The organism is Bacillota bacterium, from assembly GCA_023511485.1.
Classification (GTDB): Bacteria; Actinomycetota; Aquicultoria; order Aquicultorales; family Aquicultoraceae; genus CADDYS01.
Genome location: JAIMBH010000021.1, coordinates 1 through 41531, shown reverse-complemented (window position 1 = coordinate 41531; position 41531 = coordinate 1). Strand labels below are relative to the sequence as shown.

General features: G+C 44.7%; 35 protein-coding genes and 1 tRNA gene. 22 read left to right on the top strand and 14 right to left on the bottom strand.

The genetic code is table 11. The annotated features are described in order from the left end of the window. From K6T91_08065 to K6T91_08055, 3 genes are all read left to right on the top strand, one after another. A partial coding sequence (locus K6T91_08065) for an IS1634 family transposase (protein ID MCL6472748.1) occupies nt 1-403 on the top strand: 403 nt, incomplete at its 5' end. A gap of 97 nt (nt 404-500) precedes the next feature. Beyond that, nucleotides 501-668 carry a hypothetical protein gene (locus K6T91_08060; GenBank protein ID MCL6472747.1) on the top strand — a complete coding sequence of 56 codons (168 nt, stop codon included), beginning with the start codon at nt 501-503 and terminating at the stop codon, nt 666-668. Further along, complete coding sequence (locus K6T91_08055) at nt 658-1194, top strand: hypothetical protein (GenBank protein ID MCL6472746.1); 537 nt, start codon at nt 658-660, stop codon at nt 1192-1194. Before K6T91_08060 ends, K6T91_08055 begins: the two co-directional genes overlap by 11 nt. A gap of 24 nt (nt 1195-1218) precedes the next feature. On the opposite strand, the gene K6T91_08050 is transcribed toward K6T91_08055, so the two are convergent. From K6T91_08050 to K6T91_08040, 3 genes are all read right to left on the bottom strand, one after another. Next, nucleotides 1219-1306: transfer RNA gene (locus tag K6T91_08050), tRNA-Cys, on the bottom strand. 169 nt (nt 1307-1475) lie between these two features. After that, nucleotides 1476-3500: a PAS domain S-box protein gene (locus tag K6T91_08045; GenBank protein ID MCL6472745.1), complete on the bottom strand. Its 2025-nt coding sequence runs from the start codon at nt 3498-3500 to the stop codon at nt 1476-1478. 25 nt (nt 3501-3525) lie between these two features. Continuing rightward, the gene (locus K6T91_08040) at nt 3526-4179 is read right to left on the bottom strand and encodes a response regulator transcription factor (protein MCL6472744.1); all 654 of its coding nucleotides are present in this window, start codon (nt 4177-4179) and stop codon (nt 3526-3528) included. Between the two features lie 244 nt (nt 4180-4423). Here K6T91_08040 and K6T91_08035 point away from each other — a divergent pair, with 244 nt between their 5' ends. The 4 genes from K6T91_08035 to K6T91_08020 are packed head-to-tail and all read left to right on the top strand — an operon-like array spanning nt 4424 to nt 10800. Then, complete coding sequence (locus tag K6T91_08035; protein MCL6472743.1) at nt 4424-4735, top strand: hypothetical protein; 312 nt, start codon at nt 4424-4426, stop codon at nt 4733-4735. 53 nt (nt 4736-4788) lie between these two features. Then, nucleotides 4789-5292, top strand: a complete 504-nt coding sequence (gene nuoE, locus K6T91_08030) for an NADH-quinone oxidoreductase subunit NuoE (protein MCL6472742.1) — start codon at nt 4789-4791, stop codon at nt 5290-5292. A gap of 1 nt (nt 5293) precedes the next feature. Further along, entirely contained in the window at nt 5294-7102 is a 1809-nt protein-coding gene (locus tag K6T91_08025; GenBank protein ID MCL6472741.1) for an NADH-quinone oxidoreductase subunit NuoF, read from the top strand. An 11-nt stretch (nt 7103-7113) separates the two neighbouring features. Beyond that, nucleotides 7114-10800: a molybdopterin-dependent oxidoreductase gene (locus tag K6T91_08020; GenBank protein MCL6472740.1), complete on the top strand. Its 3687-nt coding sequence runs from the start codon at nt 7114-7116 to the stop codon at nt 10798-10800. 250 nt (nt 10801-11050) lie between these two features. On the opposite strand, the gene K6T91_08015 is transcribed toward K6T91_08020, so the two are convergent. Beyond that, on the bottom strand, nt 11051-11692 hold the full coding sequence (locus K6T91_08015) for a transposase (GenBank protein MCL6472739.1): 642 nt from the start codon (nt 11690-11692) through the stop codon (nt 11051-11053). Between the two features lie 344 nt (nt 11693-12036). Here K6T91_08015 and nadE point away from each other — a divergent pair, with 344 nt between their 5' ends. Further along, a complete protein-coding gene (gene nadE, locus K6T91_08010) occupies nt 12037-12768 on the top strand; it encodes an NAD(+) synthase (GenBank protein MCL6472738.1) in 732 nt (243 codons plus the stop codon). Between the two features lie 172 nt (nt 12769-12940). Here the strand turns inward: nadE and K6T91_08005 are convergent, their stop codons facing one another. Both K6T91_08005 and nhaD read right to left on the bottom strand, forming a co-directional pair. Continuing rightward, complete coding sequence (locus K6T91_08005) at nt 12941-13354, bottom strand: hypothetical protein (protein ID MCL6472737.1); 414 nt, start codon at nt 13352-13354, stop codon at nt 12941-12943. 247 nt (nt 13355-13601) lie between these two features. Beyond that, nucleotides 13602-14864, bottom strand: coding sequence for a sodium:proton antiporter NhaD (gene nhaD / locus K6T91_08000; protein ID MCL6472736.1), 1263 nt, complete (start codon nt 14862-14864; stop codon nt 13602-13604). A gap of 461 nt (nt 14865-15325) precedes the next feature. On the opposite strand from nhaD, the gene polA reads away from it, so the two are divergent. The 9 genes from polA to uvrB all read left to right on the top strand — a co-directional run bounded on the left by polA (nt 15326) and on the right by uvrB (nt 27204). Further along, entirely contained in the window at nt 15326-18049 is a 2724-nt protein-coding gene (gene polA, locus K6T91_07995) for a DNA polymerase I (GenBank protein ID MCL6472735.1), read from the top strand. A gap of 418 nt (nt 18050-18467) precedes the next feature. Then, on the top strand, nt 18468-20063 hold the full coding sequence (rpsA, locus tag K6T91_07990) for a 30S ribosomal protein S1 (protein ID MCL6472734.1): 1596 nt from the start codon (nt 18468-18470) through the stop codon (nt 20061-20063). Nucleotides 20064-20364: 301 nt separating this feature from the next. Beyond that, nucleotides 20365-20724: a VanZ family protein gene (locus tag K6T91_07985; GenBank protein ID MCL6472733.1), complete on the top strand. Its 360-nt coding sequence runs from the start codon at nt 20365-20367 to the stop codon at nt 20722-20724. Nucleotides 20725-20788: 64 nt separating this feature from the next. Then, nucleotides 20789-21421, top strand: coding sequence for a dephospho-CoA kinase (gene coaE / locus K6T91_07980; GenBank protein ID MCL6472732.1), 633 nt, complete (start codon nt 20789-20791; stop codon nt 21419-21421). A gap of 116 nt (nt 21422-21537) precedes the next feature. Beyond that, the gene (locus tag K6T91_07975; protein ID MCL6472731.1) at nt 21538-22164 is read left to right on the top strand and encodes a lytic transglycosylase domain-containing protein; all 627 of its coding nucleotides are present in this window, start codon (nt 21538-21540) and stop codon (nt 22162-22164) included. Between the two features lie 88 nt (nt 22165-22252). Next, nucleotides 22253-23086, top strand: coding sequence for a PilZ domain-containing protein (locus K6T91_07970; protein MCL6472730.1), 834 nt, complete (start codon nt 22253-22255; stop codon nt 23084-23086). Between the two features lie 215 nt (nt 23087-23301). Further along, a complete protein-coding gene (locus tag K6T91_07965) occupies nt 23302-23994 on the top strand; it encodes a PilZ domain-containing protein (GenBank protein ID MCL6472729.1) in 693 nt (230 codons plus the stop codon). Between the two features lie 221 nt (nt 23995-24215). Then, nucleotides 24216-25091: a hypothetical protein gene (locus tag K6T91_07960; protein MCL6472728.1), complete on the top strand. Its 876-nt coding sequence runs from the start codon at nt 24216-24218 to the stop codon at nt 25089-25091. 88 nt (nt 25092-25179) lie between these two features. After that, nucleotides 25180-27204, top strand: a complete 2025-nt coding sequence (uvrB, locus tag K6T91_07955) for an excinuclease ABC subunit UvrB (protein MCL6472727.1) — start codon at nt 25180-25182, stop codon at nt 27202-27204. A gap of 2 nt (nt 27205-27206) precedes the next feature. Here the strand turns inward: uvrB and K6T91_07950 are convergent, their stop codons facing one another. From K6T91_07950 to K6T91_07915, 8 genes are all read right to left on the bottom strand, one after another. Further along, entirely contained in the window at nt 27207-28583 is a 1377-nt protein-coding gene (locus K6T91_07950) for a CapA family protein (protein ID MCL6472726.1), read from the bottom strand. 98 nt (nt 28584-28681) lie between these two features. Further along, nucleotides 28682-29578, bottom strand: a complete 897-nt coding sequence (locus tag K6T91_07945; GenBank protein MCL6472725.1) for a hypothetical protein — start codon at nt 29576-29578, stop codon at nt 28682-28684. A gap of 54 nt (nt 29579-29632) precedes the next feature. After that, nucleotides 29633-30304, bottom strand: coding sequence for a GNAT family N-acetyltransferase (locus tag K6T91_07940; protein MCL6472724.1), 672 nt, complete (start codon nt 30302-30304; stop codon nt 29633-29635). A 189-nt stretch (nt 30305-30493) separates the two neighbouring features. Continuing rightward, entirely contained in the window at nt 30494-30922 is a 429-nt protein-coding gene (locus K6T91_07935; GenBank protein MCL6472723.1) for an SRPBCC family protein, read from the bottom strand. Nucleotides 30923-31155: 233 nt separating this feature from the next. Beyond that, complete coding sequence (locus K6T91_07930; GenBank protein ID MCL6472722.1) at nt 31156-31833, bottom strand: serine/threonine-protein phosphatase; 678 nt, start codon at nt 31831-31833, stop codon at nt 31156-31158. 238 nt (nt 31834-32071) lie between these two features. After that, nucleotides 32072-33067 (bottom strand): PAS domain S-box protein, encoded by a 996-nt coding sequence (locus tag K6T91_07925; GenBank protein ID MCL6472721.1) that lies wholly within the window; start codon nt 33065-33067, stop codon nt 32072-32074. Between the two features lie 120 nt (nt 33068-33187). After that, entirely contained in the window at nt 33188-33724 is a 537-nt protein-coding gene (locus K6T91_07920; protein MCL6472720.1) for a hemerythrin domain-containing protein, read from the bottom strand. 155 nt (nt 33725-33879) lie between these two features. Then, nucleotides 33880-34086: a hypothetical protein gene (locus tag K6T91_07915; protein MCL6472719.1), complete on the bottom strand. Its 207-nt coding sequence runs from the start codon at nt 34084-34086 to the stop codon at nt 33880-33882. Nucleotides 34087-34401: 315 nt separating this feature from the next. Between K6T91_07915 and K6T91_07910 the strand changes: the two genes are divergently transcribed. From K6T91_07910 to K6T91_07890, 5 genes are all read left to right on the top strand, one after another. Next, nucleotides 34402-35139, top strand: coding sequence for a hypothetical protein (locus K6T91_07910; protein MCL6472718.1), 738 nt, complete (start codon nt 34402-34404; stop codon nt 35137-35139). 427 nt (nt 35140-35566) lie between these two features. Next, nucleotides 35567-37363, top strand: coding sequence for a DUF262 domain-containing protein (locus tag K6T91_07905; protein MCL6472717.1), 1797 nt, complete (start codon nt 35567-35569; stop codon nt 37361-37363). A gap of 346 nt (nt 37364-37709) precedes the next feature. Next, entirely contained in the window at nt 37710-40757 is a 3048-nt protein-coding gene (locus K6T91_07900) for a DEAD/DEAH box helicase family protein (GenBank protein MCL6472716.1), read from the top strand. A 19-nt stretch (nt 40758-40776) separates the two neighbouring features. Further along, nucleotides 40777-40989, top strand: a complete 213-nt coding sequence (locus K6T91_07895) for a DUF3800 domain-containing protein (protein MCL6472715.1) — start codon at nt 40777-40779, stop codon at nt 40987-40989. Nucleotides 40990-41018: 29 nt separating this feature from the next. Then, nucleotides 41019-41324, top strand: a complete 306-nt coding sequence (locus K6T91_07890) for a DUF3800 domain-containing protein (GenBank protein MCL6472714.1) — start codon at nt 41019-41021, stop codon at nt 41322-41324. Nucleotides 41325-41531: the final 207 nt, after the last annotated feature.

Below are 41531 nucleotides of genomic sequence, written 5' to 3'. Positions count from 1 at the left end.
CTACGGTATTGTAACCAGCGAAACAGATCTAAAGCCAGAAGATATCTTAGATGCCTACCACAGCCTGTGGAAAATTGAAGAGTCCTTTCGCATTATGAAAAGCACTCTAGAGGTTAAACCAATCTTTCACTGGACCGAAAAAAGAATAAAAGGTCACTTCGTTGTCTGCTTTTTAGCTTTCTTGCTTGAGAGAACCCTTGAGATCAAACTTAAAGACTTAGAAGATGCCAGCCCTGAGAGCATCCGTGAAGCTATTAACTCGCTTAATTTTGCACAGGTTGAGATAGATACAAAGAAATACTACATCAAGACCAAGGGAACTCAGCTTAGCAACAAGATACTTCGCAAGCTTAGAATTAATCCCCCTAAAAACATTATGGCGGTGGAAGAGTTTAATCCATAAGACAAGTAGTGGCAAAATGCACGCTTTTTTATCATCTATACTTCTGCTACCTTGGGTTTTGTAAATTCAACTGATAAAGTCAGGAGAGGGGGCCGCAATGCTGGATATTTTGGACGATGCCTTTTGGGCAGTAGCTTATCTTGCAGCGGTACCCGTCTTCATGTTTTTTGGCCTTATAATTGTGGGAGTGGTTTGTATTCGCAATAATAATCATTTATTAGGTATTAGGAGGAGGCAGAAAGGTGCTGAGATGGATGAAGGCTAGACCGCTGGTAATTGCAGGAATTGTTGCTAGCGCATTACTGCTGGGTGGGGCATATAGTGCTTACGCTTCTGCGCAAAATATCGGGTCGTATCCACCTATAGTTGAAAAGTTGGCGAAAGCGTTCAATCTTGACCCTGCCAAAGTGAACAAGGTTTTCCAGGATGATCGAGACGAGAGGAGAGCACAGGCAAGGGCGAGATTTGAGGCCAGGCTGGACCAGGCCGTAAAGGATAAAAAGATTACCCAGGCACAGAAAGATGCGATCTTGAAAAAGATCGATGAGGTAAACGCCAAGCTGCAATCGATCAAGGGCCTATCCCCAGCAGACAGACGGACAGAGATGGAAAAACTAAGAGAAGACCTCAAGGCCTGGGCAAAACAAAACGGACTTGATAAGACCCAATTTATACCCGGGTTGAAAGGATTTATAGGTCCCTGGAGGTTTAAGCATGGCAGAGGATTCATGCATGGCCCGGAATGGTTTAAGTACGAAACAGATACCGCAGGCGGAATCAATAGCATATAAGAAGGATTCAATTCAAACAATGGAGGGGGCAAGTGGGAATCGAACCCACCCCGGTTTTATTGGAACCGGCCAACGGGTTTGCAGCCCGTGGAGTGCCCAGCGCTATTGCCCCCATAATTAATGCAAATAATAATTATATCTTATTATTATAAGGGGCTCTCTTCAAGTCTTCGGCAGGTATGATTTATGAATCAGGTGCGTATTACTTATTTTTTAAAACGGTAAGTGCTGTCCGGGTGACACATAACCTTGCAGTTTGGGTGCTGCATTTGTATGTAACCTCAGACTGGAATAGATATATCTATAGTTGTACCTGCACCTAAGCTAGATTTTAGATCAAAACTACCGCCTGCAAGCCTAGCTCGAGTCAACATTCCATCTAATCCCAATTTCCCAAGGCGCGAGAGTTCGCCCAAACTTGCGGGGAGCTCAAATCCTTTGCCATTATCTGAGATTAATATTCTGGTCTCTGAATCTGCAAAATCGATTCTAACGCTAGCCTTTGTCGCCTCGGCATGCTTGATGATATTTCTTAGCGCTTCTTGAATTATGCGGAACAGGGTGGTTTCGACCTCTGTAGAGAAACGCTTTTCCGCTCCCGAGACTATTAGACTAGATTCTATTCTATGCTCGCTCTTTAGCTGCTCCACCAACCACTCCACGGCCGGCAGAAGTCCCAGGTCGTCCAGGATCGATGGTCTTAAGTCGCGGCTTAATTGACGCACGTCTTCTAGTAATCCTTTAATTTGGCCGTATAAGTTCCACAGGGATCTTAGCCTTGCCATAGGGAGGTGCTCATCTGTTTTACAAAAGCTCTCAAGTCTCTGCAGTATGGCGATTATGTCTTGAGCTGTGCTGTCGTGAAGCTCCCTTGATATTCGCAGCCTTTCGTCTTCGTGCGCTTGTGTTATTTGCTGCAAATAAAAACGCAGGTTCTCCTGCATCCTTACTTCTTTTGTTATGTCTCTGCCGATAAATTGAAAAGCGTAGGGGTGGTCGTTAACAGAAATGAGGTTGGTGGTTATTGTAAGGATAGCCTCGGTTCCGTCTTTCTTGATAATATTTTGCGTATATGGTTGTTTTACATCCCGGCCGTTTATCAGCCTTTCTTGTACTTCCTGAAAAAGTGCAAGACCTTCTTGGGAAACAAGGCTACTTCGATCCATGCCTATCAACTCGGGCAAGCTCCAGCCAAAAAGGGAGCTGGCGGCGTGGTTAGCCCCGATAATTGTACCGGACAAATCCTGAACCCAGATCGCATCGTGGGCATTTTCAAAGAGCTGCCTGTATTTTTTCTCAGACAGTCGGAGTTCTGCATTGGCTAACTCTCGCTCGTAATTTAGTTGGGTACTTTCGATTGCAATACCAATTAAGTTTCCAATGGCTGCGAGCAACTCAGCCTCAGAATCACTAAAATGTCTCGGCGAGCGCGTCATCACGTGAAGCGTTCCCATTACTTTATTCTGCGCCTGCAGAGGAACGCCGAGATGGGATTGAAGATTTTCCTCTTTTACTTCAGGTAAGCCATGCTTTGGGTCGGCAGACATGCTCTCGATTATTAATGTGCGACCGGTCTGTGCCACAATACCGCAAAATCCCTCGCCCAACGTTACTCTATCCATCAGTGAGGCGTATTTGCTATTGATTCCTTTGTATGCGGTTAGTTTCAGCTCACGCTTGTCTTTATCAAGCAGAAACAGCATTACTATTTCGGCCTGCATCACCTGCATAGTCATATCTGCGGCTGCCGCAAAGATTTGCGGCAATTCAAAGGTTTGGGCAAACATTGCCGAGAAATTAGCTATTGTTGTGAGCTGGTTTTCCTGGTGGATAGAAATGCGTACTTTGGATTGCAGCTTTTTGTGTGCAAGCTCAAGCCTTTCCGAGGCTGTTTTAAGATGCTCTTGCTGCTTTTTATGATAATTAACCCATATTAGGATGGTTGCTCCAGTCAGGGCTATAACAAGTGTCGCCAGTATGGAGCCGATGCGATTTGATGATATTGCTGTCTCGGGCAGCATGAAAAATAAGAGCAGTGCTAGGAAAGCAAAGCCATTCTTTAGGTTAAGCTTATATGCAGCGTAGATGATCGGAGCTAAATAGAGAATACGGCTGCTCGCAAGGCTGATATTAAGGCTGCCGACTCCAAAGACAAACTTAGGGATTTGAGGCTGGATGATACCGGCATGTTCAATATAAAACAAAACCGACACAAGGCAGGCAACAGCTACTAACTGCAAATGCAAGTTAACCGGAAGCTTATCAAGATAGCCGATTTTAGCAGGATATTGATTCTTAAGCCTCAACTAACTCTCCGGCGTTAGCCCCAGACTACTCTAACCCGACCCAACCCTTTTTAAGGGCAAGAATAACAGCTTCTGTTCGTGACCCAACACCGAGTTTATTGAAAATTCGTGCTATATGGGATTCTATGGTCCGTATGCTTAGACAAAGGTCGTCAGCTATCTCTTTATTGCTTTTGCCTCGTGCGGCCAATCCAAGCACATCCATTTCCCGGTCTGTCAGCATGTCAAAAGATTTATGCTCCTGGCCCCGATTGGTGCTTCTAAATCGCTGCATCACTTTGCGGGCTACTGTAGGGTGAAGGACAGAATCACCTCTATGAATCGCGTATATGGCGTTAACGAGTTCTTGCGAACAGATGTCTTTAAGTAAATAGCCTGCTGCGCCGGCGTCGAGGAGAGTAAAAATATATTGATCGAAGTCGTAAGCACTGAGTACAAGTATAGCTACCGAAGGATTATTCGTTTTAATTTGTCGGATGGCCTCGATACCGTTAATCTTAGGCATTGCAACATCGGCGACGATAACGTCTGGCTTTAGCTCCTTAGTTAACTCAATTAGCCGTGCCCCATCGCCTGCTTCGCCGACGACAGCCAGACCTGGATCCTCTTCTAAAAAACGCCGGATATTTTCCCTGACCAGCAAATGATCATCAGCCAGCAAAACGCGGATTTTTTCCACACGCCGTTCCCCCCGTGATCCCCCAAAACACGGTAAATACACTGACTATCGATGTTGATTACATAAAAATACTGAAATGGTTAACTTAATATACCCAAGAGGCGCAGGAAATAAAACTGCATGCTTAGGACTTAAATCTTCAAAGTTATTTGTGAATGGAAAACAGTACGCCCTCCGATGTGCACTTTCTTTTCCGGTGGTTTAATTGACTCGTAAATTCAAATCGCTGGAAGGAGGTTTAAAAATGGGATTGAGGGCTTATTTCTTAGTGGACGTAGTAGACGACATGGATCAGCGGCAATTTATCCAGGCGGTTAGGGACCTGGAGGAAGAGAACGGTGTTGACTTTGTTGATCCGGTCATCGGCAGCCGCGACATGGTCATTATGGTGGAAGCGCCGGTCAGCGTTGAGGCCATAGCCAACAAGATCAAGGCGAATCCATGGGTGAAGCAGTTGGAAATTCTCAGCATTGTTAGCCTATACGAGCGGCATCGGTCCTCGAAAAAGCAAATGCTTAAGTCGCTAGCCCACGATGGTTTTGGGGATGCCGCTTAACAGCTAAATTGTAACAGCAATGCAAACGCTAGGTGACCAACCAGGAGGTGGAAATGGCTACGAAAGTAAGGGCGCGGGAGGTTCCCTCTTTCGAAACTATTGATGAGGTTATACATAAGCACAATGCAGAAAGAGGAGCCGTTATCCCAATACTACAGGAGGTTCAAAGCATATATGGTTACATACCTCCAATTGCAATCGATCGGATAGCTAAAATTACCAGTATACCAAATGGTGAGATATACGGTACTGCGACATTCTATAACATGTTTCGTCTGGAGCCCCTTGGCGAAAACTTGGTAAAAGTTTGTCACGGGACAGCTTGCCACCTTGCGGGGGCGGAAAGAATTACCGAGGCCATATCTATAGAGGTAGGAGCCAAAGAGGGACAAACCAGTCCCGACGGCAAGTTTACGGTGGAGCAGGTAGCTTGCTTGGGCTGCTGTAGCTCTGCGCCGGCTCTTATGATCAACGATGAAGTCTATGGGCGTTTGACGCCGGAGTCGGTGCGTAAGGCTCTTAAAAAATTCAGGTATGGTAATAGGGATGGTGAGTAGGATGGCCGGCGCAAATGGAAACGGAGACGCAAACATAAGCAAAAGCAAAAGCACATTAGTTAAGGTCGGCCTTAGCTCTTGTGGAGTGGCTGCAGGCGGACGAGAAGTTTTTGATGCTCTATCCACAAAACTTAAAGGCTCCGGTGTGGTTGTACAGCAAACGGGTTGCATAGGTATGTGTTACAAAGAGCCGCTTGTTGAGATACGGCTCCATGAAAAAGAAAGGTACATATACGGCGATGTGACACCGGAGCGAGTCGATCGAATAGTTGAGGAGCATATAAAGGGCGGCAAACCTGTTGATGAATGGCTTCTGATGTCTTGTGGCGGTGAAGATGCAAAAAATCCTCTTAGTGGGCAAGAGAGAATAGTGCTTCGCAACTGCGGTATCATCGATCCGGAGAGCATTGATGATTACATTTCGGTTGGCGGATATAAGGCTCTCGAAAAGGCACTTAAAACAATGACTCCCGAACAGGTTATCGATGAGGTGCTTGAGTCAGGTCTGCGCGGGAGAGGTGGAGCAGGATTTGCTACTGGCTTGAAGTGGCGGTTTACAAGGCAGGCTAAGGGTTCGCCCAAGTATATTATATGTAACGCTGATGAAGGCGATCCTGGTGCGTTTATGGATAGAAGTGTTCTTGAGAGCGACCCGCATAGCGTCCTTGAGGGCATGCTAATAGCGGGCTACGCCATAGGCGCGTCCGAGGGATATATTTACGTCCGCGCCGAATACCCCATGGCGGTTCGCAGATTAAGGATTGCCATCTCCCATGCCAGGGAAAAAGGCTTCATTGGCGAGTCGATTCTCGGGAGCAAATATAACTTTGACATAAAGATACGCGAGGGGGCGGGGGCTTTTGTATGTGGCGAAGAGACCGCTCTGATAATGTCAATAGAAGGAAAACGTGGCATGCCAAGGTCGAGACCGCCTTTCCCGGCACAGGCAGGTCTTTGGGGTAAGCCGACAAGTATTAATAATGTTGAAACGTTTGCAAATGTCGCGTGGATTATAACCAATGGGGCTAAAGCCTACTATAGCTTAGGTACCGAGAAGAGTAAGGGCACCAAAGTATTCGCACTTGCCGGCAAAGTCGCGCACGGCGGCCTAGTAGAAGTCCCGATGGGGATGACCATTCGAGATATAGTTTTTAATGTCGGCGGCGGCACATCTTCCAACCTTGAGTTTAAAGCAGTCCAGATGGGTGGGCCTTCCGGTGGCTGCGTTCCGGCAAGCCTTGCAGACACCCCGGTTGATTATGAATCGCTAACGGGCATCGGGGCAATTATGGGTTCCGGCGGTATGCTGGTCATGGATGAGAGCACTTGCATGGTTGACCTTGCCAAATTCTTTTTAAATTTTACCCAGGATGAATCATGTGGGAAGTGCGTGCCATGCCGAATCGGCACAAAACGCATGCTCGAGATACTTAACAGGATTACCGGAGGCCAGGGCAAAGATGGTGACATAGAGCTGCTTGAGGGGCTGGCGGCAAGCATAAAGAGGGCGTCTTTATGCGGACTCGGTCAGACGGCACCCAACCCAACGCTTACCACAATTAAATACTTCCGCGACGAGTATGAGGCCCATATCAAAGAAAAAAAGTGCCCAGCCAAGAAATGTCAGGCTCTGATCACCTATGAGGTCATGGCCGACCCATGCACTGGCTGTAGGCTTTGCCAGAAGTTCTGTCCAACAGGCGCTATAACCGGAGCAAAGAAACAAGCCCACGTTATTGATAATGACAAATGCATACGCTGCGGGCTCTGTATGAACGTATGTAAATTCGATGCAATAACTGTTTACTAAGGAGGGTAGAGATGGATAAAGTCAAAATTACGCTGGATGGCAGAGAAGTCGAAGTAGCTGCGGGAACAACGATACTTGATGCTGCTCGCCAACATGGTGTTAAGATACCAACTTTGTGTCATGATCCAAGGCTGAAACCATATGCAGCCTGTCGAATCTGCCTTGTTGATGTAGAAGGATCTCGTGGCCCATTGCCTGCGTGTGCCAATTCGGTAAGCGACGGCATGAAAATAAGTACGATGAACGATAATCTTGCTGCTCTACGCCGTGTGTGTCTTGAGCTTCTTGTATCAGATCACTACGGAGATTGCGTGGCTCCCTGCAGTCTGGCCTGCCCGGCAGGGATAGATATACAGGGGCAGCTGGCGCTTATCGCAGATGGTCAATATAAAGAGGCTTTAAAACTTATCAAAGAGTCAAACCCGCTTCCTTCAGTTTGCGGAAGGGTATGTCCCCGTTTTTGTGAGAAGAACTGTCGCAGAAATCTGGTGGATGAGCCGGTTGCAATAAATTCTTTAAAACGATTTGTCGCTGATTTTGATATGGCAGAGGAGCCATATCGGCCGGAAGTCAAGCCGTCTACTGGCCACAAAGTGGCAATAGTTGGCGGCGGACCTGCAGGTCTGTCGGCAGCATATTTCCTGGCTCTTGAGGGCCACCAGGTATCTATCTTTGATTCCAACCCGAAGCTGGGCGGCATGCTCCGTTACGGGATACCGGAGTACCGTCTCCCCAAGGCGGAACTGGACAAAGAGATAGCTACTATTACAGACCTGTGCGAAGCGGTCTATCTTAACAAGGCCCTGGGCCGTGACTTCACCATAGAGAGCTTGAAAAAGGAAGGGTTTAAAGCAATATTTGTCGCATTAGGTGCGCAGGCAAGTCAAAAGATGCGCGTAGAGGGAGAAGATCTGCAGGGGGTACTGCCCGGAGTCAACTTCCTCCGGGACGTTGCCCTCGGCAATAAAATCGCCTTAGGCGAAAAAGTTGCCGTAATTGGAGGTGGCAACACCGCTATGGATGCGGCTAGAACTGCGCTTCGCCTTGGAGCTAGGAAAGTAATGGTTATCTACCGCCGTTCGAGGGACGAGATGCCAGCAGCAGCAGAAGAAGTTGAGGAGGCGGAGAAAGAGGGGGTAGATTTCCAATTTTTATCGGCACCTGTAAAGATAGTTGGTGAAGGTGGGCACGTCGTCGGTATTGAGTGCATCAAAATGGAGCTTGGTGAGCCTGATAGTTCCGGAAGGCGCAGGCCTGTTGCGGTTGAGGGTTCGCAGCACTGCATATCGGTAGACACCGTAATTGCTGCCATTGGTCAGGCTTTAGATATGCCTGAGCTAAGCGATGGCGAAACGCTGAAGCTCTCCTCAAGAGGCTATATAGAGATAAACAAGGAGACCATGGCAACCTCGATCGAAGGGGTCTTTGGCGGTGGCGATGGAGCTAGCGGTCCGGCCACAGTCGTTCAGGCTGTAGGAGCAGGTAAAAGAGCTGCCCACTCTATTAACCTATACGTCAATGGGCAAGCTGTGGTATCGCCTGCTAATCCGTTTAACTCGAGCAAAGGGGAGCTGTCGGAGATCGACCCGGCCGAGTTCGCAGATAGGGAGAAAGTCCCAAGAGCAAAACAGCCGATGCTTACAGTTGAGGAAAGAAAGCATAACTTCCGTGAAGTAGAGCAGGGCCTTTCTGAAGAAGAGGCAAAAAAAGAGGCGATGAGGTGCTTATCTTGCGGTTGCCAAGATGTCTTTACCTGTGAGCTAAGGAAGTTGGCCACCGAATACAGGGTAGATGCATCAACGCTTGATGGTGAGAAACATCGCCTGCCAATTGCGAATGATCACCCGTATATCGAGAGAGACAATAATAAGTGTATCCTCTGCGGCAGGTGTGCCAGGATATGTTCGGAGGTTATGGGTCTTGGGGCGATCACCTTTGTCAACCGGGGCTTTAATACTGTCGTTCAACCTTCGCTGGGCTTACGTCTGGAGGAGACCCAATGCGAGTCCTGTAGTCAATGTATATCTACCTGTCCAACAGGAGCGCTGACTGCCAAAGTCATGGCTCCTAAGCCCGGCCCGTGGCGGACCAAGGATATACCCTCAGTATGTCCGCAATGCGGCATCAACTGTTCTCTTGTGCTTAAAGTTAAAGGCAATAGAGTAATTAAGGTATCTTCACCGCTGGGTAGCGCGGTAAATGATGGCAATCTATGCAAAAGAGGCGCTTTTGAGACATTGTTTGTGCATGGCAAAAATCGTCTTGAAACACCTCTAATCAAGGAAGGCGGCCGTATGCGACCGGCAAGTTGGGAAGAAGCCTTGGCGAAGGCAAGTGAGGGATTAAAAGAGGCCATATCCAGGTATGGATCTGATAAAGTCGCAGTGTTGGCATCGCCGAAGCTGACAAATGAGGAGAACTATCTAGCACAGAAACTGGCCCGGTTGGCGATGAAGACCAATAATATCGGAAACTCTATCAGCGTACCGGAAAATAATGCCCTTGGCGAGTATTTCGGCAAGAATTCCTCCACATGCTCATTTGGTGATATATCACATAGCGATCTTATCTTTATCTATGGCAGCGATGTATTTACCGAATATCCGGTTGCTGCACTTAAGATAAAAGGTGTGGTAGAGGCGGGAAGCAGGTTAATAATGGTCAACCATGAGCCGACTAGGCTTGATGCTGCCGCCAACATGACCCTTAAGATAAGCCGGCGTATGGCGGAAGAGTTGCTGCAGACTATGTTGAACTACGTCTTTGCCAATGATTTGATCGACGACGAGTTTATTAACCGGAGAACCCTGGGTCTTCGGGAGTTAAAGAAGCATGTTAAACCTTACTCAATGGATAACTGGTCTCAGGCATTTTGGGTCAAGCCGGCGAAGATCATTGAGTTCATACACATGTACGTTCGAGCAAAGAACCCTATGATTATTGTTAATGCCGATACTATCAGCCATGGTGAGCTGTCACTTCTTTGCAATCTTGCCTTAGTTACTGGTAATGTTGCCAGAAAGGGCGCCGGCATAATAGCTCTGCGCAGCCATGGCAACAGCCAGGGTCAAATTGACATGGGTGTCTCGCCGGAGCATCTCCCAGGCCAGGAGCCCATCTTCGACTCTACACCGCGCCAGATATTGGAGACATTATGGGGAGCAAGTATACCTGAAATGAAGGGCTTGGCACCGGAAGATATGGCTGAGAGTATAGCTAAAAGCAAGATAAAGGGTCTTATAGTCATAGGTGCCGGTAGCGACGATATAGATTTAGATTTGCTACAGAGCGGAAGAACCTTCACAGTCGTAATAACTCCAGTGTTTAAGGAGGAGATGGCACAGGCAGATGTGGTCTTTCCTGGAACGACGTTTGCCGAGACAGATGGCACGTTTACAAGCAGCGAGCAGCGGGTTCAGCGCCTTTATGAGGCAGTTGCTGCAAAAGCTGGCAAGCATACCTGGCAGATAATATGCGACCTGGCGTCAAGGCTGGGCTATGAGATGCAGTATTCCAGCGCAGCCGATATCTTTGGCGAGATATCAAAAGTAATACCTGCGTACAGTGATATCAGTTTCAACCATATCCCAGGTGATGGGATTAAACTGTCTTCGTGCAACGAGCAGGCTACCTTTATATCACCTCACTGGTTGGATAAACTGATAAAGATAGGGTTACGAGAAAGCGATTCTAGCTAAGTTAGGCCATGAACAAGTCAAACAAACAGGGCAGATAAGGCAGACAAGGCAGACAAGGCAGACAAGGCGCTGGAAGGATTAAATAAGGGCGGAGCTTCCCTCCGCCCTTTCTTTGGGTGACAGGCACCGGGCAGCTGCCTGAGCTGGGCAAATAGTCGTATTCTTTGACAAAAGTGTGCATTTGTGAAACGTTTGGATAACTATTAAATGTTCGGATAACTATTAAATCCAGGCCAATTGATCTATGTGGCTATGACTCAATTAAGATGGCTTTGACTTGCGCTATAAAACCATCAGAGCCTAAAAATCTACCCTCTTTAATTTCAGATAAGATATCCTTATTGTTGCGCAAACCTTGTTCAAGAAAGGCCATGTATCTAGATACCTGCGTGGACGGTCGCTTCCCAAAAAGAGTCAAGTGCGACCTATCAATAAACGGATAGTAATCAAGGCCAATATAAGTTCGTAGACTACTCCATTTATAATCTTGCGGCTTTGATGTAATGCCGGCTCTAACTGCGTTTAAATGGATGTATCGAGTAAGCTCAAGCAGGTACGCCTCACTATCAACTACTACCGAGTAGAATCTTTCCTGAAAAAGATGCCCTCTTTGTTTTTGTCTGTAATTACATTTTTTAGCGTACCTGCTGTGAAGGGATTTTACAATCTCGGCCAGGGAAGATTTTTCTGTTGGCCTGAGTAATAAGTGCACATGATTAGACATTAAACAGAAAGCATAGACAGTAAATCCGAGCTTCTCTTTATAGAAAGCAAGTAATTCGAGATAAAGCTCTCTGTCTGCATCTGAGTAAAAAATATCCTGCTGGTAATTACCTCTTGCCACCACGTGGTAAAGAAGGTTAGGTATATCGATACGTGGCCTTCTACCCATAAGCGCTCCTGTCCAATGATGTATATGTGTAATTTGTAAATACCAGAACTATTATGCAAATTCCTGCTTAGTGAAAAAGATTTTTTCCCTTGCTTTAAATGACCATAAAAATCTTTTCACATGTGCACACTTTTTGATTGTCATTGCGGTAAATTAGCAGGTAGCGCAATTGCCCGGTACCTGTCACCAAGGTGAGTATATGTAACGCATTTGTAACAAACTTTTGCTATGATTATGGCAGGCGTGTTTTAATATCTTTGTTTAAATTTAAGTGCTGTGAAGAAATGTAGGAAAGGCTGATTTAATTAAACCAAGCTCTAAGAAATGGGTGGGATAGGAATTTGATTGATTTTGATCCTCGCAAAGAAGAAGAGCGGATAGTTGCCTGGCTTAAGGACTATCTGGAACAAAGTGGCTTAAATGGTCTGGTTGTAGGCTTAAGTGGCGGTATTGACTCTGCGGTTGTGGCTGCTCTGTGCAAGAAAGCTTCTCCGAATAATGTGCTTGGCATCATAATGCCGTGCCACAGCAATCCTGAGGACATGAAGCATGCAAAGCTAGTAGCGGAGAGATTCGCTATTCAGACAAAAACTGTGCCGCTTGATAATGTCTATGATGCATTTTTAAACCTGCTTGACCCGGAAGCGTTATTTAAAGACAGAAAAGACCTTGCTGTGGCAAATCTTAAACCGAGGCTTCGCATGGTAACACTATTCTTTAACGCAAACCGTTTGAATTATGTTGTGGCGGGCACCGGCAACAGGAGCGAAGCTACGGTTGGCTATTTTACCAAATATGGTGATGGCGCAGTCGATATATTGCCTATAGCGCATCTTGTAAAAACCCAAGTAAGAATGTTGGCAGAACATTTAGGGGTTCCGCGCGAGGTCATAGATAAACCGCCGTCCGCTGGCTTGTGGGGCGGTCAAACCGATGAGGCTGAGATGGGCGTAACATACGAGCAATTGGATAGCTATATACTAACTGGAAAAGCCGATGAAGAAGTTAAAAAGCGCATAGAGGCCATGATAAAGTCAAGTGAACACAAGAGGAGAATGCCTCCTAAGGTAGAGTAAATAAGAAAAATAAAGGCAACTGAAGGTTTGTAAAGCACATAAAGGAAAGTAAAGAAATACAAAGAAATACACAGAATTGCAAAGAATTGCAAAGCTTTATAATGCTTTATAAAGCATTAATTAGAAAGGGCCGAGAATAAACCCGGCCCTTTAAAATCGATAATGTTAGTTACTAGTTATCGTCTTTATGTCTGGAGCTGCGGATACCTGATACTGCTAATAATGCGATGCCTGCCAGCGCGGGAACCAGCGGGTTCAACGGTAAGCCCGTAAAAGGCAGTACCTGAACCTCTCTGCGAATCCTCGCCTTGGGTGCAGCCTTAGCCACCACCTTTTCTGCCACCGCTACCGATACCTGGGTTGTTGTAGTAGTCGGACACGCAGTCGTTGTAGTAGTTGGACATGTAGTGGTGGTTGTGGTCGGACAGGTAGTAGTGGTTGTTGGACAAGTGGTAGTTGTTGGGCGGCATTTCAGCTTGCACTTGTCAATTAGTTGTTGGCAGGTAGTGCCGGCGAAAGCGCCCGTTGCAATGAGGCTTAGACCGATGACAGTTAGAACTAGAACTACAGCAAGTTTTCTTCCCATGAAATCAACTCCTTAGCATTTAGATTGGGCTGCCTGAAATTTAATCAAGTAACTCTTGCCCTGAGCAAAGTTATCTAAACGCAAATAGAGTTATCTTTTTTTAAAGCAAACTATTTAGCGACGTAGTGGGTAGTATGAATTAAGCACAAAGTTACCTTACTATCGAGCGTGTGAAATGGTGCATTGGGTAGGGATAATCATCTTTGCTTGTAAGCTGTTATAAAAGCATCAGTTGAACCGATACAAACTAGAACACCAACTTCTGCAGGTACCAGACAGCGATACCGCAGGCGTAAGCCAGGATTGCAGGTAAGCCGGCAAGCTTTAAGTAGTTGGAAAAGTTAAGCTCTTTTATAGTTCCCATGGCGACAATTCCTGCGGCAGAACCAATAACCAGTATGGATCCGCCTGTGCCGACGGCAAGCGCAATAAGGATCCATATCGATGTGTCGGTAGTTTTAATGATATCCATCGCAGCTGCAGTCAATGGCACATTATCAACTATTGCTGAGAGTAATCCCAAAACCGAACTACCCCCGACCAGGCGGAGCAGCTCTGGGTTTTTACCAAATAGCTCATTGGAGATCGTCTCTAAAATTCCAACGTGATTAAGCGCGGCCACTGCAAGCAATATTCCGACGAAGAATTTAAGACTGGAAATATCAGTTTTCTGGAGCAATTGTTCTATCGATGCTGTAAAATGTGAGCGTTGATTTGGCAGTTGTTTCTTAAGTAAATCAATCAACAACCAGGTCAGACCAAGACCAGTCAGAAGTCCCATATAGGGTCTAAGCCCAAAACTATGAAAGATAAATGATAGTGAAAAAGAGAAGAACGCAAATCCGATAACCATTTTTTCAGTGAAGACAAGCTTAAATTCTTGCGCTTTAACAGTTTTACTGTCTTTGTCCTCAGCTTTTCTTATTATTAAAGAAACCGCAACTAAATAGATAACCAGTGCAGGAAGAAATCCATGAAGGATGATCTCACCGCTCCCGAATTTTCCTTTTAACCAGAGCATAGTTGTAGTGACATCGCCGATTGGGGAAAAAGCCCCGCCGGCATTAGCAGCTACAATTACAACTGCTGCAGCGATAAGCAGGTTCCTGCCCCTAAAAAAAGCGCGGGACAACTGGGTTAAAATAATTGTTGTCGTAAGGTTATCGATTACTGCAGAAAGAGCAAATGCGATACCCGAGATTAACCATAACTGTCTCCTGTCATCTAAGTTTTTCGCTAGGAGCCAGGAGCGCACGACTTCAAAAAATTTGTAATGGACAAGTATCTCAACAAGCGTCATTGCTGACAGTAAAAAGACCAGTATCTCGAATATCTCGGTGCCGGCTTCGGAAAGATGAGCGGCTACGCCGCCATGGTCGCTGACCGCAACCAAAGACCACAATATGCCTGCAGAAAGCAATGCCACCGCGCTTTTGCTGATTTGCAGCTTATGCTCGGCCGAGATGAGTATGTATCCAATTATAAATACCAGAGATATTAATAAAACCATTCCAATCCCCTATCGGAGATGTTATTACAGGCAGATGGACAGATGGCTGGGCAGGCAATACAAAGAACCACATGCGATTTTACACAGATTGGCTACCTTAATAATGTCTTACCTTAAACCCTTAACAAAGTACCAATTAGACTTATACGTTGTCAAGATTCAGCGGTGGCTGCTGCATTTAGACTAAGTTTTATATTAATTAAGCAGCTATCTGCTCAAGGATTCCATAGTAAATTTGCCAATCGATGTCTTTGTCTCTTTTTGTGTCCATAAGTTAAAGGCGAACTTAATTGATGTTTGTCTTCACCCTGTATAAACGGTAAAATTTAAACGATAAAATTAGTTGAACCGTAAAAACGCATCGAAATACGGTCTAATCGGGAATCGATTCCGCAATTGTATGTCTGTTGTTTAGTAAACGGCAAAAGTATTATAAGCAAGATAAGTAAGGGTAGAAAACTTTGAAGAAAAAAATCATCCTCATTGATGGCAACAGTTTATTATATAGGGCTTTTTTTGCGCTACCTACCTCCCTTGTGACTTCCGCAGGCCAGGTGACAAATGCTGTCTACGGGTTCACGAGTATGCTCATAAAGCTAATCAAAGATGAGCAGCCGGATGTTGTAATCGCTGCATTCGATAGGGCTGCACCGACATTTCGCCATGAACAGTTCGAGATGTATAAGGCGCACCGCGAGTCGGCCCCAAATGAACTGATCAGCCAAATTCCGATCGTAAAAGATGTACTCAAAGCGCTAAATATCCCCATCTTTGAGATGGACGGATATGAGGCAGATGATATTCTTGCCACCCTTGTCGCAAAAGCTGAGGCCGAGAAAGACGAAGTCCTTATTGTAACCGGAGATAGGGATGCCTTCCAGCTGGTTGACGAACATATAAAAATCATGACGACGCGGAAAGGGATATCTGATATCGTTATTTATGACCGCCAAAAAGTTGAGGATAGATACGGAGTTACGCCCGAGCAGGTGCCGGACTTCCTAGCTCTTAAAGGCGACCCATCGGATAACATCCCGGGCGTGCCCGGGATTGGCGAGAAAACAGCCGCAAAGCTGATCCAGCAGTTTGGAAGCCTTGAAAATCTTCTTGCTCACCTGGATGAGGTTCCTAACAAGCGATGGCAGGAGATGCTCCGAGAGCATCTCTCCGAGGCGGAGTTATCAAAGAAGCTTGCCACGCTTGAGCGAGATGTCCCGATAGATATTGATTTTGATGAATGCCGATTAGGCGGCTGGGATGAAGAGAAAATACGCGAGCTATTCTCAAAGCTTGAATTCTTTACGCTTTTAGAGAGGCTGTTTGGCCAGACAATGCATAAGGGCTCAAAAAGTTCCAAAGTCCTTGATTGCAGAACAATTTATCTAACCGACCAGATATCAATAGGAGAGCTCAAGAAAGATCTCTCCAGGAGCAAGCAGTTTGCGGTATCTATATCGACTACCGGCACGAATAGCGTAGATCAAAAGATACAGACAATCGCATTTGCCTTGGAGGGAGGTAAGGTCTATTCATACACCGGTGAGCGGTTTGAGCCACAAGACCCAGATGCAGTTATAGCCCAAAGTCCAAATGGTCAAAATGCTGACCAGGGCATATTGTTTACGCTTGAGCCTGCCGGCCTGTCGGTAGATAAGGTAATGAAAGCAGTCAGGCCGTACTTGGAGTCAAGGTCTGTTAGCAAAATATGTCACGACGCAAAGAGAATGACTCTTGCACTCTGGAACGCCGGTATTAATCCCGAGGCGCTCGATTTTGATAACATGATTGCTGCCTACCTGTTGAATCCTGAGCGATCGGATTATCCACTTGACGAGCTGGCGGCGATAAACCTGGGTGTTTCGCTTGCGGCCGGTGAGGAAAAAGAGCGTGTTTCTCTCGAGGCGGCGGTGAACTTAAAGCTAAAGCCAAAGCTTGAAGAAAAACTAAAAGAAAAGGGACTCTTCAAGCTCTTTGAGGAAGTCGAGATGCCGCTGGTGCCGGTTCTTGCGAAGATGGAGCACACAGGTGTAGGCCTTAATGTTGAGTATCTGGAGGACCTCTCTAAAGAAATTGAGATTTTCCTTGAAAATTTAAAAGGCGAGATATATAGCCTTGCAGGTCAGGAGTTTAACATCAACTCACCCCAGCAACTCGGCTTTATTCTTTTTGATAAGCTAGGGCTTCCTAAATCTAAAAAGACCAAGACTGGCTACTCGACCGATACCAATGTGTTACATAAACTTGCATCGGTGCATCCGATAGTTGAGAAGATAATCGCCTACCGAGAGCTTGCGAAGCTGAAATCGACATATATTGATGCTTTACCGAAGCTCATAAATCCAAATACCGGTAGACTTCACACTTCATTTAATCAGACGGTCACCGCAACCGGGCGCCTCTCAAGCAGTAACCCTAACTTGCAAAACATTCCTGTGAGAACAGAACTTGGTCAGCGTATCCGCGAAGCCTTCATTCCGTCCAATCCCGGAGACAGCTTCCTGGCGGCAGACTATGAGCAAATCGAACTCAGACTTCTTGCCCACTACTCGGGCGAAGAAGTCTTAATTAACGCATTTAAAGAAGGTATGGATATCCACGAGGCGACTGCAATGCAGTTATTCGGCGTGTCGGCTGAGCAAGTTACCCCACAGATGCGCCGCATCGCAAAAACAGTCAACTTCGGCGTTCTCTACGGGATGAGTCCCTATGGGCTCTCAGATCGCCTGGGAATGCCGTTATCAGAGGCACGCATATTTATTGACAGATATTTCAGAAGCCTTCCTAAAGTCGAAGAATTTGTGCGAAAAACCATCCAGGAAGCACGTGAAAAAGGTTTTGTAGAGACCCTTTTGGGTAGAAGAAGATACATTCCTGAGCTTAAAAGCAGCAATGCCAGCACAAGAAGTTTAGGCGAGAGATATGCGGTAAATGCGCCTCTTCAGGGTACAGCTGCGGATATAATTAAGCTTGCGATGATAAGGATAGATAAACAGATCGAGGAGGAAGGATTAAAAACAAAAATGGTTCTGCAGGTTCACGATGAGCTAATTTTTGAAATTCCTCCCAAAGAGGTTGAAGTTGCTGGCAGGATGATAAAAAATATAATGGAAAATGCATATCCTTTAAGCGTGGGACTAAAAGTTTCGACGTCCATGGGATATAATTGGAAAGAAGCTACTAAATAAATAGCCTGCGTAAAGCCCCTTTGGCTTTGCACAGGGCGAGCGCTAAAGAGCTATTAAAGAGGGGCAGACAAGGATTCCGATTTCTGATTCCAGGCTTCTAAAGCAGTTAGATAGCCATACTAAGCAGGTAAAGGTTAGAAATTGCATGATAACTGAATAAATAGATTGCCAAAATACTTAATATCACTTAAGCTAAAATAGCAGTCAAAGTATGAAGCATCTCATTTGAAGCAAATGTGGTAGGCAAGCGGCCGTGGCCGCATGGATAGAAAGGAAAAGAAGAATTGAAGGCAAACTAGCCAAAAGGGTCTTTTCCGGCTCACATCGAGCAATCCATAACGCTATATTTCGGTAAGCTTGCCACCGTAAAAGGTGGTATTTTTATATGGATGAGATGCAATTGGGAGGTTTCTATTAAATGTCCGAGAGAGAATCAGCTGAAAATCACGAGAGTTACATGACCCTAAACGAGGCCGGTGTCCTTGTGCCTGATTATGATCAAACCATCAAGATATTTGATGATGGTGATATAGTGGTAGGCGACGTCGTAAAAGTAGATAGGGATGAAGTTCTGGTGGATATCGGTTACAAATCAGAAGGCGCAATTCCTGTACGTGAGCTATCGATCAGGCCCGATGTCAATCCTTTTGAGGTTGTTAAAGTGGGCGATAGGATTGAGGCGCTGGTCCTTCAAAAGGAAGATAAGGATGGCCGCCTTATTTTATCTAAAAAGAGAGCCGATTACGAGAGAGCATGGGTCAAGATCGAGGAAGTCGCCAATGCTGGAGATACGGTGACCGGTCGGGTTATAGAAGTTGTAAAAGGAGGCCTTATTGTGGATATTGGCCTTCGTGGTTTCTTACCTGCATCGCTTGTTGATGTAAGGCGTACCAAGGACCTAAATCAATATCTCGGCCAGGAATTAGAGTGCCGGATCATCGAAATGGACCGTAACCGCAATAATGTTGTTCTCTCAAGGCGTGCTGTTTTGGAAGAAGAGAAAAAGCATGAGAAAAGCAAAATTCTTGAGAAGATTTCGAAGGGAGCCATTCTTACAGGTAAGGTCTCAAGCATTGTCGACTTCGGTGCGTTTGTCGATCTTGGCGGCATTGACGGCTTGATCCACATTTCGGAACTCTGCTGGAACCACATCGACCACCCATCCGAAGTTGTTTCGGTGGGCGATGAAGTTAAAGTTCAGGTATTAGAAGTAGAATTAGACAGAGAAAGAATCTCCCTAGGTTTGAGGCAAACCCAAGAGGACCCATGGAAAGAAAAGGCTGTCAAGTACAGTGTGGGGCAAATCATTGCTGGAAAGGTTACCAAAATAGTTACGTTCGGAGCTTTTATTGAGCTTGAGGAAGGGCTTGAGGGGCTAATACATATCTCCGAATTGGCTCACAGGCATATTGAGCTACCGGAAGAAGTTGTTAAGGTCGGTGACCAGGTTGAAGCGAAGATCGTTGGCATCGACTTAAACAGAAGAAGGATAAGCTTAAGTATCAAGCAAACTCAGGAGCCACCAATCGAAGAAGCTGAAGCTGGCGAGGCTCAAAAAGAGGAAGCAGAAACAGGGGAAGTTCAAACAGAAGGTATCGCTGCAGAGTTGGCAACCGAAGAACCGAGCAAGGAAGTTGCACCGGTTGAAGTTGAATCAGTGGATGTTGAACCGGTTGAAGCTGTGGAAGCAGTGGCAGAGTCGGAAATAAATTTGGCCGGTGAGGAAGCCGGCTCGGTTTCGATCGAAGAAGGGACCTCTGTGGAAGAAGGGACCTCTGTGGAAGAAGGGACCTCTGTGGGGGCTGAAGAGCTATCGGTAGAAAGCGCTGCTGAGGAGCCGGAAGCAAGCAGCATTGAGATGAGCACGGCAGAGATTTCAGAGATCGAAGCAACCCTGGGCGGGACAGATGTTTCCGCCGAGGACGTTACGGTGGCAGAAGGCGCTGAGCCGGGTTCACTGGAAGATGTGCTCAAACAGATGAAAGAAGAGCATGCCAGAAAATCCTCTGAGTAGTAGGTTTGGAGTTTGGGACTTTAGCCCATATATAATGTAGTGCAGGGCTTTAGCCCTGCCTGGCAGTAGCCAGAGCGCTATGTCTCTGCTACTATCGTCTCTTAGCAGCCCTAAAGAGCTTGTCTGGGTCCCCTGGTCTTGCTGAGGACTCCCCAAAGGGGCTGCGCTATTTTTATTTATCTTGCATTCTAATGAGCCGCACCGCATCAGCGCCGAAAAAAGAGGTTTGTTGGATCTGGCGGCTTCACCAGTAAAAAGCCCGTGTTTTACGCAAACCTAGTTGATATACAGGAGTGTTGCCATGAAGAAGTGGTTGCCCGTAGCTTTATGGATGATGGCCATACTCTATTTTTCGACAATGCGGATTAGCAAAGGCAGCGGCGAGTTACTACCAAGCCTGGCTCACTTTACCGAATACGCAATACTGGGGTTCTTAATATGGCGTGCTATTGAACTTGCCTGGAACTGTGGTTACCAACCGTCTGCAACCTATGCCATTGTCAGCGCAACAGCATACGGTATTATGATGGAGATAGTACAGCTGTTTCTGCCCTACAGAAGCTTCAGTATTGTGGATATAGCAGTCAACCTGGCAGGGGCGACAGCCGCAGTGTTATCATTACGATTGCTAGGTTTGCATGTTATCTCAAGAAATACTTAGTGAGAAATATGCAACTTAGATCTTAAAGGAAGACCAAAAGCCGAATTTTTAAAACCGGGTGAATATGAAGCTTATCGGCGTTACCGGTCCAATTGCATCAGGCAAAACGATGGTTGCTTCTCTGCTTGAAGAAAAGGGAGCGGTAGTAATTAATGCCGACCAAATAGCCCGAGAAGTTGTTGAGCCCGGGAAGCCAGCCTGGCATGAGGTTGTAGACCAATTTGGCCAGGACATTCTAAATGAAGATCACAATATAAACAGGCGCAAGTTGGGGAATATAGTATTTAATAACCCCGAAAAACTTGCGATCCTGAATAAGATCATCCATCCGCCTGTAATAGCAGAAATAGATAGAAGGATTGAGGAAATCGAGAAAAAATATATGGATGGAAAGATAGTCATAGCGGATGTTCCTCTCTTAATAGAGGTAGGAATGCATAAGAAATGCGACCTTACGGTTGTTGTTACAGCTGACAGGCAAATAAGGATCGATAGGCTTATTAGACAGGGTCTAACAAAGGACGAAGCCGAGAGCAGGATAAACTCCCAAAAAGGAAAAGAAGCTTTGGAAAAAGAAGCCGATGTGGTCATCCAAAACAATGGCTCACTTGAAGAACTTAAGGCAAAGGTAAACGAACTCTGGCAACAAATTAAAGGGTTCGCAGACAGCGGTTCAGGGTCCAATCCTCAGAGCTAAGAAATGCTGTGCAGCCTTTTGGGGCTGCAAAGGAGCCTGGCCTGAGCGTGGGTGGGCAAGCCATTATATTATTGCACACGAAGCATTCTCAATAGCAAGCAAAGCAGGAAGAAGCAATGAAAAAGTTAAAGGCACTGGCAGTCATCATAATTCTACTAGCTCTGGCCTTCCTCTGGTTTGAATGGTTTTACCCTGGAAGAATGCAGCACCTGTTATTCCCGCTTGAATATAAAGATTCCATAAAAAAAGCCAGCAAAAGATACGGCCTCGATCCATATGTGATAAGCGCAATAATCTATGAGGAGAGCAAGTTTAACCCTTCATCTGAATCCAGGCATGGGGCTATCGGTTTAATGCAAGTCATGCCCAAAACCGGAAAGTGGGTGGCGGCAAAGCAGGGAAGGCAGTTTTCCGTTGACGATCTGTATACCCCAGAAACAAATATTGATATGGGATGTTTTTACTATAACTACTTACTCTCGAAATATGGGGACGAACGGCTTGCCCTTGCTGCCTATAACTCCGGGTTTAAAAATGTAGACCGCTGGTTGAGAGACAGAGGATACGCATCGGTTGACGCTGTTATTGAGAATATCCCTTATGAAGAGACTAGGCAGTTTGTCCAGCGGGTGCAAAGGACAAAAACAGTTTATAAGCGGCTCTATCCGGGAGCGTTCAAAGAAGTTGAACGCAAGCAAAACTCAGGTCAGCTAGCCGATCCGAATCACAGCAGAGAAAAATAACAATAGGTGAATACTATTGCTAGCGTAGTATAATGTACTAATCCAAATCATATTAAACTTAGCAGTCGGCAGTGCCGATACAAATTGTATGTCAGATAACACCGCGCTTCGAAAGGCAAATTCGTCAATAGATAGCGACTGCTCCCAAGCAATCGATTTTGCCGAACCCGGAACCGTCGTAAGGCTTGAAAACGATTACGGCTATGCTCTGTACAGGATATCAATGGTGATGCCCGATAAGACGATTGTATGCAGAAGCGTGGAAAGTCCTCTTGTTGATGGCTGCGATGTTGGGCGCCCCTTGACCATAGTACACTCGGCGGCTGAGGGAAGCTGCGTCATACCAGTGAAAATAATCTCTATAGCGGACAGAGCTGAGATTATAGCCGTAATGCCTATCGGTAAGGCCCATATTGAAGAGCGCCGTGTTTTCCCAAGGATAAAACCGGGGACAAATGTCCAGTTGAGGCTACAGTTTGATAACTCAAACAGCCGTTATAAAAGCATAGCGATTCATGACCTGAGTGGCGGCGGGGTTGGGGTGGATATCTATGCAAAAAATCCTGTTCAACGGGGTTTGCGGGCAAAACTGGAGATAGATTTTTTAAATCGCCAAAACAGGATACATGCAGAAGGCGAAGTTACGCACTGTACGCTATTGAACGCAAGCACGCGCCAGTTTCTGCTTGGCATAAAATTTATCGAGATAAGCCAGGCAGACCAGCAAAAAATCATTGAATTTGTGGCTGCGGAATTAAAAAAACAGGAAGCTCGTGAAACAATGTTAAGAGAAAAAGAGGCCAAAGAGAAAAAGGCGATGGAAAGCGAACTAAAAACGGTGAAAACTGTAAAAACCGCCTCAAAAGCGGCCCCAAAAACTGCAATTAATACCGGGAAGCCTGCCCGCAGTGTCCGCAAATAAAGCTTGTCTAGGCAATCAGAAATTACCATATTATGGCATATCATCCTTTAGATTGCGCGCAACCTGCCGATATTATATGTATGGATGATAGTCTATCCGCCAAAAAATTTGATAAGGGCAGTGGCTGACCAGAGTTTGTCGAGCTTGTAAAGCCCGGTATCATAGTAAAACTTGAAAATAAGAGAGGGTCTGCCCTCTATAAATTTTCAATGTTTATGCCGGATAAAACCATTATCTGTAAAGCCGTAGACCGTCCGCTTGTAGATGGTGTCGAGATCGGAGGGCTGTTGACCATCATACGCCCGACTGATGAGGGAAGCTGTGTTATACCGGTGAAAGTGACAGCTATAAGTGATAAGGGCGAGATAATAGCTACGACTCCGATCGGCAAGCCGCAGAGAGTGCAGCGCCGCGTTTTCCCAAGAATAAAGATAGACAACAACATCCAGATGAAAATCCAGTTCGACCGGTATAATAGTCGGTATAAAAGCCTCAAAGTTTACGATGTAAGCGGCGGTGGTGTAGGCGCAACAATATACTCGAAAAATCCTATTGAAGTGGGGCAGCTGGCAAGGCTGGAGATGGAGCTTAGTAACCGTCAGAACAAGATAAACGCAATAGGTAAGGTTGTCCACTGTACAATGCGCGGCTCAAGCACTAGCGAGTACCTTCTTGGATTCAAGTTCGTTGAAATTAGCGAATTAGATCAGCAGAGGATTATAGAATACGTAACAGAGGAGCAGAGAAAATATGAGGAGGCAGAAAAAGAAGCGCTCGAGCGAGAATTGAAAGAAAAGAAGACGCGAAAAGAAGACGCCAAAAAGAAGACGCCTCAAAAGACAAAAAGTCTGCAAAAGAGCCAGAAAGGCCGGAAGGAGCAAAAGCCGGTACTCAAGCGCATATCTTAACCTTTATCCAATTTTGTTAACTTTCCCCTACGTTGTTAATCTTTTTCATTCGTCTCCTCTCTTATTTATTTACACAGCAACCATTAATTTATTACGGCAAAACAGCACTACAGGGCGCATATTTGCATCTTAGTTCTATTAAAGGGTTTCTAAAAGTTACCGATAATCTTTACATGGCTAACAATATTCGAGTGTTTACAAATGACTTGGATCCCGAAATATTGGATCTGATAAAGCCCGGGGCTATTGCTAAAATCGAAGGCGAAGCAGGCTATGCGCTTTATAAATTTATGATGGTCAAGCCTGATAATAGCATCGTTTGCAAATCGCTGGATAAACCGTACCCCGGCAATTGCCATGTTGGCGGACTTATGCGCGTAACATGGGCAACGGAAGATGGAAGCTGCACGATTCCCGTGAAGATTGTCGGGCTAGGCGGCAGGGAAGATGTTATCGTTTTTACGCCTATCGGTGGCGCGCAGGAAGCCGAGCGCAATGAGTTTAAGCGAGTAAAGCCTGCATCGGGCGTTCATCTGAAGCTTCAATTCGAAGGCTCCATAAGCCGCTACAACAGCATTTCGGTTTATGGTATAAGCGCGAATAGTGTCAGCGCATCGGTCTTTTCCCGATCGTCGATTGAGGCCGGGCAGCCGTTGAGGGTGGAGATAGATTTATATTCGCTGCAGAGCAGGATTGTGGCGCGAGGCGTTATCAGCAATAGTGTGATGTCCGACACTAACTCCAACGAATACATTCTCGACATAGAGTTTGTTGACATCGCACAGCTCGACCAGCAAAAGTTGGAAGAGTTTGTAGCATGGGAGATAAGGACTCAGGCCGAGAGGGCTGAGCATCAGCGCCAAAAAGAAAAAGAGGAGCAGGAGAGAGAAAAGCAAAGACTCAAGAAACAAAAAGAAAAAGACAGGGAAAGAAAAAAGCGCGAAAAAGAATACAAGAAGAAAGAGCAACATACTGAGAGCGTTGAAAGTAAAGAGGGTAAGAAGAGCAAAACAGGTGAACCAAAGACAAAGAAACAGCCCGAGAAACAGCCCGATAAAGATACCGGCGAAAATCCAAAAGATAAAATAGCTTCCTAACTATAACCCCATAGACCGCGGACCATAAATCGCGACCTAGCGTTTGCTAAATGCAAACGCTCACGAAATCCCTTACAATAGAACTACCATGAATAAATTTAAAATCGAGGCTCCCTATGAACCGAAAGGGGACCAGCCGAAAGCGATAGAGACATTGGTCAACGGTGTGCGCACAGGTCTTGATTACCAAACCCTGCTTGGCGTTACCGGCTCGGGTAAGACTTACACCATGGCCAAAGTAATTGAAAGTGTTGGAAAACCGTCGCTTGTTATCGCTCCGAATAAGACTCTTGCGGCGCAGCTCTGCAACGAGTTCAAATACTTCTTCCCAAAGAATGCGGTAGAGTATTTCGTGAGTTATTACGATTACTACCAGCCCGAGGCCTATATCCCGCATACCGACACCTATATCGAAAAAGACTCGTCAATTAATGATGAGATAGACAAGCTCCGGCACGCCGCGACGAGTGCGCTTTTTACACGCGAGGATGTCATAATTGTAGCTTCCGTTTCGTGTATCTACGGCTTGGGATCACCCGAGGATTACGCGGCAACAGTTGTTTTTCTAAACGTAGGTGAGGACTATGACATTGACGACATCCTAAAAAAACTCGTTAAAATCAAATACCAGCGAAACGATATTAGCTTCACCAGGGGCACATTCAGGGTGAGGGGAGACATTCTTGAGATATTTCCGGCTTATGATGAGGTAGCAGTGCGCATTGAATTCTTTGGCGATACCGTCGAGCGCATTGCAACTATCGACCCGCTGACTGGCGAAATACTTAAGAACCATGAGCGAATGTCCATATATCCGGCGACACACTTCGTCACGCTTGAGGATAAAATCGAGCGCGCGCTTCTATCCATCCAAAACGAGCTGGATGAGAGGCTTTTCGAGTTACGTGAGGCGGGTAAGTTGCTGGAGGCGCAGCGGCTTGAGCAGCGCACGAAATACGACATAGAGATGATCCGCGAAGTCGGCTATTGTAACGGCATCGAGAACTACTCGAGGCATTTCTCAGGTAAAGCCCCGGGCGAGCCGCCGGATACCTTATTGGATTACTTCCCGGATGACTTCCTGGTGCTTATTGACGAGTCTCACATAACCATCCCCCAACTAAATGGGATGTATAACGGTGACCGCTCACGTAAGCAGACACTGGTCGATTATGGGTTCAGGCTGCCTTCGGCGGTCGATAACCGCCCGCTCAAGTTTAACGAATTTATTGAAAAAGTGCCGCAGATAATATTTGTTAGCGCAACTCCCGGTCCGTATGAGGAGCAGGTCTCAAAACAGGTTGCCGAACAAATCGTCCGTCCAACTGGTCTAGTCGATCCAGAGGTCGTCGTCAAGCCAACGAAGGGGCAGATAGACGATTTGCTGGACATGGTGCGAGACCGTGTCAACAAAAACGAGCGCGTTTTGATTACAACCTTGACCAAGAAGATGGCCGAGGATTTGACCGATTATATGCAGGAGATGGGAGTTAAGGTACGCTATCTGCACTCAGATATCGATACGCTCGAGCGGGTAAAGATCTTAACCGATTTACGGCTTGGTGAATTTGACGTTCTTGTTGGCATCAACCTACTTCGCGAGGGCCTGGATCTGCCTGAGGTGTCACTCGTTGCCATTCTAGATGCCGACAAGGAAGGGTTCTTGCGCTCAGAGCGCTCTCTTATCCAGACCATTGGTCGCGCCGCCAGAAATGTTAGCGGCCAGGTTGTCATGTATGCCGATACAGTGACCGACTCCATGAGGCGCGCCATAAATGAGACAAATAGAAGACGCAAGCTCCAGATGGCTTACAACAGAAAGCATGGTATTGAGCCAGAGACAATCCGCAAGGCCGTAACAGATATCATTCAGACGGCTGTTGCCGAATCGGGCAAGCTGTATAAAACAAAGCAGGCCGGGGATATTGTCCAGAGAATTCCGCAAAAAGAACTCGAAGCCCTAATTAGGGCTCTCGAGGAAGAAATGAGATCGGCAGCGGAACGATTGGATTTCGAGCAGGCTGCCCTACTTCGCGATGAGATAATTGATTTAAGAAAAGAACTCGATGCGCTTGGTGATGCAAAGAGACCGCATTTAAGAGTAGTGAAGTAGGGTCAGGGTGCATTGATTCTCCTGCTGCTTTGCCAAAGCGTATCCATAATAGGTTTAGCCTCATCCTTGCCCAAGATTCGCGGCCTGTGAAAATCCTCAATTAAAACTGGCGTCAGACTCACGTTAACCAGCCTGTTGCCATAAAACACCGCATCAAGGATCATGCCTTGCTTAGTCTCAATTGACCATTCCTGGTCGAACACAAAGTTACCGAGCGAATAGGCGATGAATTTATCTTTGTAAATTTCAACCCCTTGAATCCAGTGCGGATGGGTTCCAATTACCAAATCAGCCCCCGCATCTACAAGCTGATGGGCGAGTGACTTCATCTCCTGGCTCGGGTCTCGTGTGTACTCCTGGCCCCAATGAACCATAACAATTACGAAGTCGTTATTCGTGCGTGCTGTTTTAATAGCATTTAGTGTCTCGTCGATCTGTTTCTGGTCCGTTTTGCTCCATGGCGGAAGATTTACATGCCAGTCACCGGCAGAGTTGCCTTTCGCCGCCATGTCCCCAACGATTGAGTTAAAATTCAGAAACGCAAATTTTTTACCCTTAACAGTCAAAACTTTAGAGCTCTTAGCCTCAGTCTCGTTTGCGCCTCCGCCGACGTAGGCTATCTTATTTTCATTAAGCACATCCAGAGTATCCAGGAAGGCTTTACTGCCAAAATTGGTGCTGTGGTTATTGGCAAGCCCAACAATGTCGATACCGGATGCGACCAGACCCTCGACGCCTTTGCGTGGAGACAGAAAGTTCATGCCGTGAATCGGCGGAGTAAAGCTATCCGATAGAGGGCACTCCAAGTCGGCCATAGTGATATCGGCCTGCGACAGCCTTGCCGCAACATTTGAAAACGGGCTGGTAAAACCTTTCTCGGCCATTTTACGGTAAACTGTTCTGCCAAGGATGACATCACCTACGGCAGTCATCTTGATCACCTTAGACTTATCAAACTCTTCCTCGTTAGGGTTGTTTGCTTCAACGACCAGTGGATAATCGGTGTCGTCCCAGACAGAGAGGCCGTCGATTGTGAGGGCTTTGTATTCAGGGGTGAGTTGATCCAAATCTATGACGGTTACCGTATCGATTATTGTATTGGTAGGCGAAATGGTTGTTTGTCCGCCTGAGGCAACCATCCGAGATAACTCTTTGCCGTTAATGTTATCAAGCTCGCTTGAAAGGCGTGTTACTGCTACCCGGCGCTTCTTTGCTTTTGATCGACTGGCTCCGAGTTTCTGTTCAGAGTGAAGCTTTAATGCGGTTTTAACGCTGTTCGGCTTCTTAGCTGCCTCGAGGCCAAAAAGGTTGAGGAGGTAAAGTGCCGATAACGCAATAATTATCACTATAAATATCGCTGTGTAAAATATTTTATTCATAGTTTATTATTTTACTCTTAGCTGGCTAGTATAAACCTCAAATTTGAGGTCTTGCCTAGAAAAAGGGAAAGAAGGTGGAGTAATTGGGCAACATTCCTTTATAAACGTATAGGAGACTTGTTAACGAGCTCAAGCAGAAGCCATACAAAATCAAATGCCGTTCCGATAGCCTCGATAGCTTCTTCCCTGGTTGCAGATTCGCCATGATGGACTATACGGTTTCTTTTCTGAGCAACGTTTTTTACCCAACTCTTATAGATGATTGGGTTAATGTCGGAGACCTTTTTACCTATGGCAAGCTCCATAACTTTCTTAGCACGTTCGCTAGTTGCCTGTACCTTGCTCAGGATCCATTCAGCCACATCACCACTTAACTTTTTACGCTTAGTCAGTAGCTCCCAAAGAACGTTTGCTAAAGTTACTTCAACCGCAATCTCGGCCTCAACAATGGCACTCTGATAATCCTCATTAATCAGGCTTTCTTTAGCACGCCGCAGATACTCGCGCCAGGTCTCTATCTCTACGCTCTCGACATCTGCATAAACGACCCAATTTACTTCGCATGGTCTGCCTACGGATTCAGGGTTGCCAGAGCTAATAATAATGAGGGTTTCAGGCAGGATGACTTTATGCTCAAAATATGCTATACCGCCTGAATCTAATGGGGTTGCCTGCATAACAAATACTTTTTTAGCGGCTTTAATTGGTGTTTCAAGCTTTATCTCTTTTGCCGTTCCGATGGTCACTGTGTCATGGGCTGAGATCATCGTGTCGCTAATGAAACACCACGACAGAAAATCATTATCTGATACAATGGCATTTTTAATACCTTCTCTTACAGAGAAGGTATTTTCACAGTCCTGACCGCGGCATATGACTTTGGTAGGGTCGGCAAGGTCTGATGGCTTTAGGTTCTGCTTATAACCGCAGTTTTTGCAAAGCATATAAACCTGTTTTCCCGTCGAAACCGCCTGCTGTTCAATCTGGTTAAGCATTTGCACACCTCAATATCTTTATACTTATAGTTTACGACTAAACAGGCATGCATTTCAAACAAGCGGTTTCACCATCCGATAAAAACCTCTAGAGCCAATTCGCTTACTAAAGCGCTTGACTTTAACGGTTTCAACAATCTTATATCCAAGATGCTCATAAAGCCTAATTGCATGATCGTTCTCAATATCAACGCCTAATGAACATTTTCTAAAGCCAGCCTTCTTAGCCTCATCTTCCACATAGGCAAGAAGCATTGTGCCGATACCCATCCCCTGAAATTCAGGTAGAACTGCCAGCGTGCTTATATAATATTCATCGCCCCAGCACGTCTTTGACTGTCCAAAGGAAAGCACGCCCATTAACAAAACCAAGGCGTTCCATAAAAAAAGAAGTGAATTAAGCATACCGTATATGGGAAGTAATTGCCTGGCCATAACCACATGCAGGCCGACTGTTTTGCTGCAGGGATAGGCGATAACTATACCGACAATGTCGCCGTTAGCTGTTCTGGCAGTGTGTGCCAATTGATAGCTAAACCTGCTTCCGTTTTGAGTGAAAAGATTTTCTATCATATTGGTCGCCCTGGTGGAGCTGCCAAAACCAAACATAAAATCCGCGACTTTGCCCATAGCCAAGCGTATCAGACCTGCAGCTATCCGAGAATCGGCAGGTTTTGCCGGTGTTACGATTATCTTCTGTTGCGCCGGTGATCTTTCTAAAGCCATATCTTTCAGCCGGTGACAGGCACCGGGCAGTTTATCTACCAGGCAATATAGCTTGCTCTAGCTTAAAAAGTGTGCGATTGTGAAAAATTAAAATAGCTTGCAGTTCACAATAGTATTCACAATCGCACACTTTTTTGGTAACACTACTCTAAAACAGCAGGTAGCTAGCTTGCCCGGTGCCTGTCACCCTTAAGCCGCCTTTGCCATACTCTCGATACGGGATTTTAGATTATCAAGATCCTCCTGAATCTGATTCTCAATGATCCCGCCTGCACCCATTTTCTCGGCAAGCTCCGGCGGGTATAGCTCGGGCAAAAAGTTAAAGTGAACCGTCACTTTAGTGCCCTCAGGAACCGGCTCGAAGTGAACAAACCCGCTATTTTCTATGCCGGATATCGATTTCCATGCTAGGTGTCGGTTCTCCTGAACATCGGTGAGTTCAATATCAAATTCAAGCGGCATCCCAGCTAGTTCTACCTTCCAATGCTCTGTAGTTGGGCCTGTTAACGTTACCTCCTTGACGTGGGACAACAGTTTTGGATAGTCCGAGGAGCGAATCCACATATCATACACCCTATCGATTGGAGCATTGATAATTAATGTTTTTTCTCTTTCCAACAAGCTCGCCTCCCTAATATAACTTTCGATTTTGTTGTTCCCGCAGAATCCAAAGGCGAAACGAATATTTTATTTATTGCAGCTAACCACCTCGATTTTTCTTGTAAAATTTTTATCTTAGCAAAGGCCTATATCTACCCCGCAGTTGCCTAAGTGGCTCTGGTTCTCTTATCCTGCCTGGTGGCGTTTGATCAGTCATGTAAGAAGTGTAGGCTTTTATTAAAGGTGGATTGCTAAACCTCAAGACTGACTGCAAGCAAAGCCACGTCGTCTGCTAATTTTTCACTGGCGCATTTTGTAATCTCATCAAAGATTACTTGGGGTATTTTTCTTGCCTTTAGCGGCTTTAAATCCTTTATAAATCTTACAAGTCTTTGCTCACCAAAAAACTCTCTGTTGCATCTTGCTTCGGTTACTCCATTTGTGTAAAGGATTAAAACATCGCCTTTTTCAAGCTTTGCCTTATCATCTATATAGTTTAAACCGGCAAAGGCGCCAATAACTGGGGAGCTTGTAATAAGAAACGAAGTTTCTCCTGTTTTTCTTTTAAGTATACCTGGGGGGTGGCCGGCGCTGCAGTAGGTAAGAATGCCCGATTCTTTATCAAGAATGCCGAAGAAGACGGTAACAAATATTTCAGTGCCGGATACCTTTCTGACCACTTCGTCTGTTTTTGCCATGGTTAGGGCCGCTGAGGTTTCCTCGCAAGCATAAGCCTTGATGGTATTTTTAGCAAGCGAGGATAGTGTTGCTGCCTCTAAGCCCTTGCTTGAGACATCTCCTATAACGATTCCTATCTTGTTCTCTCCCAACTCAAAGATGTTGTAAAAATCTCCGCCAACCTTTTCAGCTTCTGTTGCAGGCCGATAAAGGTAACCAAAATCAATGCCCGATATCTTTTCTGGCATCATAAGAAGCGATTTCTGTAAAATATCCTGCTCTTTCTTGATAATCCTTGTTAACTCCTCTGTGTGCTGCCGCTCTTTTTCGAGCTGCTTAGTTAGTTGTCTGTATTCCTCTTCTAACTTTTTACGCTCAGTAACATCCTGAAAATAAATCGAAAGGCCATTTTTGTAAGGGTAGCCGTATACCCTAAACCATTTTTTAGCGGCGGAAAGAACTCTTCAAGCGCAACAGGCACATTTTCTCTTACTGCTCTGGTAAGTTCTTTATAAAAAGCAAGGGGTACTGCTTCTGGGAATAACTCCCAGAGATTTCTAAATAAAAGCTGCTCTTTTTTCTTTCAACAAGCTCTGCCGCTTTTTGATTTACATAGGTAAGGCGCCAATCGGCATCAACTGCAAAAAGCCCATCTGTTATACTTTCAAGTATTGTCAACACCTCTCGCCGTGACTCCAGAATTTCTTCTGATGCTTTTTTGCGCTCTGTGATATCGCGGGCAACAACCAGCACTGACGGTTTGCCTTGATAGATAATGGGTGCTGCTGCCACTTCAACATCTACTGATTCTCCATCAAGCCGGATAAACTTTTCTTCGAGCGGACTTACTGGTTTGCCCTCCTGCATCAGTTTAAGCCGCTCTTTTGCTGCTTCAATGTAATCCGGATGGACAAACTCAAGCACTGGTTTGCCAATAAGGTCTTCTGGTTTTTCTGCGCCGAGTATCTTTAAAGCAGCATTATTTACGTAGACGAGTTTTCCTTCACTATGAACTGCTATCCCATCAGGTGAAAGTTCCACCAAATAACGGTAACGCTCCTCGCTTTCTTTAAGTAATTTCTCGGTTGTTTTATGCTTGGTGATGTCGGTAAGCGATAGGATAACGCCAGCAATAGCACCCGTCGCGTCATGAAATGGTGCGGCGTTGGCGCTTACGATTACCTGGGTGCCGTCTGGGCGTATGTGGATATGCTCAAAGTTATATAACGGATTGCCTGTGCGCATAATCCGCACAAAGGGATGATCTTCCTCTGGAAGGGGTTTTCCGTCTAATGTAGTAACTTTCCATGCTGGGTCGTTATAAGCACGCCCTATAATGTCGCTCTGTTTTAAGCCAAATATATTCTCAACTATTGAATTGATAAACACAATACGACCATTATTGTTGAAGAAGATAATCCCATCAGGGATAGATTCAACTAGATGTTCTAGCCTTTCTTCCGCTCTTTCCTTCCAGATGTTCACCTTTATGGACTCCTTCAAAGTATTTACTGCTTAATTATTCCCAAAATGCTCGCATTTTGCAGTTCTCTATAGCACTATATAATTCACATTGCTTCCAAAAGGGATAAAGTATAAATTATGCTATTTTCGCTCAAGCTTTGAAATCTTTTCATTGTAAAGTTCGTGGATTAGGCGACTGTCGAATTTATAAAAGGCTTCTAGCATCTGATTGCGCTCATTTTGGCTGAAATATTCCATCGACAGGGGAAAGAAGTGTCTATTTTCTTTCTCGATATGCGCAGGATAAAATGAGCTAAGTATATGCATAGTCCTAATAATATCTATTAAAGATCTATCGTTTTTTTGCTCGTATCGCTCCTTGGCCTCTAGGAGGTCTTTAACCACTTTTCGGACGTAGACATGTTCCTGCAACAGCTCCTCCATCATAATCCTGTGTTCAGGCAAGAGCGGTTTTACATCTAGCTCACCAAAAAGAATGTGCTCTTCTTTGCCATGGTGCATAAAATCGGTATAAACCCTAAAAAAATCAATAGTAATATCTATAAAACTTTGCTCTACCTTTCGAGTTGTTTCTATTCTTGAGAGCTCGCGCTTGAGTTGTCTTATCATTCGTTCAATAAGTCTGTGCTCTGACATTAACTGATCAACTGGCGGCATATAGAGAACCTCCCTCTCCTTGAGGTGTATTTACCCTTTTGCTGCAAACAATATTTAGTACTGGATGGCATATTGGAGGGGAGTATTGGAGGGCGTATTGGAGGGGACGAAGAAGGGATATAATACGCACGTTAATATAAGTAATAACGCGTTCTTTAATAATGTAATGGTATCTTATTAACGAGCTCGAGCAGAAGCCATACAAAATCAAATGCCGTTCCAATAGCCTCTATGGCTTCTTGTCTGGTTGCCGATTCGCCATGATGGACTATACGGTTTCTTTTCTGAGCAACGTTTTTTACCCAACTCTTATAGACGATTGGGTTAATGTCGGAGACCTTTTTACCTATGGCAAGCTCCATAACTTTCTTCAGCCGGTGACAGGCACCGGGCAGTTTATCTACCAGGCAATATAGCTTGCCCTAGCTTAAAAAGTGTGCGATTGTGAAATATGAATAGCCCGCTAGGATATACAAAGTGTTCACAATCGCACACTTTTTTGGTAACACTACTCTAAAACAGCAGGTAGCTAGCTTGCCCGGTGCCTGTCACCATATAGATATAGATGAGTTTTTGGGCAAGAAGAGGGGTAAGAAGATAGCATAAAGATTAAATAAGCTGTTTGTGCACTTGCACAAATCAATTGACAACTTTACCATCTAAGGTATTATTAAACTATGGCTGAGAATATAATCATTGAGAAATTAACTGAACATGGAGAGATACTGGCTGACCACAGCGAGCAGCTAAAATCGATTAGAGGGCAGTTAGCCAAGCATAGCGAGACATTAGCCAAGCATAGCGAGACATTAGCCGAACATAGCGAGACATTAGCCAAGCATAGCGAGATATTAGCCAAGCATGGAGAGATACTGGCTGATCATAGCACACAGCTAAAGTCGATTAGAGAAGAACAGATCAAGCAGAGTGAGCAGTTGGCCGAGCACAGTAAGATGCTAGCCGGGCATGACAAACGGCTCGACTCAATTGAGAAGAAGCTTGATGAACATGACAAACGGCTCGACTCAATTGAGAAGAAGCTTGATGCACATGACAGGCGATTTGACTCAATCGATAAGAGATTAGACGAACATGATGAACGGTTTGATGTAATTGTTAGAAAGCTATTGGATCACGATCAACAGTTTATCGAGATAAGGCACGAGTTTAAAGCAGAAATCGGCTCCTTACGTGATGAAATGATAACTAGATTTGATGAAGTACTTGTCTATTTACGCCGACTTGATGTGGAAAGAGCTGCTTTTATTAGTCGAATGGATCGTGTGGAAGATAAATGTGATAAAAACACCGCTGATATAGAGAAACATGCCATTGCAATCAGGGAAAATACTGTAGCCATTGAGAAAAATGCAATCGATATTATCGATATAAAGCGATATTTAAAGATGAATTAGCATGGTTTGTTCATCTCTTGCTTTAGCGGTGAATTTACCAACCCTTGCTTTAATACCAACAGGGCTCTATGATGGAAGCCCCGAGACAACCTTCGATATGATGTCCGCCATCATACCTATTCGCGTAACTACCTAAAAAGCCAAGGACTCTCACTTGAGTGCTACAACTAGATTGCCGACTTTGTGCTAAAATAATGGCTCAGAAGATCACAAACGTCTCCTCGTCTACCAGGTTAACCCCTCTTCCCCTTCTCATGTACAATAATTAAAAAAATCATGCGTTTAATCACTATTTACTTAATGTCTATTGCTTACGTAAAATTAGGAATAAAAATAGGCTTAAGCGCCACTTAGTAACTTAAGCGCTATTATCAAAGTATTGCGGTAATAACTATACAAAAACTTCAAAAACATGGAGGTTTAACTATTGTCTACGCAGCGCTATTCCGTAACTCCTCATCCAATAGAAACAATATTAACCTGGGTCAAATCAGGCGAGATTGCCATACCAGAGATACAACGCCCCTTTGTATGGAACGCAACCAAAATTAGGAATTTTCTTGATTCGCTTTACCAGGGCTATCCGGTAGGTTATCTAATAGCTTGGCGAAATCCTACAGTAAAACTTAAAGATGGCACTACATCAGCTGGAAAGCGCATCTTAATTGATGGCCAACAACGAGTCACAGCTCTTATGGCTGCGCTCCTTGGGAAAGAGGTTCTTGCTAAAGATTACTCCACCGTGCGCATAAAAATTGCGTTCAATCCCATTGAAGAGAGGTTTGAGGTTTCAAACCCGGCAATCCAAAAAGACGTAGCTTGGATAAACGACATTGCAGACGTATTCTCACCGGATGCAAGCATTAGCGAGTTAACGGACTTATATGCCGAGAGAAATCCAGGCACCGATCGAAGATATATCTCCCGTGTGCTTGAAAGGCTGCGCAAAATCATCTACAACCACGTCGGGATAATCGAGCTTCACGACGATCTTGACATCGAGACGGTTACTGAGATCTTTATTCGCGTTAATTCTGCTGGTGTTGAACTTTCGCAAGCTGATTTTGCTATGTCAAAGATTGCAGTTAATGAAAAATATGGCGGTAATTTACTTCGCAAGGCCATTGACTATTTCTGCCACTGTGCTGTCGAACCAGAATTCTTGGCGCGCATAGAGAAGATTGATACGAGGTTTGCGGCCTCAGAATTCTTCTCGATGATGCGCTGGCTAAAAGATGTAAACGACGATATCTACGATCCCACATACACCGATATGTTGCGCGTAGCCTTCACACCGGAGTTCAAGCGGGGCAAGCTCCAAGATCTCGTTGCGCTGCTCTCAGGCCGCAATTTTGAGACAAAGCAGTACGAGGAATCCATTGCCGAGGAGTCTTTTTCGCGTCTTAAAAAAGGGATCATTGCTTTTATAAACCAGACACATTTTGAACGCTTTACCATGATATTGCGCTCAGCCGGTTTTATTACAAGCAATCTTATAGGGAGCAGGAACGCAGTTAATTTTGCCTATATCATATATCTGCGTGGTCGTGCCGAAGGTATGCCTGCAGATGAAATAGAACGGCTGGTAAGGCGCTGGTATGCCATGTCGATACTAACTGGTCGCTATGCTGGAAATCCTGAGACGGTCTTTGATGTTGATATCCGCCAGATTGAAGCCCACGGGCTTGCAGCATACTCAAATGCCGTTATTGAGTCCGAACTGCCGGAGAGTTTTTGGACTGGGCTTCTGCCCCAGCAGATGGATACCTCTTCCTCAATCAGCCCATACTTTATTGCGTATCAGGCAGCACAGGTTAAACTTGGAGACAAAGGCTTTCTCTCGCGGGATATCACGGTACGGGATTTGCTCTTAAACCATAGCGATGTGCATCACATCTACCCGCGGAACTATCTAAAAAAGCAAGGGCTTTCACGTGGCCGCTACAACCAGATTGCCAATTTTGTGCTTGCACAAAGCGAGATCAATATCGCCATCGGTGATAAAGCACCTGAGCAATATTTTGCCGAACTTGCTGAGCAGAGCCGAGGCGGCAAGAAGCGATATGGCGGGATAACAGAAGAAGAGCAGATGCGAGAAAACCTGCGTATGCACTGTCTGCCGGAGACTATGCTGGATGGCAATATTTCTTCTTACGATGACTTCCTTGAGCAACGCCGCAGGCTAATGGCTCAGAAGATCAAGAGCTGGTTCGAGGTGCTTTGATGGCAATGTCAACGCCCCAACTGCCGAGACTTTGCTTAATATTCTCAATTTTCTTTTGATTAGAAGAAATGCCCGCTTGTCAAATTGTTGAGCTGCCGGGCGGTTAAAATGTTTGATGTTTTATGTTTGGCGATTATAATGCTTGGCCTCGCAGGTTATAGTGCTTGATACCACAGATTTTAAAAATCCTGATTATATGGACTATATAGAAGCGCGTCCTCAGCCATGAAACGCTCAACCTTTCCATAATCGCCTATTATTATATATAATCGCTTATTATATAATAGTGTAGTAAAACAACAGAAGGCTTAAAATAATCTAGCTACCTAGCCAATTAAGAGGTTAAATGGCAATAAAAGAACAAAGATTAAGTACAGCGAGCTTTAAATCACGCCTTCTTTCTGAAAAGCTTACTTTACGAAAGGCAAGCAGTGACTCTTCCAAACTTAATCAAAGCTTGGGTAGAGCTACTGTTGATTTAAATCCACATCAGATAGAAGCTTCAATTTTTGCGTTTAAAAGCCCTTTATCTAGAGGAGCTATTTTAGCCGATGAAGTTGGGCTCGGCAAGACCATCGAAGCTGGCCTTATAATCAACCAGCTTTGGTGTGAGGGAAAACGAAAAATTCTTATTCTCTGTCCTGCATCGATTAGAAAACAATGGGAAGCAGAATTATTAAACCATTTTGATTTACCTTCGCGCATAATAGATGGGCAAACCTTTAATGTTTTAGCCTCAGCCGGAAGAAAAAATCCATTAGCCGATGAAGGTATATTTATTGCATCTCTTGATTTTGGCTATAGGAAAGCGGTGGAAATAAAAAGTACACATTGGGACCTGGTTATCATCGATGAAGCGCATCGACTGCGAAATGTATGGAAGGCGGATAACAAAGTAGCAAAGCGTATAAGGGAAGCAATATCTGGCCCAAATATAAAAGGCAAAGTATTGCTAACCGCAACACCGCTTCAGAATAATTTAATGGAACTCTTTGGTCTAGTAAGTTTTATTGATGAACAAGCGCTAGGAACCAATTACTCATTTAAAAGAAAATTTATATCGCCTGATGAACAAGAGCTTGTCTATAACTTGGAAGAACTCAGAGATAGGCTTATTGGTAGAATAAATCCTAAGACAGGCCATGTAACCGGTGGAATTATTACACGAAGTTTAAGAAGACAAGTAAGAGAATATGTCCCATACACTGCAAGAGCAGGAATAACGGTTGATTTTGAGCCGAACGATGACGAGTGGCAGCTCTATGAATTTGTATCCGATTATTTAGCGCGTGATGATATTTTAGCAGTTGAAACCAAGCAAAGAGCTTTAATGATATTGATATACCGCAAAATACTTGCAAGCTCATCTTTTGCAATTGCAGCAACATTAAAAAGCCTCATTGCGCAGCTTGAGAGAAAGCTAAGCTTAATAAGAGAAGGCCAAAGGCTTAAACAAACAATAACAATCCCCGAAGACATAAAACAAGATATAGACGATGCTTACATCGAAGAGATAGAAGAAGTAGAGGATACAGAAGAGATTGAAGATTCTCAAGATATAGAACAACAAGAAACAAGCCGATTGGGAGAAAATAAAGCTATCCAAGAAGAGATTACCGAAAAGGCTTTAATGGCTGAAATAGCAGAGCTTGAAAGATATTATAATCTAGCCATAAAAATTTCCAAAAATGCCAAAGGTGAAGCTCTAGTTAGAGCGCTAAATAATATATTTTCTGAGGCTGAGAAAAAAGACTGGCCTCAAAAGGTTGTTATTTTTACAGAATCAAGGCGCACCCAAAATTACTTATACGACCTTCTCTCTGCAAATGGATATGAAGGCCAGATTGTATTATTTAATGGATCAAATGACCATAAAGAAGCTAACCGAGCCTATAGCGAGTGGGCAAGAGAGTTTCCTGAACTTGCTAAAAGTGGCAACCGCTCAACAAATATTCGTCAAGCTCTGGTATATGACTTTCAAACCAATAAAAAGATTTTTATTGCTACTGAGGCTGGTGCAGAGGGGCTTAACTTGCAATTTTGCAACATTGTTGTTAACTACGACCTACCCTGGAATCCGCAAAGGATTGAGCAGCGCATAGGAAGATGCCATCGCTACGGCCAAAGATTCGATGTTGTAGTAGTTAATTTTGTAAACCGTAAAAACGCAGCCGATGAGCGCCTCTACGACCTTTTATCTAAAAAACTAAAGCTTTTTGATGGTCTTTTCGGTTCATCAGATGAGATATTAGGTGCGCTTGGCTCGGGCATTGACTTTGAAAAAAGAATATTGGAAATTTACCAAACGTGCCGTGAGCCAGAGGATATCCAAAGAGCTTTTGATGACCTGCAAAAAGAACTTGAGGTGCAAATAAATGATCGCTTACTTCAAACTCGCCAATTAGTAATGGAACACTATGATGATGAGGTAAGAAATAAATTAAAGCTAAGGGATGAACAGCTACGAGTGGAGCTATCAGAAATTGATAAAGCTCTAAAAACGATTGTTCTAGAAACTTTAGATGATTACCTGGAAAAAACCGATGATGAGAACATTTATCTGGTAAAAGCTTTGCCGTTTGATCTGCAAATCCGTTTTGGTGATTCCATAATTGGCAGAAAAGTTAGTTTTCGGCCGCTTGAACAAAGTGAGCGCGATCAGGGCATCGTAAGGCTACACCTATATCATCCGCTTGTTGAAGATATAATCAAATCAATTAAAAAAGATAAAATTTCACAAGTCTATTCCTTAACATTTGAATATACATCTGGCGGACACCGCATTAGTATGCTTAATGATTTCTGCGGCTGCAGCGGTTATCTGTTTGTCTATAAGATTACATTTAATGGCATTGAAACTATTGAGTATTTGCTTCCAGTTGCTGTTGTAGGCTTTGGCAGCCAGTGGTTGCCGCTGACAGCAGAGCAAACTGAAAAACTTTTAACAGTGACTTTAACAGAAAACGGCTTTGTTAGCACAGTTGAGAGGCAAGCTTTTGAAGTTTTACAAAACACCTATAGACAAGAAAAAGAGACGCTTTCTAATCAATTAAAAATCATAAACGAAGAATACTATGACCAGGAAAGAGAGCGCTTAGACTTATATACTGAAGAGAGCCTGATGGAATTAGAGGATAAAGTTGACAGAAAAAAGCGCGAGTGGAATGAAGCCAAAAGAAAATTATCAAGGGCAAACACGCATGAAGAGCGAATGCAGTTACGAGATACGGTTTACAAACTTGAAAAAGAATACCGCAAACTTTTGTCCAAACGCGACCAGGAAAACTTGCGCTCTTTTGAGGAAAAAGACAAAAAATTAAAAGAACTGGAAAATAAGCTAAAATTTAACTTAGAAGAAGAGCTTATATTAAAAGCAGCCTTTAGGATAGTTTAAATACTTTAGGATAGAGTAAATGTGGTACTTGTATTTAGATGAAAGCGGTGATCTTGGATTTGATTTTATAAACAAGAATCCGTCCAGGTTTTTCACCGTTACGATATTAGCTACGGAAGGTATAAAAAACAATAGGTTTATTAAGAAAGCTGTTAAAGCAACACTGAAGCGCAAGCTAAATCCGCCTGGTAAAAGAAAAAGGCTGGTTGAGGAGCTTAATACGATTATCTAGCACAAAATAAATCAAGGGTTTACAATTATATTGCTTGGTTAATACTTGATAAAATTCTGCTTGAAGATGCATGTACTAGAGTTCAATTGGTCATCGATAAGTCAAAAGGAAAACGAGAAATAGTTGAATTTAATGATTATATTAGGCGGCAGCTTGAAGCCCGTCTTGATCCAAAAGTTCCACTCGATATATATCATTGGTCGTCACATGAATCGGAAGGCCTTCAGGCGGTGGATATGTTTTGTTGGGGCATCTTTGAAAAATATGAAAGGCAAAACACCGCTTGGTACGATGTGTTTAAGGACAAGATTAAATTTGAGACCAAATATTTGTAAGAAGAAAAAGGATAATGCTTTTTAAGCATATACAGGCATTAAAAAAGAGCGTGCCCCGTAGATTTGTTGCGCCTAGACTATGGCCCACCAGATGGAGGGGAACATCTAGAACAATCTACGCCGGACTTACCGCTCAATTCAAATAATTAATTTGGGCCAACATGAAATACATCGTGCTATAAAAGTGTGTCGACAAGTGTATCACTT

What these genes read in the sequence shown, in the direction of transcription:
- K6T91_08020 (MCL6472740.1), top strand. Translation starts at nt 7,114, where the DNA reads ATGGATAAAGTCAAAATTACGCTGGATGGCAGAGAAGTCGAAGTAGCT.
- K6T91_07965 (MCL6472729.1), top strand. Translation starts at nt 23,302, where the DNA reads ATGCCGGATAAAACCATTATCTGTAAAGCCGTAGACCGTCCGCTTGTA.
- rpsA (MCL6472734.1), top strand. Translation starts at nt 18,468, where the DNA reads ATGTCCGAGAGAGAATCAGCTGAAAATCACGAGAGTTACATGACCCTA.
- K6T91_08015 (MCL6472739.1), bottom strand. Translation starts at nt 11,692, where the DNA reads ATGGGTAGAAGGCCACGTATCGATATACCTAACCTTCTTTACCACGTG.
- coaE (MCL6472732.1), top strand. Translation starts at nt 20,789, where the DNA reads ATGAAGCTTATCGGCGTTACCGGTCCAATTGCATCAGGCAAAACGATG.
- K6T91_08025 (MCL6472741.1), top strand. Translation starts at nt 5,294, where the DNA reads ATGGCCGGCGCAAATGGAAACGGAGACGCAAACATAAGCAAAAGCAAA.
- uvrB (MCL6472727.1), top strand. Translation starts at nt 25,180, where the DNA reads ATGAATAAATTTAAAATCGAGGCTCCCTATGAACCGAAAGGGGACCAG.
- nuoE (MCL6472742.1), top strand. Translation starts at nt 4,789, where the DNA reads ATGGCTACGAAAGTAAGGGCGCGGGAGGTTCCCTCTTTCGAAACTATT.
- K6T91_07970 (MCL6472730.1), top strand. Translation starts at nt 22,253, where the DNA reads ATGTCAGATAACACCGCGCTTCGAAAGGCAAATTCGTCAATAGATAGC.
- K6T91_07930 (MCL6472722.1), bottom strand. Translation starts at nt 31,833, where the DNA reads ATGATGCCAGAAAAGATATCGGGCATTGATTTTGGTTACCTTTATCGG.
- K6T91_07920 (MCL6472720.1), bottom strand. Translation starts at nt 33,724, where the DNA reads ATGCCGCCAGTTGATCAGTTAATGTCAGAGCACAGACTTATTGAACGA.
- K6T91_08060 (MCL6472747.1), top strand. Translation starts at nt 501, where the DNA reads ATGCTGGATATTTTGGACGATGCCTTTTGGGCAGTAGCTTATCTTGCA.
- K6T91_08055 (MCL6472746.1), top strand. Translation starts at nt 658, where the DNA reads ATGAAGGCTAGACCGCTGGTAATTGCAGGAATTGTTGCTAGCGCATTA.
- nhaD (MCL6472736.1), bottom strand. Translation starts at nt 14,864, where the DNA reads ATGGTTTTATTAATATCTCTGGTATTTATAATTGGATACATACTCATC.
- K6T91_07975 (MCL6472731.1), top strand. Translation starts at nt 21,538, where the DNA reads ATGAAAAAGTTAAAGGCACTGGCAGTCATCATAATTCTACTAGCTCTG.
- K6T91_08035 (MCL6472743.1), top strand. Translation starts at nt 4,424, where the DNA reads ATGGGATTGAGGGCTTATTTCTTAGTGGACGTAGTAGACGACATGGAT.
- K6T91_07910 (MCL6472718.1), top strand. Translation starts at nt 34,402, where the DNA reads ATGGCTGAGAATATAATCATTGAGAAATTAACTGAACATGGAGAGATA.
- K6T91_07985 (MCL6472733.1), top strand. Translation starts at nt 20,365, where the DNA reads ATGAAGAAGTGGTTGCCCGTAGCTTTATGGATGATGGCCATACTCTAT.
- K6T91_08005 (MCL6472737.1), bottom strand. Translation starts at nt 13,354, where the DNA reads ATGGGAAGAAAACTTGCTGTAGTTCTAGTTCTAACTGTCATCGGTCTA.
- K6T91_07940 (MCL6472724.1), bottom strand. Translation starts at nt 30,304, where the DNA reads ATGGCTTTAGAAAGATCACCGGCGCAACAGAAGATAATCGTAACACCG.
- K6T91_07950 (MCL6472726.1), bottom strand. Translation starts at nt 28,583, where the DNA reads ATGAATAAAATATTTTACACAGCGATATTTATAGTGATAATTATTGCG.
- K6T91_07895 (MCL6472715.1), top strand. Translation starts at nt 40,777, where the DNA reads ATGTGGTACTTGTATTTAGATGAAAGCGGTGATCTTGGATTTGATTTT.
- K6T91_07915 (MCL6472719.1), bottom strand. Translation starts at nt 34,086, where the DNA reads ATGGAGCTTGCCATAGGTAAAAAGGTCTCCGACATTAACCCAATCGTC.
- K6T91_07945 (MCL6472725.1), bottom strand. Translation starts at nt 29,578, where the DNA reads ATGCTTAACCAGATTGAACAGCAGGCGGTTTCGACGGGAAAACAGGTT.
- K6T91_07900 (MCL6472716.1), top strand. Translation starts at nt 37,710, where the DNA reads ATGGCAATAAAAGAACAAAGATTAAGTACAGCGAGCTTTAAATCACGC.